52 protein-coding genes (2 of these 52 cut by a window edge) are annotated in these 57,671 nt (G+C 62.1%); 36 read left to right on the top strand and 16 right to left on the bottom strand.

Annotation, left to right across the window (positions count from 1 at the left end):
- Both ROS217_RS02415 and ROS217_RS02410 read left to right on the top strand, forming a co-directional pair.
- Positions 1–332, top strand: the final stretch of a protein-coding gene (locus ROS217_RS02415; RefSeq protein ID WP_009816059.1) for an aldehyde dehydrogenase family protein. 1,135 nt of this gene lie to the left of the window's left edge; 332 of the gene's 1,467 nt are visible here — the last part of the coding sequence; the start codon falls outside the window, past its left edge; the stop codon is at positions 330–332.
- A gap of 42 nt (positions 333–374) precedes the next feature.
- Positions 375–1,124 carry an SDR family oxidoreductase gene (locus tag ROS217_RS02410; protein WP_040650303.1) on the top strand — a complete coding sequence of 250 codons (750 nt, stop codon included), beginning with the start codon at positions 375–377 and terminating at the stop codon, positions 1,122–1,124.
- Positions 1,125–1,459: 335 nt separating this feature from the next.
- Here ROS217_RS02410 and ROS217_RS02405 read toward each other — a convergent pair whose 3' ends face one another.
- The 6 genes from ROS217_RS02405 to istA all read right to left on the bottom strand — a co-directional run bounded on the left by ROS217_RS02405 (position 1,460) and on the right by istA (position 7,809).
- The gene (locus ROS217_RS02405; RefSeq protein WP_009816057.1) at positions 1,460–2,965 is read right to left on the bottom strand and encodes a fumarate hydratase; all 1,506 of its coding nucleotides are present in this window, start codon (positions 2,963–2,965) and stop codon (positions 1,460–1,462) included.
- Positions 2,962–3,771, bottom strand: a complete 810-nt coding sequence (locus tag ROS217_RS02400; protein ID WP_009816056.1) for an HpcH/HpaI aldolase/citrate lyase family protein — start codon at positions 3,769–3,771, stop codon at positions 2,962–2,964. The genes ROS217_RS02405 and ROS217_RS02400 overlap by 4 nt, the downstream gene beginning before the upstream one ends.
- Before the next feature lie 36 nt (positions 3,772–3,807).
- Entirely contained in the window at positions 3,808–4,260 is a 453-nt protein-coding gene (locus tag ROS217_RS02395) for an acyl-CoA thioesterase (RefSeq protein ID WP_009816055.1), read from the bottom strand.
- Positions 4,261–4,438: 178 nt separating this feature from the next.
- Complete coding sequence (locus ROS217_RS02390) at positions 4,439–5,395, bottom strand: ABC transporter substrate-binding protein (protein ID WP_009816054.1); 957 nt, start codon at positions 5,393–5,395, stop codon at positions 4,439–4,441.
- A 103-nt stretch (positions 5,396–5,498) separates the two neighbouring features.
- Complete coding sequence (gene istB, locus ROS217_RS02385) at positions 5,499–6,290, bottom strand: IS21-like element helper ATPase IstB (RefSeq protein ID WP_009816053.1); 792 nt, start codon at positions 6,288–6,290, stop codon at positions 5,499–5,501.
- Positions 6,280–7,809: an IS21 family transposase gene (gene istA, locus ROS217_RS02380; RefSeq protein ID WP_050766362.1), complete on the bottom strand. Its 1,530-nt coding sequence runs from the start codon at positions 7,807–7,809 to the stop codon at positions 6,280–6,282. Before istA ends, istB begins: the two co-directional genes overlap by 11 nt.
- A gap of 800 nt (positions 7,810–8,609) precedes the next feature.
- Here istA and ROS217_RS02375 point away from each other — a divergent pair.
- The 14 genes from ROS217_RS02375 (at position 8,610) to ROS217_RS02310 (ending at position 21,483) form a co-directional block, all read left to right on the top strand.
- Entirely contained in the window at positions 8,610–8,870 is a 261-nt protein-coding gene (locus ROS217_RS02375) for an aldehyde dehydrogenase family protein (protein WP_254656365.1), read from the top strand.
- A gap of 1 nt (position 8,871) precedes the next feature.
- A complete protein-coding gene (locus ROS217_RS02370) occupies positions 8,872–9,918 on the top strand; it encodes a tartrate dehydrogenase (protein WP_009816050.1) in 1,047 nt (348 codons plus the stop codon).
- Between the two features lie 84 nt (positions 9,919–10,002).
- On the top strand, positions 10,003–10,773 hold the full coding sequence (locus tag ROS217_RS02365) for a TetR/AcrR family transcriptional regulator (protein ID WP_009816049.1): 771 nt from the start codon (positions 10,003–10,005) through the stop codon (positions 10,771–10,773).
- Between the two features lie 188 nt (positions 10,774–10,961).
- A complete protein-coding gene (locus ROS217_RS02360; RefSeq protein WP_009816048.1) occupies positions 10,962–11,831 on the top strand; it encodes an ABC transporter ATP-binding protein in 870 nt (289 codons plus the stop codon).
- A 27-nt stretch (positions 11,832–11,858) separates the two neighbouring features.
- Positions 11,859–12,632, top strand: a complete 774-nt coding sequence (locus ROS217_RS02355; protein WP_050766361.1) for an ABC transporter permease — start codon at positions 11,859–11,861, stop codon at positions 12,630–12,632.
- 41 nt (positions 12,633–12,673) lie between these two features.
- Positions 12,674–13,702 (top strand): ABC transporter substrate-binding protein, encoded by a 1,029-nt coding sequence (locus tag ROS217_RS02350; RefSeq protein ID WP_009816046.1) that lies wholly within the window; start codon positions 12,674–12,676, stop codon positions 13,700–13,702.
- Positions 13,703–13,764: 62 nt separating this feature from the next.
- Entirely contained in the window at positions 13,765–15,243 is a 1,479-nt protein-coding gene (locus ROS217_RS02345; RefSeq protein WP_009816045.1) for an amidohydrolase family protein, read from the top strand.
- Positions 15,244–15,250: 7 nt separating this feature from the next.
- Positions 15,251–15,676 carry a nuclear transport factor 2 family protein gene (locus ROS217_RS02340; protein WP_009816044.1) on the top strand — a complete coding sequence of 142 codons (426 nt, stop codon included), beginning with the start codon at positions 15,251–15,253 and terminating at the stop codon, positions 15,674–15,676.
- A gap of 2 nt (positions 15,677–15,678) precedes the next feature.
- Positions 15,679–16,563, top strand: coding sequence for a polysaccharide deacetylase family protein (locus ROS217_RS02335; RefSeq protein ID WP_009816043.1), 885 nt, complete (start codon positions 15,679–15,681; stop codon positions 16,561–16,563).
- A gap of 151 nt (positions 16,564–16,714) precedes the next feature.
- Positions 16,715–17,206: an Lrp/AsnC family transcriptional regulator gene (locus ROS217_RS02330; RefSeq protein WP_009816042.1), complete on the top strand. Its 492-nt coding sequence runs from the start codon at positions 16,715–16,717 to the stop codon at positions 17,204–17,206.
- A 161-nt stretch (positions 17,207–17,367) separates the two neighbouring features.
- Positions 17,368–18,510 (top strand): glycine cleavage T C-terminal barrel domain-containing protein, encoded by a 1,143-nt coding sequence (locus tag ROS217_RS02325; RefSeq protein ID WP_009816041.1) that lies wholly within the window; start codon positions 17,368–17,370, stop codon positions 18,508–18,510.
- Between the two features lie 27 nt (positions 18,511–18,537).
- Positions 18,538–18,987, top strand: a complete 450-nt coding sequence (locus tag ROS217_RS02320; RefSeq protein ID WP_009816040.1) for an OsmC family protein — start codon at positions 18,538–18,540, stop codon at positions 18,985–18,987.
- A gap of 21 nt (positions 18,988–19,008) precedes the next feature.
- The gene (locus ROS217_RS02315; protein WP_009816039.1) at positions 19,009–19,809 is read left to right on the top strand and encodes an enoyl-CoA hydratase; all 801 of its coding nucleotides are present in this window, start codon (positions 19,009–19,011) and stop codon (positions 19,807–19,809) included.
- Between the two features lie 3 nt (positions 19,810–19,812).
- A complete protein-coding gene (locus ROS217_RS02310; RefSeq protein WP_009816038.1) occupies positions 19,813–21,483 on the top strand; it encodes an acyl-CoA synthetase in 1,671 nt (556 codons plus the stop codon).
- Here the strand turns inward: ROS217_RS02310 and ROS217_RS02305 are convergent.
- Together ROS217_RS02305 and ROS217_RS02300 are read right to left on the bottom strand one after the other, a co-directional pair.
- On the bottom strand, positions 21,464–22,252 hold the full coding sequence (locus ROS217_RS02305; RefSeq protein ID WP_009816037.1) for a GntR family transcriptional regulator: 789 nt from the start codon (positions 22,250–22,252) through the stop codon (positions 21,464–21,466). The genes ROS217_RS02310 and ROS217_RS02305 overlap by 20 nt on opposite strands.
- Positions 22,245–23,369 (bottom strand): alpha-D-ribose 1-methylphosphonate 5-triphosphate diphosphatase, encoded by a 1,125-nt coding sequence (locus ROS217_RS02300; RefSeq protein WP_009816036.1) that lies wholly within the window; start codon positions 23,367–23,369, stop codon positions 22,245–22,247. Before ROS217_RS02300 ends, ROS217_RS02305 begins: the two co-directional genes overlap by 8 nt.
- 116 nt (positions 23,370–23,485) lie before the next feature.
- Here ROS217_RS02300 and ROS217_RS02295 point away from each other — a divergent pair, with 116 nt between their 5' ends.
- The 3 genes from ROS217_RS02295 (at position 23,486) to phnE (ending at position 26,003) form a co-directional block, all read left to right on the top strand.
- Complete coding sequence (locus ROS217_RS02295) at positions 23,486–24,343, top strand: PhnD/SsuA/transferrin family substrate-binding protein (protein ID WP_009816035.1); 858 nt, start codon at positions 23,486–23,488, stop codon at positions 24,341–24,343.
- A 63-nt stretch (positions 24,344–24,406) separates the two neighbouring features.
- Positions 24,407–25,210: a phosphonate ABC transporter ATP-binding protein gene (locus ROS217_RS02290; protein ID WP_009816034.1), complete on the top strand. Its 804-nt coding sequence runs from the start codon at positions 24,407–24,409 to the stop codon at positions 25,208–25,210.
- Positions 25,203–26,003: a phosphonate ABC transporter, permease protein PhnE gene (phnE, locus tag ROS217_RS02285; RefSeq protein WP_009816033.1), complete on the top strand. Its 801-nt coding sequence runs from the start codon at positions 25,203–25,205 to the stop codon at positions 26,001–26,003. The genes ROS217_RS02290 and phnE overlap by 8 nt, the downstream gene beginning before the upstream one ends.
- A gap of 30 nt (positions 26,004–26,033) precedes the next feature.
- Here the strand turns inward: phnE and ROS217_RS02280 are convergent, their stop codons facing one another.
- A complete protein-coding gene (locus tag ROS217_RS02280) occupies positions 26,034–28,061 on the bottom strand; it encodes an FkbM family methyltransferase (protein ID WP_009816032.1) in 2,028 nt (675 codons plus the stop codon).
- A 293-nt stretch (positions 28,062–28,354) separates the two neighbouring features.
- Between ROS217_RS02280 and ROS217_RS02275 the strand changes: the two genes are divergently transcribed.
- The 7 genes from ROS217_RS02275 to ROS217_RS02245 all read left to right on the top strand — a co-directional run bounded on the left by ROS217_RS02275 (position 28,355) and on the right by ROS217_RS02245 (position 35,596).
- Complete coding sequence (locus ROS217_RS02275) at positions 28,355–29,470, top strand: M24 family metallopeptidase (RefSeq protein ID WP_040650300.1); 1,116 nt, start codon at positions 28,355–28,357, stop codon at positions 29,468–29,470.
- A gap of 146 nt (positions 29,471–29,616) precedes the next feature.
- Complete coding sequence (locus ROS217_RS02270; RefSeq protein WP_009816030.1) at positions 29,617–30,240, top strand: helix-turn-helix domain-containing protein; 624 nt, start codon at positions 29,617–29,619, stop codon at positions 30,238–30,240.
- A gap of 126 nt (positions 30,241–30,366) precedes the next feature.
- Complete coding sequence (locus ROS217_RS02265; protein ID WP_009816029.1) at positions 30,367–31,911, top strand: ABC transporter substrate-binding protein; 1,545 nt, start codon at positions 30,367–30,369, stop codon at positions 31,909–31,911.
- 71 nt (positions 31,912–31,982) lie between these two features.
- The gene (locus ROS217_RS02260) at positions 31,983–32,990 is read left to right on the top strand and encodes an ABC transporter permease subunit (protein WP_009816028.1); all 1,008 of its coding nucleotides are present in this window, start codon (positions 31,983–31,985) and stop codon (positions 32,988–32,990) included.
- The gene (locus ROS217_RS02255; protein ID WP_009816027.1) at positions 32,987–33,904 is read left to right on the top strand and encodes an ABC transporter permease subunit; all 918 of its coding nucleotides are present in this window, start codon (positions 32,987–32,989) and stop codon (positions 33,902–33,904) included. The genes ROS217_RS02260 and ROS217_RS02255 overlap by 4 nt, the downstream gene beginning before the upstream one ends.
- A gap of 4 nt (positions 33,905–33,908) precedes the next feature.
- Entirely contained in the window at positions 33,909–34,748 is an 840-nt protein-coding gene (locus ROS217_RS02250) for an ABC transporter ATP-binding protein (RefSeq protein WP_009816026.1), read from the top strand.
- A complete protein-coding gene (locus ROS217_RS02245; protein ID WP_009816025.1) occupies positions 34,745–35,596 on the top strand; it encodes an ATP-binding cassette domain-containing protein in 852 nt (283 codons plus the stop codon). Before ROS217_RS02250 ends, ROS217_RS02245 begins: the two co-directional genes overlap by 4 nt.
- Positions 35,597–35,654: 58 nt before the next feature.
- Here the strand turns inward: ROS217_RS02245 and torT are convergent, their stop codons facing one another.
- Positions 35,655–36,710: a TMAO reductase system periplasmic protein TorT gene (gene torT / locus ROS217_RS02240; protein WP_040650298.1), complete on the bottom strand. Its 1,056-nt coding sequence runs from the start codon at positions 36,708–36,710 to the stop codon at positions 35,655–35,657.
- A gap of 83 nt (positions 36,711–36,793) precedes the next feature.
- On the opposite strand from torT, the gene ROS217_RS02235 reads away from it, so the two are divergent.
- Positions 36,794–39,721 (top strand): ATP-binding protein, encoded by a 2,928-nt coding sequence (locus ROS217_RS02235; RefSeq protein ID WP_009816023.1) that lies wholly within the window; start codon positions 36,794–36,796, stop codon positions 39,719–39,721.
- Here ROS217_RS02235 and ROS217_RS02230 read toward each other — a convergent pair.
- A complete protein-coding gene (locus ROS217_RS02230) occupies positions 39,694–40,395 on the bottom strand; it encodes a response regulator (protein ID WP_009816022.1) in 702 nt (233 codons plus the stop codon). The genes ROS217_RS02235 and ROS217_RS02230 overlap by 28 nt on opposite strands.
- A gap of 159 nt (positions 40,396–40,554) precedes the next feature.
- Here ROS217_RS02230 and ROS217_RS02225 point away from each other — a divergent pair, with 159 nt between their 5' ends.
- The 4 genes from ROS217_RS02225 (at position 40,555) to ROS217_RS02210 (ending at position 47,033) form a co-directional block, all read left to right on the top strand.
- Complete coding sequence (locus ROS217_RS02225) at positions 40,555–41,496, top strand: ABC transporter substrate-binding protein (RefSeq protein WP_040650297.1); 942 nt, start codon at positions 40,555–40,557, stop codon at positions 41,494–41,496.
- 74 nt (positions 41,497–41,570) lie between these two features.
- A complete protein-coding gene (locus ROS217_RS02220; protein ID WP_009816020.1) occupies positions 41,571–42,602 on the top strand; it encodes a quaternary amine ABC transporter ATP-binding protein in 1,032 nt (343 codons plus the stop codon).
- On the top strand, positions 42,599–44,554 hold the full coding sequence (locus ROS217_RS02215) for an ABC transporter permease (RefSeq protein ID WP_009816019.1): 1,956 nt from the start codon (positions 42,599–42,601) through the stop codon (positions 44,552–44,554). Before ROS217_RS02220 ends, ROS217_RS02215 begins: the two co-directional genes overlap by 4 nt.
- A gap of 187 nt (positions 44,555–44,741) precedes the next feature.
- The gene (locus ROS217_RS02210) at positions 44,742–47,033 is read left to right on the top strand and encodes an arginine/lysine/ornithine decarboxylase (RefSeq protein ID WP_009816018.1); all 2,292 of its coding nucleotides are present in this window, start codon (positions 44,742–44,744) and stop codon (positions 47,031–47,033) included.
- Between the two features lie 48 nt (positions 47,034–47,081).
- Here the strand turns inward: ROS217_RS02210 and ROS217_RS02205 are convergent, their stop codons facing one another.
- Together ROS217_RS02205 and ROS217_RS02200 are read right to left on the bottom strand one after the other, a co-directional pair.
- Positions 47,082–48,431 carry a glutamine synthetase family protein gene (locus ROS217_RS02205; protein WP_040650928.1) on the bottom strand — a complete coding sequence of 450 codons (1,350 nt, stop codon included), beginning with the start codon at positions 48,429–48,431 and terminating at the stop codon, positions 47,082–47,084.
- A gap of 149 nt (positions 48,432–48,580) precedes the next feature.
- Positions 48,581–48,898: a type II toxin-antitoxin system Phd/YefM family antitoxin gene (locus tag ROS217_RS02200; protein WP_009816016.1), complete on the bottom strand. Its 318-nt coding sequence runs from the start codon at positions 48,896–48,898 to the stop codon at positions 48,581–48,583.
- Between the two features lie 172 nt (positions 48,899–49,070).
- On the opposite strand from ROS217_RS02200, the gene murJ reads away from it, so the two are divergent.
- Positions 49,071–50,609 carry a murein biosynthesis integral membrane protein MurJ gene (gene murJ, locus ROS217_RS02195; protein ID WP_009816015.1) on the top strand — a complete coding sequence of 513 codons (1,539 nt, stop codon included), beginning with the start codon at positions 49,071–49,073 and terminating at the stop codon, positions 50,607–50,609.
- Between the two features lie 190 nt (positions 50,610–50,799).
- Here murJ and ROS217_RS02190 read toward each other — a convergent pair whose 3' ends face one another.
- Complete coding sequence (locus ROS217_RS02190) at positions 50,800–51,486, bottom strand: rhomboid family intramembrane serine protease (RefSeq protein ID WP_040650296.1); 687 nt, start codon at positions 51,484–51,486, stop codon at positions 50,800–50,802.
- 74 nt (positions 51,487–51,560) lie between these two features.
- On the opposite strand from ROS217_RS02190, the gene trpS reads away from it, so the two are divergent.
- Positions 51,561–52,589: a tryptophan--tRNA ligase gene (gene trpS / locus ROS217_RS02185; RefSeq protein WP_009816013.1), complete on the top strand. Its 1,029-nt coding sequence runs from the start codon at positions 51,561–51,563 to the stop codon at positions 52,587–52,589.
- 52 nt (positions 52,590–52,641) lie between these two features.
- On the opposite strand, the gene ROS217_RS02180 is transcribed toward trpS, so the two are convergent.
- On the bottom strand, positions 52,642–53,277 hold the full coding sequence (locus ROS217_RS02180; RefSeq protein WP_009816012.1) for a glutathione S-transferase family protein: 636 nt from the start codon (positions 53,275–53,277) through the stop codon (positions 52,642–52,644).
- 136 nt (positions 53,278–53,413) lie between these two features.
- Here ROS217_RS02180 and ROS217_RS02175 point away from each other — a divergent pair, with 136 nt between their 5' ends.
- The 3 genes from ROS217_RS02175 (at position 53,414) to ROS217_RS02165 (ending at position 57,322) form a co-directional block, all read left to right on the top strand.
- Entirely contained in the window at positions 53,414–53,896 is a 483-nt protein-coding gene (locus tag ROS217_RS02175) for an RNA pyrophosphohydrolase (RefSeq protein ID WP_009816011.1), read from the top strand.
- Positions 53,893–54,378 (top strand): hypothetical protein, encoded by a 486-nt coding sequence (locus ROS217_RS02170; protein WP_009816010.1) that lies wholly within the window; start codon positions 53,893–53,895, stop codon positions 54,376–54,378. The genes ROS217_RS02175 and ROS217_RS02170 overlap by 4 nt, the downstream gene beginning before the upstream one ends.
- Positions 54,379–54,451: 73 nt before the next feature.
- The gene (locus tag ROS217_RS02165; protein WP_009816009.1) at positions 54,452–57,322 is read left to right on the top strand and encodes an error-prone DNA polymerase; all 2,871 of its coding nucleotides are present in this window, start codon (positions 54,452–54,454) and stop codon (positions 57,320–57,322) included.
- 90 nt (positions 57,323–57,412) lie between these two features.
- Here ROS217_RS02165 and ROS217_RS02160 read toward each other — a convergent pair whose 3' ends face one another.
- Positions 57,413–57,671, bottom strand: partial view of a peroxiredoxin gene (locus ROS217_RS02160; RefSeq protein ID WP_009816008.1) — the 3' portion only. Its footprint extends 230 nt past the window's final position; the window shows 259 of its 489 coding nt (coding positions 231–489); its start codon lies off the right edge, out of view — the gene reads right to left on this strand; its stop codon occupies positions 57,413–57,415.

Below are 57,671 nucleotides of genomic sequence, written 5' to 3'. Positions count from 1 at the left end.
CCTGCGGTCCCAAGGCGCGGATTGCGCAAGAAGAGGTGTTTGGCCCCGTGCTCTGCATCATCCCGTTCGAGGATGAGGCCGACGCGATCTCGATTGCGAACAACACCGACTATGGGCTGGTCGCCTCGGTCTGGACCCGCGATGGCGGACGCCAGCAACGGGTGGCCAAGGCGATGCGCTGCGGTCAGGTTTTCATCAACGGCTACGGCGCGGGCGGCGGCGTTGAATTGCCCTTTGGTGGTATCCGCAAGTCCGGCCATGGCCGCGAAAAGGGCTTTGCCGCGCTGCTCGAGTTTTCGCATATCAAGACGATCATCAACAATCACGGCTAGGCCCTGCTGCGGGCGGCAACGACCAGACCAAAGGAACGCAAGATGAGACTGCAAGGAAAACGAACACTTGTGACCGGGGCCGCCTCCGGCTTTGGCAAGGGCATTGCCGAGACCTATATCCGCGAAGGTGCCAAGGTTGCCGTGGTCGATATGAACGAGGCTGGCGCGCGCGCCGTGGCCAAGGAACTGGGCGAGAATGCCATTGCCGTGACCTGCGATGTGTCCAAGGGCGATCAGGTTCAGGCGGCGGTTGACGCGACCGTCGCGGCCTTTGGTGGCCTCGACATCGTGGTTAACAATGCCGGTTGGACCAATGCCAACAGCCCGCTGATGGACACCGATGAGGCGACCTTTCGCAAGATCTACGATATCAACGTGTTGTCGATCTTTCATATGACCAAAACCTGCGTGCCGCTCTGGCGTGCCGCCGGGGGCGGGGTGATGATCAATGTCGGTTCAACTGCCGGGATCCGCCCGCGCCCCGGTCTGACATGGTATAACTCGTCCAAGGGTGCCGTTAACCTGATGACGCGCTCGCTGGCCGTGGAACTCGCCCCCGACAAGATCCGCGTCTGCTGCATCGCGCCAGTGATGGGCGCGACCGGTCTGCTGGAGCAGTTCATGGGCATGCCCGACACGCCCGAGAACCGCGCGCGCTTCATCTCCACGATCCCCATGGGCCGCCTCTCTGAAGCCCGCGACATCGCTAACGCAGCCCTCTACCTCGCCTCGGACGAGGCGGATTTCATAACTGGCGTCGTGCTTGAGGTTGACGGCGGGCGTACGATCTAAAGCGGTCTTCGGAAACAGGACGAAGACACGCGATTGGTCTATCGCTGCCCTTGGCCAAAGAACCCGTGCGCGGAATCAAGGCGCGGTACGCGCCGCCGCGCAGCGCCCGTCCGCCCCACCGGGCGGGCGCTTTTGCGACGTCACAACACACTGATAATGCGGATGTATTTGGCAAGCATAAAGTGACAGCCGACTGACGTGCAGCGCCCACCCGACAGACGGGCACCGCGCGGCTTACCGCACGGGACCAAGGTCCGCTTCAGGCCACCACCGGATGAATACACCGGCCCCAGTCCCTGCAAATCATGACAGACTGACGTGATCCGGCCCTCTTCTCATTTGGCCAGTTGCGGCACCCTCGCCCATTGCTTCGGCCCGCTGTTGTGAATCGAGGCCCCCTTGGTATCGACCGCCACAGTCACGGGCATGTCCTTGACCTCGATCTCGTAAATCGCCTCCATGCCAAGATCCTGATAGGCGACAGGCCGGGCACGCTTGATCGCCTTGGAGACCAGATAGGCCGCACCCCCGACAGCAATCAGATAGACCGCACCATGCTGGCGGATGACCTCGATGGCCGCAGGCCCGCGCTCGGCCTTGCCGATCATCACCTTGAGACCCGATGCTGCGAGCAGGGGACCCGTGAACTTGTCCATGCGGGTGGATGTTGTCGGGCCTGCCGGGCCGATCACCTCATCGCCAACGGCATCGACCGGGCCGACATAATAAATCGCGCGCCCCTTCAGATCGACGGGCAGCGGCTTGCCCTGATCCAGTTCCTCGAGCATCCGGCGATGGGCGGCGTCGCGCCCGGTATAGAGCCGACCAGACAAAAGCAGCGTATCGCCGGGGCTGAGCGAGGCCAGAACGCCATCGTCCAGCGCATCAAGATCAATCCGGCGCCCCGTGACGCCGCCCTCTTCCAGATCCGGCCAGAGTGACAGATCAGGTGGGGTAAACTCTGCCGCGCCGCTGCCATCCAGCGTGAAATGCACATGCCGGGTGGCGGCGCAATTGGGGATCAACGCCACCGGCAAGGACGCGGCATGGGTTGGAAAGCTGCGCAGCTTGACATCAAGCACGGTGATCAGACCGCCCAGCCCCTGCGCCCCGATGCCGAGCGCGTTGATCCGCTCATAGAGCTCCAGCCGCAGCGCCTCTTCGGCGGTTTGCGCGCCGCGCGCCTGTAGCTCGGTCATGTCGATGGGATCGTTCAGCGCCTGCTTGGCCATCGCCATCGCCTTGTCGACGCTGCCGCCCACACCCAGTCCGATCAGCCCGGGCGGGCACCATCCCGCCCCCAGTTTGGCAACCGTGTCCACCACCCAATCCGCCACCGAATCCGACGGGTTCAACACGGCGAATTTCGTCTTGTTCTCTGACCCGCCCCCCTTGGCCGAGACCGTGACAGACACTTTGTCACCCGCCACCAATTCGGTCTGGATCATCGCCGGGGTGTTGTCGCGCGTGTTGCGCCGCGCGCCCAGTGGGTCCGCGACAATCGAGGCGCGCAGCGGGTTGGCGGCAAAGGCATAGGCGCGTCGCGTCGCCTCGTCGATCATGTCCTGCGGCGCGTGGTGCCAGTCGATGGGGGCCTCAACGCCCACTTCGAGAATGACATTCACGCTGCCGGTGTCCTGACAGAGCGGTCGTTTGTCAAAGGCCGACATACGCGAATTGACCAGAATCTGCCGGATCGCATTGCGCGCGGATTGGCTTTCTTCCGTCTCATAGGCGCGGGCCATCGCGGTGACGAAATCCGGCGTATGGTAATATGAAATATATTGCAGCGCGTCCGCGACACTGTCGATCAGATCCGCCTCAGTGATTTTACCGCTCATGCCGCACCTCCCGCGCGCGCTAGGATCTGTTGCGCGCGTTTGACCACGGGCGCGTCGATCATCTGGCCATCCAGCTTGATGGCCGCTCCGGTTTCAGAGCATGCGGCCACAACACGTCGCGCCCAGTCCAATTCAGCCTCAGAAGGGGCAAACCCGCGCCGGGCCGGGGCAATCTGCGCGGGGTGAATGATCAGCTTGCCGCCAAACCCCATCTCGACGCTGTGCTGGCAATCGCTCAGGATTGCGGCCTCGTCATTGATGCCTTGGGTAACGCCGTCCCAAGGGGCCGGGCGATTGGCAAGGCGCGATGCCAGCACAAGCTCGGCGCGCGCGTGCAACAATGCCTCGCGGGTATGCGCGATCCCCAGATCAGCAGCATAATCAATCGAGCCAAAGGCAAGACGGGCACAGGCGCGCGCCACGCTCTCGGCGCGGCGCAACCCGAGGGCGGTTTCGATGAGGCCGATCACCGGCAGTCCCGTTTGCGCTGCGAGGACGGCGCAGGTCTCTGCGTCCTCCGCCTTGGGCAGGATCAGGCCATCAATCGCCAACCCGCCGAGAACCGCGACATCTTCGGCGTAAAACGCGCTGTCGGCGGCATTGAGGCGCACCAGCACCGGCACAGCGCCGGACCGACGCGCAGGAAGATCACGCAATGCCGCACGGGCGTTTGCCTTGTCCTCTTCGGCAACTGCATCTTCAAGGTCGAGCAGAATGGCATCCGCACCGGCGGCCTGCGCCTTGGCAAGGCGATCCAACCGGCTGGCGGGCAAAAAGAGGGGCAGGGCAATCTGACTGATGGGCATATCTGGTCCTGAAGCAATGAGAGAAATGGGAATGGCTCAGCCGTTAACGTCAGGCACCACCAAAGGGTCGAGCAGCACGCGCATGTTTTCGGGGATGGGCACTGGACGGCTCGTCTCGCGGTCGACATAGACATGCACAAAACGCCCCTGCGCCGCCGCAAGATCCGCCCCGGACCGAAAAATTGCCAACTCATAGGTGACGCTGCTTCTGCCGAGCCGCGCCACGCGTAATCCAACCTCAATGGCCTCGGGAAAGGCGATGGGGCTGAAGTAGTGGCATTCGCTGTGCGCAACCAATCCGGTCACCGTGCTGCGCCGGATGTCGAGCACGCCGCCCCGGATCAGGTATTCGTTCACCGCCGTGTCGAAGAATGAATAATAGGCCACGTTATTGACGTGCAAGTAAGCGTCATTGTCCATCCAGCGGGTGCTGATCGGGCAGAAATGCACATAGGCGACGCGGGGTTGTGGAACGGGGCGATTGCTCATGCTCGGGTCCGATTGTCTATACTCTCGCCGCTTTGGCTCGCGGACTCAGAGACAGACCACCATGGAACGCGCCCTCTGTCCAGTCGGGAACCTATCAGGTTTCACAATGACCGACCTCAACTGGCGCTCTGGCCTTCGGGCGCACCCCATCAGGAGAACGGGATGCGCCCGACCTTGATTACTGCAGCACCTCAGTCCAGATCTGCGATTGCAGATCGTTCACGTCCTGAGGGCAGGCTGGGCTGAACTTGCCCGCCGCCGCCAGTTCCGGCGCGACGACGATTTCCGGTGCTTCGCGCATCACGTCATCCATGAATTCCTCGGATCCGGTCACACCATTGGCGTAGCGCGCAAAGTTCGAGATCATCGCGGCATTTTCCGGCTCGAGAATGAAATTGATGAACTTCATCGCGTTTTCCGGGTTCTGGGCATCGGCCAGCACGGTCGCACTATCCATCCAGATCGGATAACCGGTTTTGGGATAGCCGTAGGCGAGATCAGCGTTTTGCAGCCGTGCCCGCATTGTCGCGCCGTTCCAGTAGATCCCGGCTGAGAAATCGCCGGCGACATGGGCATCGACCGTGCCGTAATCCAGCGCCTTCCAATGCGTCTTGGCCTCGACCAGAGTGTCACGCACCTTGCGCATCACCTCCATGTCAGTGGTGCAGGATTCTCCCCCGGCGTAGTAAATTGCAATGGCCATCACATCGGACATTTCGGGGATGACGTTGATCTTGCCCTTGAGCGCGTCCGGCGGGCTAAAGATCAGGCCTGCATCGTTGATGTCGCCATCATAGACGCTGGTATTCACGATCACGCCGGTCGTGCCCCATTGCCACGGAACCGAATATTCGCGACCGGGGTCGAAATCGACATCCACCCACTCGGGCGCGATATTGCCATGGTTGGTGACGACGGATTTGTCGAGCGGAACGATGAGGCCCTCTGAAATCCAAGTCTGCATGTAAGAGTTCGACGGCACGACAATGTCAAATCCATGGCCCCCCTGACGGATGCGGGCAAGGGCCGTGTCATTGCTGTCGTAGTCCGTCACATTGACCTTGATCCCGGTCTCTGCCTCGAACTTGGTCAGCAACTCGGGGTTGGTATAATTGCCCCAGTTATAGAGGTTCACTACACCTTCTGCGTTCGCGATGCCGGTGGTTGTTGATTGTCACTGAGAACTGACCCGGCATTTTCATCGAGATCTGACCCACCCAGTCGTTATGATCTGCTGATTATGATGGCGTCAATGCTGTTGCCTCCTTTCGCTTTTTCTTTGCCGTTTCGGAGCTGGCCTTGAAGCGGTAGCTGTCATTGCCGGTCTCGAGGATGTGGCAGCGATGAGTGAGACGATCGAGTAGCGCTGTGGTCATTTTGGCATCGCCAAAGACGCTGGCCCATTCACTGAAGCTCAGGTTGGTGGTGATGATGACGCTGGTGCGTTCATAGAGTTTGCTCAGAAGATGGAAGAGCAGCGCGCCACCAGAGGCGCTGAACGGCAGATATCCCAGCTCGTCCAGGATCACCAAGTCGGTCTTGACCAGCGCCTCGGCGATCTTCCCGGCCTTGCCGTGAGCCTTTTCCTGCTCCAGCGCGTTGACCAGTTCGACGGTTGAGAAGAAGCGCACGCGTTTACGATGATGCTCGATGGCCTGAATGCCGAGAGCCGTTGCAACGTGTGATTTCCCTGTCCCCGGACCTCCGATCAGCACCACATTCTCAGCCGCGTCCATAAACTCACAACGATGAAGTTGACGGACCAAGGCTTCACGGATCTCGCTGGCGGCAAAGTCGAAGCCAGAGAGGTCTTTATAGGCCGGAAAGCGCGCCGCCTTCATGTGATAGGCGATAGAGCGCACCTCGCGTTCGGCCATTTCCGCTTTGAGCAGTTGCGACAGGATCGGCATGGCGGCTTCAAATGCGGGCGATCCTTGCTCATGCAAATCCTGCACAGCCTGCGCCATGCCTGGCATCTTCAGGCTGCGCAACATGATGACGATGGCAGCACCTGCGGGATCATGACGCATCGCGCACTCCTTTCTGGGCGCGCAACCCATCATAGCGCGCGACGTTGGCCTCGGGCTCCTGGCTCAGCGACAAGGCGGCTGGAGGGTTCACGTCTGGCTGGTCAGTCAGCTTGCCATCCAGCAGCCTGTGGAGCAGATTCAGCACATGGGTTTTGGTCGGCACGCCGGCCTCTAACGCCAATTCCACTGCGCAGAGCACCGCCTGTTCATCGTGATGCAAGACCAGTGACAAGATATCGACCATCTCTCGATCTCCGCCGGGCTGTCGTAGCATCTTCGCCTGCAGCAAGCGGAAGGGTTCGGGCATTTCGACGAAGGGCGCGCCATTGCGCAGCGCCCCGGGTTTGCGCTGAACGACCGCCAGATAATGGCGCCAGTCATAGATGACGCGCCTTGGCTGACGATGGGATCGTTCAATGATCCGCTCATGCGTGCAGATCACATGCCCCTCGGCGACAACGACCAGACGTTCGGGGTAGATGCGCAGGCTCACCGGCCGGTTCGCAAAGCTGGCGGGCACGGAATAGCGGTTGCGATCGAAAGTGATCAGGCAGGTGGGCGATACGCGCTTTCTCTCTTCGACAAAGCCATCAAACATCGTGGGCAGGGGCATCAGGGCAGACTTCTCGACCCCCCAAACATCAGCAATGCTGCCAGGCAGTGCGCCATGTGCCGTCTCCGCCCACAGCAGCTTGCAACGGTCTTCCAGCCATTCATTCAGTGCAGCAAGGTCTGGGAAGACAGGAGCGACCTGCCAGAGGCGATGTCGGGCATCACGCACGCTCTTCTCAACCTGACCCTTCTCCCAACCAGCCGCCGGATTGCAGAACTCGGGATCGAAGACGTAGTGGCTGGTCATGACCAGGAACCGCGCATTCACATCGCGCTGTTTGCTGACGCCAACCCGGTCGACGGCTGTCTTCATGTTATCATAGATGCCGCGCCCAGGGACGCCTTCGAAGACGCGGAATGCATGCCAGTGGGCATCAAACAGCATCTCATGTGTTTGCAGCAGATAGGCCCGCACCAGAAACGCGCGGCTATGTGACAGCTTGATGTGGGCAACCTGCAGCTTGATGCGCTCACCGCCGATATAGGCCCAGTCCTCGCTCCAATCGAACTGGAAAGCCTCACCCGGCGCGAACACCAGTGGCACGAAAGTCCCGCGATCCGTCGTGTGATGCGCACGCTGCCGTTCACCCTTCCAGTCCCGCACGAAGGCCGCAACACGCTCGTAAGAACCGTCATATCCAAGCTTCACAAGATCGGCGTGCATCAGCTTCGCCGTTCGGCGTTCCTTGCGTGATTTGCGCTGATCAGTCGTCAGCCATGCTGTCAGATGCTTGGCAAAAGGGTCCAACTTGCTGGGGCGATCTGGCACCTGAAACGCAGGTTCAACAATCCCCTCCCGCAAATACTTCTTGATCGTGTTGCGAGACACGCCAGTCCGCCGCGCGATCTCGCGAATGGGCATCTTCTCTCGCAGCGCCCATCGCCGAATAACTTTCAAAAATCCCATGTCTATCACTCCATGCGCCCCCAGCTGATTCAAGCCGGGGCAAGGTTGCACATGGGTCAATTCTCAATGACAATTTCTGCTGTTGCCGGGTCAGTTCTCAGTGACAATCAACAGCCTGTGAATATCGGTTTTCTGACCGGCATTACCGCAAGCCGACCCTGATCCCGCCCCAAGCCTGTCGGCCACACCTTCGAAGACCTGAGGCTAGCTCTTTTGGTGTACATGCGGAAAGTGTGAGACGTGCTCGCTCAAACAAGTCGCACCTGTATCCAATCATCAGAATCGCCGAACACCCGACAGAACGCGCCAGAAGGCGATTTTGAGTTGTGCACATAATGCACAAGACGCCCATTAACTCGTTGAATTTACATACGAACCAGTCCAATCCATTACGGGGCAAGCTCAAAACCCTCTTTAAACGGCGGCTAATGTTGGCATTGCAGACATCAGTGCAGGGTGCAGCATTCGGTAGTTTGGGCTCAAACCGGGCCTTCGCTGTGCGATCCACGAAGGTCTGCTTCGGTCTCGACGGAAAGATCCGGTGTCATACCTGAAAGACCGATCTGTCATTTTTCATCCGAGACGCAACCTTCTGCCTCTGTTTGGCTGTTGCGCAGTGCATTCTGTCGCAAGGCATGGGCTTTCGGCAGCTTTGTGCGCGCACCCCGGTCGATAGTTCTGCCAGACCATGCAAGACCAGACCTTGCAAGAGAGGTGTCGCATGTCCTTTGCTTTTGACCACGAGGGCAGTTTCTATCAGCCGAGGCTGATTGCGGGGGCGCGCGCGTGGCAATCCGGCTGTGACCGAGAAAATCTTTGGTCCGGTTGCCACGTTCGAGAGTTTTGCGAGCGAAGAAGAGGCGATGGACCTTGCCCGTCACCCGACTTACGGTCTCTGTGCGGGGGTGTTCACGCGGGATTTGTCGCGGGCCATGCGGGTGACGCCGCGGCTGGAGGCCGGGACCGTCTGGATCAACCGCTATGGCCGTTCGCGCGGCCTATCTTGCCAATCGCCGAGTGAAATCGGTTCTGATCGACCTGTGACCTGCCAAGGAGGCTGACATGACGACCTATAATCTTGCCCTGATCCCCGGTGACGGCATCGGCGTTGACGTGACCGAGGCCGCGATGCGGGTCATGGTGGCGGCGGGTGCGCGCTTTGGCTTTGACCTCAAGACCGAAACCTTGCCGTGGTGCTGTGCCCATTACCACGAGACCGGGGCGATGATGCCCGAGAATGGCATTGCCTATCTGCGCGGCTTTGATGCGATCTATCTGGGGGCGGTTGGCTGGCCGCAGAGCGTGCCCGATGCAGTGTCGTTGCATGGTCTGTTGCTGCCCATCCGCAAGGCGTTCAACCAATATGCCAATATCCGACCGCACCGCCTTTTGGCGGGGGTCGAGGGGCCGTTGCGCACGGACGGCTTTGATATCCTGTGTATCCGCGAGAACACCGAAGGCGAATATGCCGGGGCCGGGGGCCGGGTGCATCACGGGATGCAGAATGAGGTGGCGGTCGAAACCTCGGTCTTTACCCGTGCCGGGGTGGAGCGCATCCTGCGGTTCGGATTCGAGCAGGCGCAGGCGCGGCGCAAGCACCTGACATCGGTCACGAAATCCAATGCGCAGAAATATTCGATGGTGTTCTGGGATGAGGTGACGCGCGAACTGGCCGCTGATTATCCTGATGTGACGGTCAGCCATATGCATATTGACGCAATGGCGGCCAAGATGGTGATGGCGCCGCAGGATCTGGATGTGGTCGTCGCCTCGAACCTCTTTGGCGATATTCTGACCGATCTGGGGGCGGCGATTCAGGGCGGGCTTGGTTTTGCGGCCTCGGCCAATATCAACCCGGACCGCAGCGCGCCTTCGATGTTCGAGCCGGTGCATGGATCAGCCCCGGACATTGCGGGCAAGAACATCGCCAATCCGATTGCCGCGATCTGGTCCGGGGTGATGATGCTGGAGCATCTGGGCGAGACGGCGGCGGCAGAGGCTGTTCTGACGGCTGTCGAGGCGGTCACGGGGCAGGGAATCGGCACGCGTCCCGGCAAGAACACGACGGAGGAGATCACGACAGCGGTGATGGCCGCATTGGAGGTCTGAGATCGGCGCGGCCCTGACAGAAAAATCAAAGAAGGGCTTGCACTCTGATGGCGCTGGGCGCGATTTAAGGGAATGTTTACCTAAATGCAGGGCCAGCACGCCGAATGGGTGATGGAACTGTGGCGGGATCCGCCTCTGTCGGTGATGGGCAGGTTCCGCTGCCCCCTGTGTGAAGCCAGCGAAGAAGGGCAGATGACGAGTCCTGCGTCCAAAAAACAGCCGCGAAGCCGCGACCCCGAGCGCACCAAGGCGCAACTGACCGAGTCGGCGATGCGTGAGTTTGCCGATCATGGGTTTCACGGCGCACGGGTGGACCGGATCACCCGGTCGGTGGGATGCAACCCCCGGCTGCTGTATCACTACTTTGGCAGCAAGGAAAAACTCTATGTCTCGGTGATCGAGTATATCTTTGAGGATATCCGGGCGCAGGAGCGGGAATTGGAGCTGTCGCGGCTGGAGCCCTTGGCCGCGATGCGCCGTTTGGTCGAATTTACCTATGATTTCTTCGACAGCAATCCCCTCTTCGTCAAGGTTCTCCGCAATGAGAACCTGTTGGAGGGGCGCTTCATCGTCGAGACCGAGGTGGTGCGGATCAGCTCTCAGCCGCTGATTGACGCGATCAGCCGGATCATCGCGCGGGGGCTGGCGCAGGGCGTGTTCCGGCATGGCTATGACGCGCTTCAGATCTATATCACCATTGTCGCGCTCAGCGCGCATCACCTCAACAACGGCCATACGTTGACCGCGATTTTCGGTGTTGACCTGCTCAGCCCCGAATGGCGTTCGAAGCGACGGGCGCATGCGGTGTCGCTTGTGCTCAACGCGCTGACGGGTGGCGAATCGCAGCAGGGCTGATGCGGCGATTTTGCCCCGAACCGGCCCGAGGCATTCGCCGAGCCAGCAGAGCACGCGCGTCCAGATTGCGCTATTTTTACCTGCGAGCGCCTTTGGGAGTGCTGAAAATTTAGGCGCTGCACGGCTAATTCATAAAATACTTACTTAACCATCTTCTCAGATGTCACCGCGAGCGATTTCGTGGGGCCATGAATATGACCTCAGACATATCCGCCCAGGCGATGCCCCTTTCCACGACGCCTCCGGCGTCGACAAGCGGTCCCGTCCATGCGCGCCCCGCCCTCGAGTTGCAGGACGCCTCTGTGGTGTTTGGCAGTGGGCCGCAGGCCGTGACGGCGCTGTCGCCCACGACCTTGCGGATGGACCGGGGCGATTTTCTGGCGCTCGTCGGTCCGTCGGGCTGTGGCAAATCCACGATTCTGCGGCTCGCGAGCAGCCTCATCCAGCCGTCTTCTGGCAATATCCTGTTGGGCGGACGCGAGGCGGCGGCCAAGGAATTGCGCATCGGCATGGCGTTCCAGAACCCGACCATGCTGCCGTGGTTGACCATCGAAAAGAACGTGATGTTGCCGCTCAAGATCGTTGAGCCGTTCAAGCGCAGTTTTCAGCGGGATCGCAAGGGGGCCTATCGCGACCGGGTTCATGCGCTCTTGGCGCAGGTGGGGCTCAAGGATTTTGCTGGGCATTTCCCATGGCAGTTGTCGGGCGGCATGTTGCAACGCGCGAACCTGTGTCGTGCGCTGATCCATGACCCTGATCTGCTCTTGCTGGACGAGCCGTTTGGCGCGCTGGACCAGTTCACGCGCGAAGAATTGTGGCAGATCCTTCAGGATCTCTATCTGGATCGCAAACCAACCGTGTTGCTGGTGACGCATGATCTGCGCGAGGCCGGGTTTCTGGCCCGCCGCATCTGCGTGATGAGTGCGCGGCCCGGGCGGGTCATCTCGGACAAGCCGGTGACCCTGCCACAGCCGCGCGACATCGGTGTGATCTACAGCCCCGAATTCGTCGAGATGACCCAAGGTCTGCGGGCGTTGATCGCCCAGATCCGCAAATGAACCCGCGCGTGGAAATGAGGTCATGCCATGACTGAAGCGACCAGAATACGGATGATGTCCCTGAGCCTGATCGTGGGGTTTTTCCTGATGTGGGAGGGGCTCTGCATCCTCCTGAATGTCTCGGACCTGATCCTGCCTCGACCCTCTGAAATCCTCGTGACCTTGTGGACCCGGTTTCCGGTGCTTTGGCCGCATATCCTTCAGACGCTTTATTCGACCCTGACCGGGTTCACACTGGGGGTGATCATCGGGGTCTCCATCGGGGTGATGATTGGCACCTCTCGCGTCGCTTACGGGGTTGCCTACCCGCTTTTGGTCGGGTTTTCCTCCATCCCCAAGGTCGCGGTGGTGCCGATCTTCGTGCTGTGGTTCGGGTCAGGCACGACCCCTGCCATTCTGACGGCAATGGTGATCTGCGTCTTTCCCATCGTGGTCAATATATCGACCGGCCTCGCCACGACCGAGCCGGATCTGGAAGACGTGCTCAAGACGCTGGGGGCCTCCAAGAGAGAAATCCTGTGGAATGTCGGATTGCCCCGCACGATGCCCTATTTCTTTGCCTCGCTGAAGGTCGCGATCACCCTGTCCTTTGTGGGCGCGGTGTTGTCCGAGACCGTTGCGTCGAACCGGGGCATCGGCAACGTGATGATGACCGCCTCCTCGAATTTTCAGGTGTCGCTTGTGTTTGCCGGGCTGATCGTTCTCGCCCTGATGGGGGTCGCTCTCTATGCGTTCTTCTCTTTTCTCGAAAGCCGGGTCACCGGCTGGGCCACACGCGGCACTGACATTGCCGTCACCTGAAAAACGCCTGTCATACACCCTGCGAAAGAAGGAACAAACCAATGAAGATTGCCGTCTTTTCTGCTGCACTCGCGCTCTTGACCGGGCTGTCCCCGGCATGGGCCGAGACCACTGATATCCGCTTTACCCTAGGCTGGAAAACCCAAGGTTCGGATGCGCCCTTTTTGCTGGCCCTGAGCAAAGGGTATTTCGCCGAGGAGGGTCTGACTGTGACGATTGATCAGGGCGAAGGCTCTGCCGCCACCGTGACCCGGATCATGGGCGGTGCCTATGATGCCGGGTTTGGCGACATCAACGCGATCATCCAGAACGCGGCGCAACGCCCCGGTGAGGCGCCTGTGATGGTCTATCAACTCTGGAACCGCCCGCCCTTTGCCATCGTGACCCCCAAGACATCCGGGATCGAGACACCCGCCGATTTCGTCGGGCGCAAGCTGGGAGGGGCACAAGGCACGCCGACGACCCGGCTATTTCCGGTCTTTGCAGAGCTGAACGGCATTGATCTGGCCAGCGTCGCTCAGGAAAACATGGCCCCAAACCTGCAGGAACCGATGTTGATCCGGGGCGATATCGACGGGGCGTTTGTGTTCACGATCACAAGCTGGTTCAACCTGATTGCCAACCGTCAGGACCCGGCCAACGATTACAACTGGTTCAAGTTCGAGGATTACGGCATGGATCTCTATTCCAACGGGCTCATGGTCTCTCGCGCGTTGCTTGCGGATAATCCTGAGGCGGTTGCGGGGCTTGTGCGCGCCGTCAACCGCGCCACGCTCGAGATTGCCAAGGATCAGGATGCGGCGATGGAGGCGGTGATGGCCTTTGACAACCTCGTCGATCAGGACAACGAGCGCGCGCGGCTGAATTTTGCCCTGACCAATCTGATGAACGCCCCTGAAACCGACAGTATCGGCATGGGGGATCTGGTGGACGAACGCCTGACCCGCTCGATCGAGATCGTGGCCAAGGGCTATGGGCTCGAGCGCCTGCCGGAAGCCTCCGAGATCTTTGACCGCTCGTTCCTGCCGCCGGTGGGCGAGCGCGCCTTTGCTGTCGAGATCATGAACTGATCGTCCCGCGCGCCGGGTGGGTATCCCCGCCCTGGCGCGCATTCGCCTGCCCGGATTGATCCATGCACGCCACTCAGACGCTGATCCGCGGCGGCCTTGTTCTGGTCGAGAACGCGCAGTTCGCCCCGGTCTCGCTGGTGATCGAGGAGGGGCGCATTGTTTCGGTTATCGACGGCGATGGTCCCGACGATCTGCCCATCCTTGACGCCACCGGGCGTCTCGTCATTCCCGGTCTGGTCAATGGTCACACCCATTCCCACGGGGCGCTGGGCCGGGGCGGCGTGCCAGAAGACGCCACGCTTGAGACCTTTCTCGCGGGGGGGGCCGCGCTCAACGGCAACCGCCACAGCGACGATCTGCGCCTCAGCGCAGAGCTGTCGGCGGTCGAGATGATCCGCAAGGGCTGCACCGCCTGTTTCGACCTCAGCGTGGAATTGCCCGGTCCTTCTGTTGCCGGCATCCATGCCGTGGCCGAGGCCTATCATACCGCAGGTTTGCGGGCCGTGGTGGCCCCGATGATCTCGGACCGTACGATCTATCAGGCGTTGCCCGGACTTCTGGACGCCTTTGCGCCATCGCAACGCGCCGCCTTGGCCGCCATCAGCCTGCCACCGTGGCAAGAGACCCTCGCGATTTGCACAGAGGCCTTTGCCCGCTGGCCGGTCCCGCGCGACCGCGTCAAACCGGGACTTGGCCCCGCCATCCCGCTGCATTGCTCAGATGCGTTCCTGACGGCCTGTGCCGCCACGGCGCAGGCCGCTGATCTCTGCCTCCAGACCCATCTGGCCGAAACGCAGATGCAGCAGGTCGCGGCCCATCAGCGCTATGGCACCAGCCTGACCGCGCATCTGGACAGGCTGGGCCTGATTTCACCGCGGTTCAGCGGGGCGCATGGCGTCTGGCTCGATCCCCATGAGGCCGCGCTTCTGGCCTCGCATGGGGCTGGGATCGTGCACAATCCGCTGAGCAACCTGCGGCTTGGCTCGGGCATCGCCCCGCTGCATGCGCTGAGGTCTGCGGGCGTCACGCTGGGCGTGGGCACCGATGCCGCCAACACCTCGGATGCGCAAAACATGTTCGAGGCGCTGCGTCTGGCCACAACCCTCAGCCGGACCTCGTCGGCCCCACCCGAGCATTGGATCGGTCCAACGGAGGCGTTCCGCATGGCCACCGAAGGCAGCGCGCGCATTCTGGGTCTTGACCGCGTGGGACGTATCGCCCCCGGTTGGGCCGCCGACCTGCTGTTTCTCGACCGGAGCTATTGCCATTACGTGCCGCTGCGTGATCCCCTGTCACAGATCGTCTTTGCCGAAACCGGGGCTGCCCTGCGCGAAGTGATGATTGCGGGCGCTCTGGTCTTTGCTGACAACCGCGTGTTGACCCTTGACGAAGCGAGTCTTGCCGAGCGCGCCGGTCGCGCGGCGACCCGGCTTGACGCCGCCAATCACGACGCAAGACAAATGGCAGAGGCCGCCGCCCTGATCGTGCGCAGTTTCTGCCGCAGCGCCTGCGCTCGACACCCCCATTCCCATCCCCTGTGAGGACCGCATGACCCAAATTCCTGACCCTCTGACCGCCGCCAAGGCCCTCGTCGAATCCTACCTTGACCTGTCGATGATCCCCGATCCTGTCGCCGCCTCTGCCTATCTCAGCGAGGGGTTCGAGCTGGTGTTTACCGGCGGGCGCAGGTTTTCCGGCCCGGCCCAGAGTGCGGCCTTCAATGCCAAACGCTACGCTTGGGTCAAGAAACGCTTTTTGCGCACCGACGCGGCCCTCGACCCGGACACCGGCGATGTGCATGTCTACAACACCGGCTATCTCTACGGTGAATGGCACGACGGAACCGCGTTTGAAACCAACCGCTATATGGACAAATTCATCGTGCGCGATGGCAAGCTGATCCGCACCGATGTCTGGAATGACAGCGCCGAGATGCTTTTGGCCAAGGCTGGGCTGGCCGAGGCGGAGCTGTGACCATGACAGCGCATCACAACCGCTACGACTATGTGCCGATCACGGAGCGCGCCGCGTATACATGGCCGGGCGGCGCACGCCTTGCGGTCTACATCGGACTCAACCTCGAACATTTTGCGTTTGGTGAGGGGCTGGGTGCCGAACTTGCGCCCGGCGGCCCACAGCCCGACGTGCTCAATTACGCATGGCGCGATTATGGCAACCGGGTTGGTGCGTGGCGGATGCGCGATCTGTTTGAGGCGCTCGATATGCCCGTCAGCCTGCTCGCCAACAGCGCCATGTATGCCTATGCCCCTGACCTGATGGCCGCCTTTCGCGCGCGGGGCGACGAGGTGCTTGGTCATGGCCGCACCAATTCCGAACGTCAGAGCGTCATGGACCCCACCGCAGAGGCGGCCTTGATCGCCGAGGCCACCGCCGCCATCACGCAGGCCGAAGGCAAAGCGCCCCAAGGCTGGCTGTCTCCGTGGATCGCCGAGAGCCTCGTCACCCCCGACCTGCTGCAAGAGGCGGGCTATGGCTACACTCTTAATTGGTGCATGGACGATCAACCGATCTGGATGCGGACCCGCGCCGGCCGTCTTCTCTCGATCCCCTATCCGCAAGAGGTCAACGACATCCCGTCGATCGTCGCGCGCAAGGATGGCGCGGCGGCGTTCGCGGATATGATCATCGACAATTTCGACGAGATGCTGGAGCAATCCCGCGCCCAGCCCCTTGTCATGGGCGTGGCCCTGCATCCCTACCTTGTCGGTCAGCCCTATCGCCTGCGACACCTGCGGCGCGCCCTGCGCCATATCACCACCCATCGGGACCAGATCTGGCTCACTCAGGCTGGTGCAATCCACAGCTATTGCCGGGATGAGATCCCCGACCTGATTGCCTGAAACTGCCGACCGTCCCCGATCTGCCGACGCGGGTGTTGTAAAAGGGGTCGCAAAAGAGATCACGCCAACAGGGGGGCGGCATTAGATTGAGGGCGGGGCAGGTCCGGGCCTGCCCGCTGTCGTGGCGAGAGGCAATGAAAGTTTCGGACGGATGAAGAGGCTCGGTCTTGATGCGACGGATATTCGCATTCTCACGGCGATTCAGATGCATGGGCAACTGAGCAAGAACAGACTGGCCGAGATTGCCAATATCTCGCCCACGCCCTGCTGGGCGCGTTTGGACCGGCTCAAGGCTGCCGGGTTCGTCCGCGGCTATCACGCCGATCTCGTTCTGGATAAAATCTGTGACTTTACCGAAGTGGTGGTCACGGCCTCTTTGACCCATCATCGCAAATCGGATTTCGACCGGTTCGAGAGCTTTGTCAGGGGGCAGGACGAGATCACCGAATGTATCGCCACAGGCGGTGGCATGGACTATGTGATGCGCGTTATCTGCGCCAATCTCACGGCGTTCCAGACCTTGATGGAGGCCATGCTGGCGGCTGAGTTGGGGATTGACCGCTATATGACCTATATCGCCACGCGCCGGGTCAAATCCAGCCAACCCAACCTCTCGCATCTGACCGCCAGAACCGGCAAATGACGCTCTGCGCCTGAGCAGTCTGTTTGAGGCCCGCAAAATAGTCTGATCGGTCTGAGTCTCGCATGTTTTCAGACCGCAAACGCCCCAAGTTCGCCCCTAGAAGGGCGTCAGGATTAGACAGTCCAAAGCCGGGTGGCCGAGGGCAAACAAGGGCGCAAACCATGACACACGCAGACGACTTCGGCTTCGGCACTCAGATCCGCAAATCCCCCTATTTCGACGCCACCGTGCGCTGGGGGGCCAAGGGATTTTCGGTTTACAATCATATGTATATCCCACGTGATTTTGGGGATGCGGAACAGAATTTCTGGACCCTCGTGAATGAGGCCATTCTCTGCGACGTGGCGGTCGAGCGTCAGGTCGAGATCACCGGCCCCGATGCCGCACGCTTTGTCCAGATGCTGACCCCGCGCGATCTGTCCAAGATGGCGGTAGGCCAGTGCAAATACATCCTGATCACCAATGCAGAGGGTGGCATCCTGAACGATCCGATCCTGCTACGTCTGGCCGAAAACCATTTCTGGATTTCGCTGGCTGACAGCGACATCCTGCTCTGGGCGCAGGGCGTGGCGGTGCATTCCGGGTTGGACGTCACCATCGGCGAACCAGATGTGTCGCCGCTGCAATTGCAGGGGCCGAAATCGGGCCTGATCATGCAAGAGCTCTTTGGCGAGAGCATCATGGATCTGAAATACTACTGGCTGCGCGAGCTTGAGCTTGACGGCATTCCGCTCCTTGTGTCGCGCACCGGTTGGTCGAGCGAATTGGGCTATGAGATCTATCTGCGGGACAGCGCCCATGGCGATGCGCTCTGGGAGCGGATCATGGCGGCGGGGATGCCGTTTGGTCTCAAGCCCGGTCACACCTCCTCCATCCGCCGGATCGAGGGCGGGATGTTGTCCTATCATGCCGATGCGGACATCAACACCAACCCCTATGAGCTGGGTTTGGACCGGCTGGTCAATCTCGACATCGAGGCCGAATTCATCGGCAAGGCCGCGCTGCGCGGCCTTCGTGACGCGGGACCGCGCCGCAAGCAGATCGGGTTGATCATCGACAGCGCACCGCTCAAGGAGCCGAACACCACCTTTTGGGCGATCAATGTTGCGGGCACGCCCGTGGGCAAGGTCACGTCAGCCGTCTATTCGCCACGTCTGGAGCGGAATATCGCCCTGGCCATGGTGGCCGCAGAGCATGCCAATGTCGGTGCCGAGGTCGAGGTCGTGACCGGTCAGGGGCCAGTGCGCGCCGTGATGGTGGAGCGTCCCTTCTACGATCCCAACAAGAAAATCGCCGCCGCCTGAGCGTTGGCCCGAACCGAGACTTGATCCATGTCCGACCTTTCAATCGAGCTGCATTGGCAGCGCGCCGAACCTGTGCTGCACACCGGCAAATATTCCAATGCCCATACCGTGCAGTTCAACAACCGCCATGATGTCCAAGTGGACGCCGCCCCGGATTGGGGCGGTGATCCGGCCCACACCAACCCCGAACAGGCGCTCGCCTCGGCGCTGTCGAGTTGCCACATGATGACCTTTCTGGCGCTCGCGGCCAAGGCGGGGTGGCCGGTTGCGAGCTATCACGACTATGCCGTGGCCCATTTGGGCAAGAACGCCAAGGGGCAGATGTCAGTGACGCGCATTGATCTGCATCCGGTGGTGCGGTTCGACACCGGTTTTGCGATGGAGGATGCGAAGCTGGCAGAGATGCAGGACCGGGCGCATCGTTATTGCTTTATCGCCAACACGCTCGCCGAGAGCGTGGAAATCAACATTCTCTGACGACCAGAAGGGATCTGATCCGTGCAAACAAGCGATATCCTGCTGCGTGATCTGGATTCTGATGGCATCCTGCGCCTGACGCTGAATGATGTCGGGCGGCGCAATGCGCTGTCCGAAGCGATGCTGGCAGAGCTGGGCGCGGCCCTGACCGAAGCGGGGAACGATCCTGCGGTCCGGGTGGTGGTTCTGGCTGCCAATGGCCCGGCGTTTTGCGCGGGTCACGATCTCAAGGAAATGACCGCCGGGCGGGCGGATGCGGACCGGGGCCGGGTCTATTTCACATCGGTCATGGCGCTCTGTTCCGGGGTCATGCAATCCATCGTGACTTGTCCGAAACCCGTCATCGCCGAGGTCACGGGCATTGCAACCGCTGCGGGCTGTCAGCTTGTGGCGAGTTGCGATCTGGCGATTGCGGCGGATACGGCGCGCTTCAGCACGCCGGGGGTGCATATCGGGTTGTTCTGCTCAACCCCGATGGTGGCGCTGTCGCGCAATGTGGCGGGCAAGCATGCGATGGAGATGTTGTTGACCGGCGACATGACAGCCGCCGCGCGCGCGGCGGAAATCGGGCTGGTCAACCATGTGGTTGCGCCCGAAGACTTGCAGGCCGCCACCATGGCCATGGCCCGTAAGGTCGCGTCGAAATCGAGCATGACGCTCGCCACCGGCAAGCGCGCCTTTTACGCACAGCGCGAGATGAGCCTGCCGGATGCCTATGCCTATGCCTCTGCCGTGATGGTGGACAACATGCTCGCTCGGGATGCCGAAGAGGGCATTGCTGCCTTTATCGAAAAACGAAGCCCCCAGTGGCAGGATGCCTGACCCATGACACCGAACCCCTATAACACCGGCCTTGACCGCACCCCCGCGAATTACCAGCCGCTGTCGCCGCTCAGTTTTCTGGAGCGTGCCGCCAGTGTGTTTCCCGATCACACGGCAATTGTGCACGGCGCGCTGCGGCGCAATTACGCCGATTTTTACGCGCGCTCGCGGCAATTGGCCTCGGCGCTGAGCGCAAGGGGATTGGGGCGCGGCGATACCGTGTCGGTGATGCTGGCCAACACGCCCGCGATGCTGGAATGCCACTACGGCGTGCCGATGTGTGGCGCGGTGCTGCATTCGATCAACACGCGGCTCGACGCGGCCATCATCGCCTTTCAACTGGATCATGCCCTGTCACGGGTGGTGATCGTGGACCGCGAATTCATGCCGCTGATGCAAGACGCGCTGTCGCTGGCGAAAGTCACCCCGCTCCTGATCCAATATGACGACCCGGAGTTCAGCGGTCCGGAATTCGCGACCGACGCCGAGGACTACGAGATCGTCCTGTCAGCAGGTGATCCGGCGTTCGACTGGCTGATGCCAGAGGATGAATGGGACGCGATTTCGATCAACTACACCTCTGGAACGACGGGTGACCCCAAGGGCGTGGTGTCGCACCACCGGGGGGCCTATCTCTTGGCGCAGGGCAATGCGCTGACCACCTCGATGGCCAAACATGCGGTCTATCTCTGGACACTGCCGATGTTCCACTGCAACGGCTGGTGTTTCCCCTGGACGCTCTCGGCGATCATCGGCACGCATGTCTGTCTGCGCCAAGTGCGCGCGGACCCGATCTGGGAGGCGCTGGCGCAAGAGCGGGTGACACATCTCTGCGGTGCGCCGATTGTCATGTCGCTGATGATCTCGGCCCCCGAGACTGTGAAGCACCCCCTGGATCAGAGGGTGCAGTTTTTCACCGCCGCCGCCCCGCCGCCCGAAAAGCTGCTCGCGGAGATGAAAGACGCGGGCTTTGACGTGACCCATCTCTACGGGCTGACCGAGACCTATGGCCCGGCGGTCGTCAACGACTGGCATGACGCGTGGTCGGCTCTGCCCGCCGCGCAGCAAGCCAAGCTCAAGGCGCGCCAGGGCGTGCGCTATCTGGCGCTTGAGGGGCTGGATGTGATGGACCCCGAGAGCATGACCCCGGTGCCGTGCGACGGGCAGACCATGGGCGAGGTCATGTTTCGCGGCAATGTCGTGATGAAGGGCTATTTCCGCAATCCGCAGGCCACGCAAGACGCCTTTGCTGGCGGCTGGTTCCACTCGGGCGATCTGGGTGTGCGACATCCCGATGGCTATATCCAGCTCAAGGACCGCTCCAAGGATGTGATCATCTCGGGCGGCGAGAACATATCGTCCATCGAGGTGGAAGAGGCGCTCTATCGTTATCCGGCAGTGGCCGTGACGGCCGTGGTCGCCATGCCGCATGAGAAATGGGGCGAGACCCCGTGCGCCTTTGTCGAACTGACCGAGGGGCAGGTGGCGGATGCCGAAACCCTGCGGGCATGGTGCCGCGACCATCTGGCCCCCTACAAGGTTCCCGGCCACTTTGTCTTTCTACCCATCCCGCGCACGTCGACCGGCAAGATCCAGAAATTCCTGTTGCGGGCGCAGGCCGAAGATTTGGCGCTGAGCCGCATCCCGGACCGGGCTAGCTCGGTGGTGATTTGAACACGAATTCGACGCTGGTCATCGGCCAGCAGCCCCGGTTGAACTCGATCGCCGTGCCCTCCGGATCGCGGTTGATGGCTGTGACATATTGCACCGGGGTATTGTCGTTGAGGCAGAGGATTTCCGCCTCATCAGGCCGCGCAAAGCCGCCACTCACGCGGGTTTCGGCGCGGCGAAACCACGGAATTCCCGCTGCCTTGTAAACCGCGCTGACCGATTGACCGATCGTGTAGATCCGCTCGAATTCGGGAAAGCGGTGGGCGGGCAGTTCCTTGCGCGTGAAATAGATCGGCGCACCGTCCAAGAGACGCATCCGGTGCAGCACGATCACCTGATCCCCCGGCCTCAGATCAAAGAGGCGCGCCGCCTCGGGGCTGGGTGCGGCCCGCTCAAGTCTCAGGGTGCGTGATGTCACCTGCGCCTCGCACCCGATAAGCGAGTCGGCAAAGCGCATGTCGTTGCGGATCACAAAGGCACGCGGCACGGGGCGCACGAAAATGCCCACGCCCTTGCGCGCCTGCAATTTGCCTTCGCTCTGCAAGAGGGCGAGCGCGCGGCGCATCGTCAGGCGGTTGACCCGGAACATCTCGGCCAATTGCACCTCGCCGGGCAGGCGGCTGCCGGGGGTCACGATGGCCCCGTCGATTGCCCGTGCCAAGCGGTCATAGATCTGCAACCAGATCGGGCGCTCGGAGCGGGCGTCATAGGCCAGCCCCCCCAGCCGGGCGAGATCTGTCTCCGCCTGCGCTAGCGCTGTCAGGTCAGCCACGGGTCAGGACTTTTCTGCCTTGGACAAACACCGCCTCGATCTTGCGGGTTTGCGGGTTCACAACAAGAACATCCGCCCGCTTGCCGGGCCCGAGCGTGCCCCGGTCATCCAGTCCTGCCGCCGCCGCCGGATTGGCCGAAACGAGCGCCCAAGCCTGTGACAGCGGCAGGATGCCAGCCTCGTGCAGCCGCCACACCGCATGAAACGGCGCCGGATAGTAATAATCCGACGCAAGCACGGTGCAGAGCCCCGCCCGGATCGCCGCCGTTGCGCAGAGCGCGCCATTGTGGCTCTCGCCGCGCAGGGCATTGGGTCCGCCAAGGATCACGGGCTCGCCCGCCGCCCGCGCCTCGGCGGCCGCCTCTTCGGACATTGGAAACTCGGCCACGGTCACACCGCGCGCGCGCCCTGCGCGCCGGTCCTCGACAGTCATGTCGTCATGGGACAGAACAGGGTGGCCAAGTGCGATGGCCCCCGCGCAAATCCGGTCCATCGCCGCCGGCACTTCATCTTGTCGCGCCAGCATTGCCGTAATCGCCGCCTTGGCATCGGCGGGCGCAAGGCCCATCCGCACCGCCATCCGCTTGAGCTTGGCGCTGTCTTCGCCCAGTTTGTGATTGGCGCTGGTGTGATCGTTGAGCGACAGGATATCGCCCGGTCGCCGCGCCAGCCAGCCCAGCACCTCATCGACATGGTCGATGGCATAGGTCTCCCAGCGGATGTTCAACCGCGTGTCGCAGGCCAGCATCGGCGCCACCCGTTCCAGCGCCGCAAGCAGCGCGCGCGTGATGGCAATGTCACGCAGACCCGGCTCCCACGAGACCGTCAATCCGTGATAGGCGGTCGTGATCCCGTTGGAGATGAGTTGCGCATCCGCCTCGCGATAGGCCAGATCATAGGGGAAATGCACCCCCGGGCGCGGTTGCACCAACGCCTCGAACCCGTCGCCATGCAGGTCAATGATCCCGGGCAGGATCAGACGCCCGCTGGCGTCATACGTCTCGGCCCGCTCGGCGGCCTTTGCCGTGATCCATCCGTCGGCCACATGCAGCGGTTCCGCCTCAAAGCGGTCGCCCAAGAGGATCTGACCGCCGGTGAGTGTCCAGTTTGTTGTCATGTCGTTGCGAGTCCTCGTGTCACGAAAGTGTCAACCGAATCCCATATGCCTCGGTTGTGTGACGTTCCTGTGTACACAACAACCTTAATTCAGCCCCGAACATCCTGGAGACCCCCATGATCCGTTCCCTGCTCGCCGCCACTGCGGTATCCCTCGCCAGCGCCCTGCCTGCCGTGGCAGAACCGCTGAAGTTTGCCGTCACCGACATCGAAGGGCTCGAAACCCTGCAACAGGAATTCGGCGCCTTCGAGCAGAAACTCGAAGAGTTGACCGGCCAAGAGATCGAGCTTTTCGCTGTCAGTTCCCGCACTGCCGCCGTTGAGGCGCTCAATCAGGATCAGGTCGATCTGGTTCTGACTGGTCCTGCGGAATATGTCGTGATCAAGGAATTGACCGACGCCCGGATCGTGACCGCCTGGCAGCGCCCCAATTACTACGCCCAGATTGTCACCCTGTCCGACGGGCCGATCAAATCGGTGCAGGATCTCAAGGGCAAGGTCGTGACCTTTGGCTCTGTCGGCTCGACGTCGCAGCATCTTGGACCGGCACAGGTGCTGGCCGATTTCGGTCTGGCCTATAACGCGGACTACCAGCCGCAGATCATCTCGCGCAACACCGCAATCGAGGCGCTCATTCGCGGCGATGTTGCCGCCGTTGGCATGAACGAGAGCCACCTTGGCCGCATTCGCGAAGCCTTTCCCGAGGTGTCCTTTACCGTCGTCGCCCGTGGCCGCGATCTGCCCAATGACATCCTCGTGGCGCGCTCTGATGCGGATGCCGATGCGGTGGCCGCGGTCAAATCCGCCTTTGTCGATCACGCACCGGAACTTATGGCGGCGATCCTGACCGGAGAGGACAACCAGAAATTCAAGGGCGGTTTCTTTCTGACCGAGGTCGAGGACAGCGATTACGACTATGTCCGCTCGATGTATGCGACCATCGGCGTGGATACCAAATCCTTCGTCGGAAACTGAACGGGGGCATCCCCATCCGGCCGGGGGCAGCGCCCCCGGTCATTTGCAACCCGGAGATTGGCCATGCTTGACCTTGAGGGTGATACCCGGTGCGACGCGCAGCAGGCCGAGGCCGATGCTGCGCCGTTGATCGTGGCGCGCGGGTTGAGCAAGGGCTATGGCCGGGGCGGCATCGTGCTCGACGGTATTGATCTGGATATTCGCCGGGGCGAGCGTGTGGCCCTGATCGGGGCCAACGGCTCTGGCAAATCCACCCTTCTCAAGAGCCTGATTGGCCTGCACCCAATCTCCGGCGGCACGCTCACCTGCTTTGGCCATCCGGTCGGCCCAGAGTCGGGCCGCGCGCACCGTCTGCGCATGCGGCGTCAGACCGGCTTTGTCTTTCAGAAACATTGCCTTGTGCGTCGGCGGTCGGTTCTCTCCAATGTCATTCACGGCCTGTTCGGCGAGCCCGGAAGTTGGCGCGCCTTTTCGCATAGCCTGGCCCCCCTTGAGTGGCGCGACCGCGCGATGCAGGCGCTCGGTGATGTCGATCTCGCGCACAAGGCCCTGCACCGCGCCGATGCGCTCTCGGGCGGGCAGCAGCAACGCGTCGCCATTGCCCGCGCGCTTGTGCGGCGTCCGCGTCTGCTCATCGCCGATGAACCGGCCGCGAGCCTTGATCCGGTTTCGGGGGTTAATGTCATGGAACTCTTCACCAAACTGTGCCGGACCCAGGGCATCACGTTGCTCTACACGTCGCATGACATGGCGCATGCGATGGACTACGCCGACCGGATTGTCGCGCTCAAGGGGGGGCGGGTGTTCTTTGACCGCCCCGTGACCAAGGTCACGCCAGCCGATCTCAGGGACACGTTCGATGGTTGATCAGCGCCTTCAGGCACCGGACAGGTTCCGGCGGTTTTCAGCGGTGAATTTCGTCCTGTTGGTCGCTCTCGGGGCCATCATCCTTGTCTCCATGGGTCAGGTCGCCCCCTCTCCACAACAATTGGCCCAAGGATTGCCGGGCATGGCGAACCTGATTGGTCGGATGTTGCCACCCAATCTGGAGCCGGATTTTCTGGCCCGCGTCGCGCTGCGCATGATCGAGACCTTTCAAATCGCTCTCGTGGGCGCGGTCCTTGGCATTGTCGTCAGCCTGCCCATCGCCTGGTGCGCCGCGCGGGGAGTGTCGCCGCTCGGACGGGGCAATATTCTGGTCAAGGCCTTCATTTCCTTTCTGCGCACCGTGCCGGATCTGGTCTGGGCGCTGCTCTTTGTGGCCTCGATCGGGCTTGGGGCAGTGGCGGGCACGATGACCATCATGGTCGATACCATCGGCTTTTGCGGGCGCTTCTTTGCCGAGGCGATGGAGGACGCGGAAAAGGAACCGCAAGAGGCGCTGGCCGCCATTGGGGCCAATCGCCCTTCGATCCTCATCGGGGCGATACTGCCCGATATCCTGCCCTCGCTGATCAATTCCTCGCTCTTCGCGCTGGAAAAGGCGGTGCGGTCTTCGGTCGTTCTGGGATTGGTCGGCGCGGGCGGGATCGGTCAGGAACTCAAGGTCGCCTTTGACCTCTTTCAGTACCGCAACGCCTCGATGATTATTCTGGCGATCTTTGCGATTGTTCTGCTGATGGAAATTTGCACCGACAAACTGCGCGCCCGCCTGACGTGAGCATCCGCCGCGACGGGCAGACGGGCACCGTTAAACCCTGTCGATGAACCGTTCCGCCACCTTGGTCTTGATCTCGCCGCGCTGCACCAGAATTTCGAGACAGCGCAGGGTGATGTCGGAAAACCCATAGCAGGTGTCACACAAGAGCGCGATCTTGCGCAGATCCCCGCTGGCAATCGCATCGGGTTGTGACAGGTCGCGCAGATAGAGAATATCGCCATCCAGCATCTGCTGTGGCGTTGCCCCCTCGATCTGCCCCAACCACTTGGACCGCACCAATCGCTTTTCGATATGCAGGAACGAATGCGGCACCAGCCCGTGATGTTGCAAGATGCGGTCGATCTCGCCAAAGGAAGGCTGGTTGTCATAGAGCGGAAAGAAATTCACCTCGCTCTGGACCGCGAGCGTCTGGGACAGCGCCGTCTTGGCATGGCCAAAGATCATCGCCTCGGCCCCCTGCACGTCGATCTTGAGGAAATCGACTCGGCCAATGCCCTCGATCTCATCGAGCTTGCGGCTGGGCAGGTCAATATGTCCGGTGGGTCGCGCGGCACGGCGCAGGCCCAGCAGGTGATCCAGAGTCGCCTGTCGGATTTCAAGCAACGAGGCCAGTCCCGACCCCCGATAGAGGTTGAGCCGATGGGTCTCGCCATCGCCCACCACATCGGGAAAATAGGTCTCATTCGCGGATTTCTGCGCGTTGAGCGCGGTGAGAGCCTCTGGTTGCGGCTCGAACCCGGTCACATGCGCGTGGCCTGCGGCCAGCAGCTCTTTGTAGGGCGCATCATGGTTCATCGGGTTGGCCCCGATGTCGAGAATACGCAGGGGCTCGGTCAGCCCCAAGGTCTTGACCAGATCCGCCAGCCGCGTCTTGGCGCGCTCTGCGGGGGGGGCATCAGTGCGTGCGGGCGCGGCAAGGGGCGTCGCCTGTACCGCGTGCAGGCTTGACCCCGATCCGTCGTGCAGGTCTTGCAGAACCATCATCATCTGTGCGGAGATGATCGCGGGCGCGCGCCGTTGCGCAAAATCAAACGCCGCCAGACGCCGCACGCGCAGCTCTTGATCCGGCATTTCGACCAGGCGCGTCATCATCCGCAACAGGCCGCGCGGTGCCTGCGGATCGTAGAGCAGATCGTGATTGTCGGGGGCGACATGGTCGCGCAGCGCATCGGTTGCCGGGCCGATCACCGGCAGGCCAAACCCCTGTGCCAGCATCACCGACCCCGATGTGAACAGGGTGTTGAACGGCGCAACAAAAACCTGCGCCCGCGCAAATATGCCGGCGACGGCCTCATCGGGGACCGACTCATCCGTGATCTTGATAGCGTCCAGCCCCTGAAAATCGCGAAACAATTTCTGGTGACTGCGCGCCGACCGGCCACAGAGATGCAGGTGAAACGGAACCTCGCGCCGCAGCAGAACCTTGGCGGTATCGACCAGCGTATCAAGCCCCTTGTTGGCCCGGAACGCGCCAAAGAACAAAAACGACCGCGCGGCGCAGTTGGGCAGATCGCGCGTCAGGCTGGTCTCTTCCGCCTCGTAATGACCAAGGTAACTCGGGTGTGGAATGATCCGCAGGCGCGCCGCCTCGACGCCCCAGTCGCGCTGCATATGCAGGGCCGCATCGGGGGTATGCACATGCACCAGATCGGCCAGCGCCACAACGCGGGCGCGCGCGGCGCAAAAGGTCGCGGGGTCCACGTCCCGGTGCGGGCTGCGATTGTGAACCGTCCACAGAATACGCCCGCCACCGGCCTTGAACGCCTCGAGCGCCGCCAGATCACGCTCGGCGTCATTGGCATTGGCCGCACTGTCGCGGGACCGGCCAAAAATCAGATCATCCCAATGCAGATGCAGCAGCCGTTGCCCCTCTGCCAGCACTTTGGGCAGATCGACAATCTCGGTCTTGTTGAACGGTTCGGCGCAAAACGCGGCGTCTTCGGCGGAATAGAGCAACCGTTGATAGGGATTGCCGCGGGACATCGGCAGGTTGAGAACCGGCATGGGGGCCGCAGCCACTTGTGGTTTTGCGGTCTTGATCGTTGCGCTTTTCGCCATGTCTCGCCCTTTTTCCCCATACCACCAATTACGATTGATCCGGCGCTTGCAACAGAAATCTACCCGTTCGCCCTGTCAGACAAGGCCCTATCACACAGCCCGGCCATGTTCCTGCCGGAACCGGATCAAAAACCGTGGCTGATCTGATCCGGCAGCCTGAGCACGCGGCGCGGTCCGCGACGCTCAGAAGGGCCGTGTGACGCCCCGGATTGTCTTCTATTGTCGCGGCATCCGGGTTGATTCGCTGCGCTGCGCGTCGCACCCGCCCAAGATCCAATCCGGCAGGAGCCGCAATGACCCGCTTTCCGCTCGCCCAATCCCGCCTCTCTGCCCTACGCACCCGTATGGAAGCCACCGGCACCGATCTGGTGGCGCTTGGGCCGTCGAGCCATATGGCATGGCTCTCGGGCGTGCATCCGCATGGCGATGAGCGGCCCGTGATGCTCTTGGTCAGCCGCGCGTATGCCGGGTTTCTCATGCCCTCGCTCAATGCCGCCTCGGCGCGGCAATCGACCGATCTGCCGTTTCATTTGTGGCGCGATGACGAAGGCCCGCTGGCGGCGCTGCACGATGTTTTGCGCGCCTGTGACGCTGCGCGCCCCGGCCTGTCGGTGGTGTTGGATGAAACCATGCGCACGGATTTCTCGCTTTTGCTGCTTGACCATCTCGACACGCCTACCCGCCGGTTCACCGACGATACGGTCGGCGCGCTGCGTGCCTGCAAGGACGCCGCCGAGTTCGACGCGATCAAGGCCGCGCATCGCCTCAATGACCAAGCCGTGCAGGCCGCGTTCGAGGCGCTCCGCGTGGGCATGACCGAGCGCGATCTGGTGCAGGTCATTCAGGATTTCTATGGCGCGCAGGGCGCGACGCTGGAATTCTGTTCGGTCTGCTTTGGCCCGTCGGGGGCCTTTCCGCACCATACGCCCGGCATGACGCGGCTGGAGCGCGACATGCCCGTGTTGCTCGATACCGGCTGCCGCCTGAACGGCTACCCCTCCGACATGACGCGCTGCGGCTATTTCGGCACGCCCGACGCCACCTATACAGAGGTTTTCACCGTGGTCGATCAGGCCGTTCGTGCCGCGATTGCTGCGGCGCGCCCCGGCGCGTTGGCGCGCGATGTCGACAAGGCGGCGCGCGATGTGATCACCGCCGCAGGCTATGGCGACCGCTTCTTGCACCGCACCGGCCACGGCCTTGGCATCGACATCCACGAGCCGCCCTATATCACCGCCACCGCAGATACCCCGCTGGCAGAGGGCAATGTGTTCTCCATCGAACCGGGCATCTATCTTGAGGGGCGCTTTGGTCTCCGGCTCGAGGAAATCGTGATTCTGCGGTCCGAGGGCGCCGAGGTATTCTCGGACATGCCCCGCGATCTGCTGGTGCGCCCGGTGCTTGACTGATCCGATTGGCGTCAACCCAAGGCTGTATTGCGTCATAGGTCCGATTCGGTGGCAAAAAATTTTCCAGAGGCAAAAATTTTTGTTGCAATGGCTTTGCATTTCGTCTGAGGTATGGCCAAGAAACGCCTTCTGACCCAAGGACGCCGATGACCTATTCACCTGCCGGTGCGCCACTCGCCTTGGGCCGCCGCATACGAAAACGCAGGCAGCGCATGTCGATGACCTTGCAGGATCTCAGCAACGGATGTGGAGTGTCGGTGAGCTATCTCAGCCAGATCGAACGCGACAATGCCGTGCCCACCCTGGGCACGCTGGCCGAAATCGCGGCGGCGCTGGATGTCAGCATCGACCATTTCATCGCTACCCCGCGACAGGCGGATAGCGTCACCCGCGCCGAGACACGGCCGCAGTTTTCAATTTCCGGCACCTCCATCATCTATGAACAGATCGGGGCCGAGTTTCCGGGTCATGAGCTGACCTCCTTCGTCCTCAATGTGCCGCCCGCCTATCAGTCCGAAACCGTGCAGCATTCCGGCGAAGAGCTGATCTTTGTGCTCGACGGCGAGATCCTTCAAGTGGTCAATGGTCAGCAATTCCTGCTGCGCGCCGGGGACAGCATGCATTATCTGGGCCAGCATCCGCATTCCTGGTCCAACGTCAGCGCGCATTGGGCGCGTCTGCTCTGGACCGGCAAGATGCTGCATGGCGCAACCCCCTCGTCCTATGTGCCGCGCACTGTCGCGGAGACTTCAAAATCCGACATTCCCTGAGCGACAACACAACATGTCGCTCTGGCACCAGCCGGGCAAACCGGCGCAATCTTACCAAATCCAACAAGGAGAACACGCGTGAAACACCTATTGCTCTGCGCTTCGGCTCTGGCGCTGACCGCCACGATGTCCGAGGCCAAGACCTTTGTCTATTGCTCCGAAGCCTCGCCCGAGGGCTTTGATCCCGCGCCCTTTACCGCTGGCGGCACTTTCGATGCCTCGGCGCATCCGATCTACAACCGCCTGACAGAGTTCAAGAAAGGCACGACCGAGGTCGAGCCGGGCCTTGCGGAAAGCTGGGACGTGTCCGAGGACGGCACCGAATACACCTTTCATCTGCGCGAGGGGGTCAAATGGCACTCCAACGAGACCTTCACGCCGACCCGTGACTTTAACGCCGATGACGTGATCTTTTCCTACGAGCGTCAGGGGGCGGCCGATCATCCGTGGCACCAATATATCGCCGGTGTGACCTATGAATATTACACCTCGATGGCGATGCCCGAGCTGATCAAATCCATCGAGAAAATCGACGACTACACCGTCAAATTCACCTTGAACCAGCCCGAGGCACCGTTCCTTGCGAATATCGCGATGCCTTTTGCCTCGATCGTGTCCAAGGAATATGCCGATACGCTTGACGCCGCAGGCACCAAGGAAGACCTCAACAACCTGCCCATCGGCACCGGCCCGTTCAAGTTCGTCGCCTATCAAAAGGACGCCGTTGTCCGCTACACCAAGAACGCCGACTATTGGGGCGAGGGCGCGATCATTGATGATCTGGTCTTTGCCATCACGCCCGACGCGGCCGTGCGCCTGCAAAAGCTCAAGGCTGGCGAATGCCACCTGATGCCCTATCCGGCCCCGGCTGACATCGAGACGATCAAGGCAGACCCCAACCTCAAACTGGACGAACAGGCCGGTCTGAATGTGGGCTATCTGGCCTATAACACCACCGTTGCGCCGTTTGACAACGCCCGCGTCCGCAAGGCGCTGAACATGGCGATCAACAAGGACGCCATCGTTGACGCGGTGTTCCAAGGGGCGGCTGCCCCCGCCAAGAACCCGATTCCGCCAACCATGTGGTCCTATAACGATGCGATCGAGGATGACCCCTACGATCCCGAAGCCTCCAAGAAGATGCTGGAGGAAGAGGGCGTGACCGACCTCTCGATGAAAATCTGGGCGATGCCGGTGCAGCGCCCCTATATGCCCAACGCGCGTCGCTCGGCGGAGCTGATGCAGGAAGATCTCTCCAAGGTTGGCGTCACGGTCGAGATCGTGTCTTATGAATGGGGCGAGTATCTGCAAAAGTCGATGGAAGCAGGCCGTGACGGTGCGGTGATGCTGGGCTGGACCGGGGACAATGGCGATCCCGACAACTTCCTGTCGGTGCTCTTGTCCTGCGATTCCGCTGGTGAAGGCGGGGCCAACCGCGCCTTCTGGTGCAACGAGGAGTTCTCCAAGCTGCTCAAGGATGCCAAAATCACCGCCGACCCCGCAGAGCGGACCGCGCTCTACGAACAGGCGCAGGTGATTTTCAAGGATCAGGCCCCGTGGTTCACCATCGCACACTCGACCCAATATGTGCCGATGTCGACCAAGGTCTCCGGCTTTAAAATGAGCCCCTTGGGTGATTTCACCTTCGAGACCGTTGACCTTGCCGAATAACCGGATCGTCTTGATCTGAAACCGAACGCGCGGGGGCTTGGCCCTCGCGCGTTTTCAAAGGAAAGCGGCGCATGATCCGATTCATCCTGTCCAAACTCCTCTACCTGATCCCGACGTTTCTCGGGATCACCATCATCGCCTTCAGCTTCGTGCGCATCCTGCCCGGTGATCCGGTGCTGCTGATGGCGGGTGAGCGTGGCGTGACGCCCGAACGGCATGCCGAACTGAGCGCACAATTGGGCTATGATCAGCCCATCGTGATGCAGTATTTCGAGTTCCTCGGACGGCTCTTGCAGGGCGACATGGGCAATTCGCTCGTGACCAAGAAGCCGGTGCTGGAGGAATTCCTGACCCTCTTTCCCGCGACCGTCGAACTTGGCCTCTGCGCCATTCTCATCGCCACGGTGATCGGCGTTACCGTCGGCGTGCTTGCCGCCATCCGACGCGGAAGCTGGTTTGACCAGATTTCCATGACCCTCGCCCTCGTCGGGTTTTCCATGCCGATTTTCTGGTGGGGGCTTCTGCTCATCATCTTTTTCTCGGGCATTCTGGGCTGGACGCCGGTGTCGGGGCGCATAAGCCTCTTGTATTACTTCCCCGATGCAACCGGGTTCATGCTGATCGACAGCCTGCTATCGGGGCAAAAGGGGGCGTTCACCTCGGCGCTGAGTCACCTCATCCTGCCGTCGCTGGTGCTGGCCACCATCCCGCTTGCGGTCATCGCCCGCCAGACCCGGTCTGCCATGCTCGAAGTGATGGGCGAGGATTACGTCCGCACCGCCCGCGCCAAGGGCATGCCGCAATACCGCGTGATCGGCATCCATGCCCTGCGCAATGCGATGGTGCCGGTGGTCACCACCATTGGCCTGCAAATCGGGGTGCTGATGGCGGGGGCGATCCTGACCGAAACCATCTTTTCATGGCCCGGCATCGGCAAATGGATGATCGATTCCATCTCGCGCCGGGATTATCCGGTGGTGCAATCCGGCCTCTTGCTCATCGCGGCGCTCGTGATGATCGTCAACCTGCTGGTCGATCTGACCTATGGCCTCATCAACCCGAGGATTCGTGTGAAATGAGCGATACATCCAACCTTGCCGCCCCGGTGAAACTGTCCGACGCGGCAATCCGCCGTCGCATGCTGGCTGAATTCTGGTTCTACTTCAGCCAGAACCGCGGCGCGGTCATCGGTCTGGCGGTCTTTATCTGCTTGGTGCTGACGGCCGTCTTTGCCGCTGCTCTGGCCCCGCATGACCCCACCACGCAATACCGCGAGGCGCTGCTCGTGCCGCCCGTCTGGGCCGAAGGTGGCAGCACGCAGTTCCTGCTTGGCTCCGATGCGGTCGGGCGCGACATGCTCTCGCGCCTGATCTTTGGCGCGCAATATTCGCTCTTCATCGGTATCGTGGTGGTCTCCATCGCTCTCTTTGGTGGCGTCATCATCGGCCTTTTGGCCGGGTTCTTTGGCGGCTGGATCGACAGCGTCATCATGCGGATGATGGATGTGATCCTGGCCTTCCCATCGCTCCTTCTGGCGCTCGTACTGGTGGCGGTGCTGGGGCCGGGGCTGACCAATGCGATGATCGCCATCGCGATTGTCTATCAGCCGCATTTCGCCCGCCTGACCCGCGCTGCTGTCATGTCCGAGATGAAGCGCGAATATGTCAGTGCCGCGCGCGTGGCGGGCGCGGGCAATCTGCGCCTGATGTTCAAGACCATCCTGCCCAATTGCCTTGGACCGCTGATTGTGCAGGCAACACTGTCCTTTTCCTCGGCGGTGCTCGATTCCGCCGCCCTGGGCTTTCTCGGCATGGGCGCACAGCCGCCCTCGCCGGAATGGGGCACCATGCTGGCCGAGGCGCGCGAATTCATCCTGCGCGCGTGGTGGGTTGTCACATTCCCCGGCCTCGCCATCCTGATTTCGGTGCTGGCGATCAACCTTATGGGCGACGGGCTGCGTGATGCGCTCGACCCCAAGCTGAAGCGGAGTTGACGGTATGGCGCTTTTGAACATCAAGAACCTGACCGTCAAATTCGCCACCGCCACCGGCAGCTTTACCGCCGTGGACGGGATCGACGTGCATGTCGACCGCGGCGAGGTGCTGGCCATTGTCGGCGAAAGCGGCTCGGGCAAATCGGTCTCGATGCTCGCGGTCATGGGGCTCTTGCCCGATACCGCCAGCATCACCGCCGATGAAATGACCTATGACGGGCGCGACATCTCGAACCTCTCCGCCTCAGAGCGGCGGACCCTCATTGGCCGCGAGATCACCATGATCTTTCAGGAACCTGTCGCCTCGCTCAACCCGTCCTTCACCGTGGGATTTCAGATCGAAGAGGTGCTGCGCCTCAACCTTGGTCTCTCGCGGCGCGATGCCCAAAGCCGCGCGCTCGACCTCTTTCGCGCCGTGGGCATCCCCGAGCCGGAGGCCAAGATCAAAGCCTATCCGCATCAGATGTCCGGCGGGCAATGCCAGCGGGTGATGATCGCCATCGCCATCGCCTCGAACCCGCGCCTTCTGATCGCGGATGAGCCGACAACGGCCCTCGACGTGACCATCCAGAAACAGATCCTCGATCTCTTGATGAAACTGCAAGAGGATTACGGCATGGCGCTGATCCTGATCACCCATGACATGGGCGTCGTGGCCGAAACCGCCGACCGGGTGGTGGTGCAATATCAGGGGAAAAAGATGGAAGAGGCGGATGTGCTCTCGCTCTTTGAAAACCCTCAGAGCCCCTATACCCGCGCCCTGCTCTCGGCGCTGCCGGAACATGCGACCGGCGACCGCCTGCCCACGGTCTCTGATTTCTTTGCGCAGGAGACCGCCCGATGACCGCCGCAGCCATCCCCCCCGTTGTCGAAGGTCGCGGCATCGTGCAGGATTATGCCGTGCCCGGCAGCCTCTTTTCCCGCGCCGGCTCTGTGCGCGCCCTCAACGGCATCGACTTCAAGGTCGACAAGGGCAAGACCCTCGCGATTGTCGGCGAAAGCGGCTCTGGCAAATCGACCCTCGCGCGGATCATTGCCCTGATCGACGCTGCGTCGGGCGGTGAGTTGCGGATTGACGACCACCCGGTCGATATTGCCCGCAAACGCCCCGGTCCCGTCCTGCGCTCCAAGGTGCAGATGGTGTTCCAGAACCCCTATGGCAGCCTCAATCCCCGCCAGAAAATCGGCAATGTGCTGATGGAACCCTTGGTGATCAACACCGATATGCCAAGCTCCGAACGCCGCGACCGCGCCGAGGCGATGATCAAGAAGGTCGGCTTGCAGCCCGAGCATTTCAACCGCTACCCGCATATGTTCTCGGGCGGTCAGCGGCAGCGCATCGCGATTGCCCGCGCGCTCATGCTCAACCCCTCGCTTCTGGTGCTGGATGAGCCGGTCTCGGCGCTCGATCTCTCGGTGCAGGCGCAGGTGCTCAACCTCCTGGCCGATTTGCAGGACGAGTTCGAGCTGACCTATGTCTTTGTCAGCCATGACCTATCTGTCGTGCGCTACATTGCCGATGAGGTGATGGTGATCTCCAAGGGCGAGGCGGTCGAGCAGGGCAGCCGCGAGGCGCTCTTTGCCGACCCGCAACACCCCTACACCCGCGCCCTCTTTGCCGCCACACCCGTCACCGATGTCGCAGCCATCCGCGCCCGCGTCGAGCGCCGCAAGGCCGCGAGAAGCGCTTAGGGACACGGGTTGATTTGAGAGTGTAAGCTGAGCCTTACCTGAACTTGGCGTCGCACCCTCACTCCATTTCGAACACCGGAATGAAGCTGGCCGGGGCGAGAGTCTCGGCCAGATCGGTGTTGTCCACCATGTCAGAGGTCACCAACTGGATCTTTGGCCCCGCGTGGCGCTGCTCCAACCTGCCCTCAATCGCCCGTACCGCCATTTCAATGGCCAGTTTGCCCTGCATGATCGGGAAATCCGTGGGCGCCGCCAGAATCCGCCCCCGCCGGATGCCGCGAAACACCGCATGGCTCATGTAATCCGACACGATGCTGATCCGGTCCTGCAAGCCGCGCGCGCGCAGGATTGACACCGCCACCTCGGCGGTGGGGGCGCTGCCCACCAGATAGTCGATCTCAATCCCGCTATCGAGCGTTTCCTCAATGAGCGTCACCTGAATCTCGCGCCCGGTGTCGCCATATTTGGTGAGCGCGATGCTGGCCGAACTCTCTGCGATGGCCTCGCGGAATCCGGCCTCGACAAAGCCGACCCAGCCCGCCCCCTCCGGCCCCGGAAACCACGCCAGCCGCACCGGCGCGCTGCCCTTGGGATGCCGCGCGGCGATAAAGCGGCCGGCCGTTGCCCCCATCTCGTACCACGACACCGCCGCCTTGGCCGCAATCCCCGGATCGGCAATGTCATTGACGGCGGCGATCACCGGCACTTTTTCCGACAGCGCCTGCACCGTCGGCGTCAACCCGTCAAACGACACGGTGCCCACAATCAGCGCATCGGCCCCCTGCGCCACACATTCCGTGATCTGCTCGATCTGCCGCGCGAGATTGGGATAGCCGCCCGCCTCGACCAGACGAAAGCCGACCCCCAGACGCTCGGCCTCTTGCACCATGCCGTAATTCACCGACAACCAATAGGCGTCCTTGAGATGCGGATAGGACACGCAGATCGTCCAGGGCGAGGCCGCCCTGTGCAGGGGCCGATAGGTCAAGGGCTGTGCGGGACTCTCATAATCGAATGGCACCACATGGGTTTGCAGCGGCCAAACCTCTTCTGCACTCTCGGCCCAGAGCGGCAGCGGCAAGAGCATCAGCACACAGGCTATTATTCTTTGCATGAAAATATCACTCCTCCGCAGAAAATTACTATAATCTGTCCGGACAGGACTGCAAGAAAGCTGGCGGATCAGGGACGGACCGGATGAGAACCAGAACCGGATTGGGCGCGCGACTGCTCGCGGCGTTTCTCGTGATCGCCGGGCTGCCGGCGCTTGCGGGGTTTTTCGGCTGGTTTGAACTGCGCGATGTCACCCGCGCGCAACAACAGCTCTATGAAAACTCGATCCCGGTCCTGTCGGACATGCGCCGCTTTACCGAAGAAAGCTCGGCCATCATCACCGTCGCCCCGGAACTGGCTGCGGTGGATGACGAGGCCGCACGCCGCGACCGCGCCGCCTATCTCAGCGCGCGGGTGGCGGCGCTTTCGGATCACCTCACCCGGTTTCAATCCGAACATGGTGGCACCGGCGGCGATATGACCCGCGCCGTCGCCGCCATGAAGGACGGTATCGCCGAACTTGACCGCTTGGTGAAACAGCGCCTCTCGCTGGTGCAGGCGCGGGAGGAGGGTCTGAACCGCGCCCTCGGCGCGACCTCCGCGCTCTTGAACATGGCCGACACGCTGGTCGCCAATGCCGAAATGGGCACCGCGGCGGTGATTTCGAACCTCTATGAATACGACAGCGGCGCGCCCGGCACCTCCTCGCGCCTTGCCACGCTGGACAAGCTGATCGAGGTTGATCTCTTCCAACTCGGTCTGATGTTCGAATTGCGCTCGCGCACTGCCGAAATCGGGCTTCTCTTCAACCGCATCGCCACCTTGACCGAACCGACCGATCTCGCCTCGATCAGCGCCAATCTGCGGGAACGCACTGAAATCGTCGCACGCCGCGTGGCGGCGATCCGTGATCCGGGCCGTGCCGCGCAGGCGCAGACGCTGCTGGCCACCATCCTGCCACTCAGTGATCCCGCAGGCGGGCAGGGGCTGCTGGGGCTGACCGATGGCATCCTGCAATTGGAACGCCAGATCGACAGCGAACAGGCGGCGCTCCGGGTCTCGGCCACACGGTTGCATGGCGCGGTGACGGATCTTGCCACGCGCGTGCAGGCGGATGCGCTCTTTGCCGGGACCACGTCGATGGAGGTGATCCGCGCCACCCGGTTGCGCAGCGCCGGCGCTGCGGCTCTCGCGCTCTTGCTGTCGCTGGGCGTGCTGTGGTTCTACGTGCGCGGCAATATCTCGCGGCGTCTCGACAATCTCTCGGACATGATGACCCGACTGGCCGCCGGTCAGCTGGATATGCGTGTGGCCCCGCGTGGCAGCGACGAGATCGCCGGCATGGAACGCGCGGTCGAGGTGTTTCGCCGTCAGGCCATCGCCAACCGCAATCTCGAAGAGGCCCGCCGCCGCAACGAAGAAGAACTCAACCGCCACCGCACCGCCCTGCAAGAGTTGGTGGCCGAGAAAACCGAACAACTGCGCGGCGAGGTCGAGGCGCATGCGGTGGCCCGCCAAAAGGCCGAGGCCGCGGACCGCGCCAAATCCGAATTCCTCGCGATGATGAGCCATGAAATCCGCACGCCGATGAATGGGGTTCTGGGGATGCTGCGCAATCTTTCGGCAGATGGTCTTTCTGAGGCGCAACTCGAGCAGCTGCGCGCCGCCCGTGCCTCGGGCGAGAGCCTGCTGACCATCCTCAACGACATCCTCAACTATTCCAAAACCGAACTCAGCGGCGCCCATGAGGAACGCGCGGTTTTTTCCATCACCGAGGTGATGCATCTGATCGTGACCCTGCTCGACCCCGGCGCGCGGGAGAAGGGCATCGTGCTCTGGCTCGATCTGCCCGAGGATGCCCCCGCCGCAGTGCTGGGCGATATGGCCAAGCTGCGCCAGATTCTGTTCAATCTCGTCTCGAACGCGGTCAAGTTCACCGAAGAGGGCGAGGTGGTGCTGCGGCTGCGCGTGCGGCCCGCCGGGGCCGGGCGTGTCACCCTGATCCTTGAGGTCAGCGACACCGGCAAGGGCATTTCGGCACAGGCGCGCCAGCGCATCTTCGAGGCGTTCGAGCAAGAGGACGGGCTGACCGCACGGCGCTATGGTGGCACCGGGCTTGGCCTCGCGATCTGCCGCAAATTCGCCGAGGTGATGGGGGGTGCGCTCCGTGTCGAGAGCACGCCGAACGTCGGCTCGGTCTTTACCTTCATGGCCGATTTCGACCTGGCCGATGCCGCCGGACTAACCGAAACTCCGCCGGATTGGACCCCGGTGCGCGGTGACCGCAGCCTGCATGCGCTCATCGTCGAGGATCACGAGGTCAACCAGATGGTCGCGCGCAGCTATCTCGAACGGATGGGTCACACAGCGGTCTGCGTCGACAGCGCCGAGGCGGCGCTCGCGCTGCTCACTGCCGAGCGCTTTGATCTGGTGCTGATGGATGTCAACCTGCCGGGTCTTTCGGGCACAGAGGCGACGCGCCGCATCCGCGCCATGCCCGTCGGGCGCAGCCTGCCGATCATCGGCATCTCCGCCCATGTTCAGGACGACGAGGTCGAGGAACAGCTCGATGCCGGGATGGATTGCTTTGTGGCCAAGCCGGTTTCGCCCGAACGCCTGGTTGCGGCGCTGGAACAGGTCACAGGCGGACAGCGGCGCGGCGTGTTCCTCTCGCCCCGGTCGCTCTCCTGGCTGGCGAGCGGGCCGCGTGATGTTCTGGGCAGCATGGTTGCTGATCTCGGTCGGGAGCAGACCGTCGAGGCAATTCACCTCTATCTAGACGGCCTCACCTCGGATGCGACCGCCCTGCAAGAGGCCGTGGACAACCGCGACACCGCCCGCGCCGCCAAGGTCGCACACCGGATGAAGGGGGCGGCAGGCAATTTCAGCCTGCCCGGTCTCTCTGCCTGTTTGAAACAGATCGAAGCCGCCGCCCGGTCGGGCGATCTGACCCCCGTGGCGACGGCGCTCGCCGCTTTTCCCGAGGAAATCGCACAGGCGCGCCGCACAGTCATACAGGCGCTTGATGACCTGACAGCCGCCCCTCAGTCCAAAGTGGCGGTGAACACATAACCCTCGCCATGCGCGGTGGTGATGAACCGTGGCGCGCTGGCGTCTTCTTCCAGTTTTGTGCGCAGGCGGCGGATGATGACATCGACGGTGCGCGTGTCGGGATGCTGCTGGCGATGGGTGATCACCGTCATCAGCCGCTCGCGGCCCAGAACTTCGCCGGGATGGCGCAGCAACTCCGCCAGCACCTCGAATTCGGCCCGCGTGATCCGGATTGGCTCGCCATCCGGTGCGATCAACTGGCGGGTGGCAAAGGCAAAGGCATAGCCGTGAAACCGCACGTTCTGACGTGAAAAGCGGCGCTGCGCCTCGGTGCGCCGCAACAGGTTCTTGATCCGGGCCAACAATTCACGGCGATTGAACGGCTTGCAGACGTAATCATCCGCCCCCAGTTCCAGCCCGACAATCCGATCCACGTCATCGCTGAGGCTGGTGGTCAGGATGATGCCGATATCCGAGCGCGCGCGTTGCTCACGGGTGATCTGTAACCCGTCCTTGCCATCCAGTGTGATATCCACCAGCAAAAGGTCGGCGCGGTCGCTGGCCAGCATCGGATCGGCCTTCTCGGCACTGTCAAAGGCGGTGACCGTATAGCCATGCGATCTGAGATACTCCGCCAGCGTCGTGCGGGTGACGGGTTCATCCTCGATGATCACGATATGGGCCGCTCTTGCCACCTGTGAGCCCTCTGTGCAGTTTCCTCCTGTTAATATTTTTTCACAATTAAGTCCAGTTCGTTCATGCCCTTGGTCTGACGTGTTCATATCCCATCCGTACACTTCTCTCACCAAAGCCCGAGAAACGGGCGGGACACCTCAACACAGGGAGTTTTCAGAATGAGAGTACGTTTGCGAATGGCCGGCGGGGTCGCAGCGCTCGCGATGGCCGCAACGGGTGCCTTGGCGGATTCCGAAGATCCGATCGTCATCCCCATCCACAACTGGTCCAGCCAGATCGTGATGAGCCATGTGGTCGGCCAGATCTTTGAATCGATGGGCAACAGTGTCGAATATGTCTCGACCGACAGCCAGTCGGTTTACGAATCCGTCCGTCTGGGCGATGTCGCCCTCGAAATGGAAGTCTGGGAAGGCGCGTTTGGCGCCTCCTTCCGCGCCGCGCTGGAAAAGGGCGGCTTGCACGATGCGGGCGATCACGATGCCGTCACCCGCGAGGATTGGTGGTATCCGATGTGGACCAAAGACGCCTGTCCCGGCCTGCCCGATTGGGAGGCGCTGAACGCCTGTGCCGCCGCCTTTGCCACACCGGAAACCGGCGAGTCCGGGCGCTTCCTTGGCGGTCCGGTGGACTGGCTCAAGCATGATCAGGAACGTGTCGACGGGCTTGGCATGAACTTCAAGGTCGTCAACGCAGGCTCTGCCGCAGCACTCTGGGCTGAACTGGGCTCTGCCGAAAAGACCAAGACGCCGATCGTCCTCTTCAACTGGACACCCAATTTCGCCGAAGCCGTCTGGCCTGGCGAATTCGTCGAGTTTCCGGAATGGGTCGAAGGCTGCGACAAAGATCCTGCCGTCGGTCCCAACCCGGACAAGACCTATGATTGCGGCAATCCCGCCAATGGCTATCTGAAAAAGGCCGCTTGGGATGGGATGAAGGACAAATGGCCGGATGCCTACACAATGCTGACCAAGATCAGCTTTACCAACCCGCAAATCGCGGAAATGGCCAAGCTGGTAGACATCGACGAGATGGAGCCAGAAGAGGCCGCAGCGCATTGGCTGGAAGATAACGGCGACGTCTGGAAGGTCTGGATCAACTGATCCCGCCCTGAATCCCACCTCACCCGTGATCTGCCACGGGTGAGGTTTTGCCATTTATAACAAGGGGGTGTCGCGTGCCGGTGTCTGAACCCGTGATCTCATGCCGCAATGTCTGGAAATTGTTCGGCCCGTCGCCCGAGTCCTATCTCAAGGGCCTCAGGACCGATCCCGGCTTTGATGCCATTCGTCAGGCGGGCTATATCTCGGCGGTGCGTGATGTCTCGCTCGATATCGCGCGCGGCGAGATGCTGGTGATCATGGGCCTGTCCGGCTCCGGCAAATCCACCCTTGTGCGCTGCCTCTCGCGCCTGATCGAGATCACCGGCGGTACTGTGTCGGTCGAGGGGCAGGACATCGGCGCGCTCTCTGAGAAACAGCTGATCGACCTGCGGCGCAACAAGATGGGCATGGTGTTCCAGAGCTTCGGCCTTTTGCCGCATCGCACCGTGTTGGAAAATGTGGCCTTTCCGCTGGAAATGCGCGGGCAGGACCGCGCCACCCGCCGCAAACGCGCGCTGGAGGTGATCGAATTGGTGGGGCTCGGCGGGCGCGAGGATTACTTTCCGCGCGAATTGTCCGGTGGCCAGCAACAGCGCGTCGGCATCGCCCGCTCTCTCGCCATCGAGCCGGATATCTGGTTTCTGGACGAGCCGTTTTCGGCGCTCGATCCGCTCATTCGCCGCGAGATGCAGGACGAATTCCTGCGCCTGCAAGAGTTGCTGGGCAAGACCATCGTCTTTATCACCCATGATTTCGACGAGGCGCTCCGCTTGGCCGACCGCATCGCCATCATGAAGGACGGCGCGGTCGAGCAATGCGACACCCCGGATCAGATCGTCCTGAACCCGGCGACCGATTATGTCCGCAAATTCACCGAAGAGATCGAAAAGGCGCGCGTCGTGCATGCCTCTGGCCTTGCCCGCCCGATCAATGGCACCCGGCCCGAGGGGCTGCCCGTCGCCGGAAAATCCACGATCCGTGCCCTTGCGCGCCTCCTGATCAACGATCCGCGTGAAATCCTGCCCGTCGCCGATGACACAGGCCGCATTACCGGCACCCTCAACCGACAAGAGGCGCTCGACATCCTGCTCGGGGGCCACACATGAGCGAGAGCGCGCTTCCCCTTCCGTCGCCCGCCAAACCGCGGCTCAACCCCGCTTGGGCAATTCTGGCCGTCGCGGTCTGTCTTGTCCTTGCCCGTCCGATCCTCCCCGACGCGCTCATGCGTCCCGCCGAAATCCTGATCCTGCCGCTGGCGGATTGGATCAATGCGTTTTTCACATGGCTGCGCGATGATCTGGGGCTGATCCATGTCACCCGCGCCTTTGCCGATGGCATTGAATGGCTGCTCGATGTCACCGCCAATATCCTCTACGGCAAGAACCGCTGGCCGCGCCTTGGCCCGCTGCCGTGGTCGGTCGTGGCCCTCACCGCCGCCTGTCTTGGCTATTGGCTGGGCGGCCGGCGTCTGGCGCTGCTGGCGGGGGGCACCTTCGTCTGGATCGCCCTCATGGGGCAATGGACCTGGGCCATGGAAACCCTGTCGGTCATCGTCGTGGCCGCCCCGTTTTCGGTGCTGATGGGCCTCTTGATGGGGATCGCCGCATGGCGGTGGCACAGGGTCGAGGCGGTGATGAACCCGATCCTCAACATCGCGCAATCATTGCCGCATTTCGCCTATATGATTCCCGTGGTGGTGTTCATCGGCGTCGGACCCAAGGCGGGGGCAATCGTCACCATCATCTTTTCAGTGCCTCCGATGATCCGCATGACCCTGTTGGGTCTGCGCAAGGTGCCGCCCGAGGTGATCGAGAGCGGCAAGATGTGCGGCAGCACCGGCTGGCAATTGATGACGCGCGTGCGCATCCCGACCGCCCGCACCGAAATTCTGGTGGGCGTCAATCAGGTCATCATGCAATGTCTGGCGATGGTCGTTCTGGCCAGCTTTATCGGCATGCCGGGGCTGGGTCAGAAACTCCTGCAACTGTTGCAGGCGCTCAAGATTGGGCGCTCCATCGAAATCGGCATCACCATCGTCTTGCTCGCGGTGACCCTCGACCGCTGTTCCAAGGCTTGGGCCGAACGTCAGCCCACCCACCACGAACCGGGGATCGGCTGGGGGACGCGACACCGCGTGCTGACAACCTGGGCCGGGCTGATGGTCGCGGGCTTTGCCCTCTCCGCACTGGTGCCCTTCTTTGCAGAGGTCGGGCGCGGGCAATCGCTCTCGGTGGCGGACCCGCTCGATGCAATGATGACTTGGGTGATCGTGACGGTTGATCCCGTCACCCAATGGCTGCGCTGGTTCCTGATCACCTGGGTTCTCATCCCGGTGCGCGACGCGCTCTTGTGGTTGCCCTACACGGCGGTTCTGGCGCTGCTCGCCGCGGCCGGCTTTGCCGTGGGCGGCTGGCGCTCGGCGCTGATCTGTCTCGGGTTCTTCGGCTATATCGCCCTCACCGGCTGGTGGGATCGTGCCATGATCACGGTCTACACCGTGCTTGTGGCCGTTGCGGTCGCGACCAGCTTTGGCTTTCCGCTTGGTATCTGGGCCGCACGCTATGAGACGCGGGCCAAACGCGTGCTTCTTCTCTGCGACAGTCTTCAGACCTTTCCCAGCTTTATCTACCTCATTCCGGTGATCATGCTCTTTGGCGTCAATGACGTGGCGGTGGTGGGGGCGGTGGTGCTCTTTGCTGCCGTGCCGCTGATCCGCTACACCATCGAGGGGTTGCGCGGCGTGCCCGAGGCGATGATCGAGGCGGCGGATATGTCGGGGGCCACCCGCGCCCAATGCCTGCGCCACGTCCGCCTGCCGCTGGCCTTTCCCACCATCATGGTCGGGGTCAATCAATCGCTGATGTTCTCGCTCTTCATGGTGATCATCGCGGCCTTTATCGGCACGCAGGATCTCGGGCAGGAAATGCAACGCGCCCTCAGTTCCACCGATGTGGGCAAGGGGCTTGTTCTGGGCTTTGCCGTGGCCTTCATCGGGCTGATGGCCGATCACCTGCTCAATCGCATGGCCGACAGCCGCCGCCGCGCCTTGGGGCTCTGACCCCAAGGCCCGCCGCCCAACGGTGCCACATCGGCGCAAAGCGGCCGCGCCGCTTGGTCACAGGGCTTGACCTCACCCCACGCAACAGAAAGAAACACGCAAGAGTCGGAAACCTCCGGGCACCCGGGGGGTTTCCCGCTCTGCTTGGCGCGCCTGTCCACCCGCTGTCTCCCGAAAGGAGAAGTCTATGAAATTCCACTTTCCCATCGTGATCATCGACGAGGATTTCAGGTCCGAGAACTCATCGGGTCTTGGTATCCGCGCCATGGCCAAGGCCATAGAAGACGAGGGATTCGAGGTTTTGGGTGTCACAAGCTATGGGGATCTCTCGCAATTCGCCCAGCAACAATCGCGCGCCAGCGCCTTTGTCCTGTCGATCGACGATGAGGAATTCAGCCCCGGCCCCGACATCGACCCGGTTGTCACCAATCTGCGCAATTTCGTTCAAGAAGTCCGGCGCAAGAATTCCGACGTGCCGATCTATGTCTATGGCGAGACCAAGACCAGCCGCCACCTGCCCAACGATGTCCTGCGCGAGTTGCACGGCTTTATCCACATGTTCGAAGACACGCCGGAATTCGTCGCCCGCCACATCATCCGAGAGGCCAAGATCTATCTCGAAGGCATCCAGCCGCCGTTCTTCAAGGCGCTGCTCGACTATGCCGAAGACGGCTCTTACTCGTGGCACTGCCCCGGCCATTCCGGCGGCGTCGCCTTTCTCAAAAGCCCGATCGGCCAGATGTATCACCAGTTCTACGGCGAAAACATGCTGCGCGCCGATGTCTGCAATTCGGTCGAAGAGTTGGGTCAACTGCTCGACCATGACGGCGCCATCGGCGCATCCGAGCGCAACGCCGCCCGCATATTCAACGCCGATCACTGCTTTTTCGTGACCAACGGCACCAGCACCTCCAACAAGATGGTCTGGCATCACACCGTCGCCCCCGGCGATGTAGTCGTGGTTGACCGCAACTGCCACAAGTCGATCCTGCACAGTATCATCATGACCGGCGCAATCCCGGTCTTTTTGCGCCCCACCCGCAACCATTTCGGCATCATCGGCCCGATCCCGCGCGGCGAATTCGAGATCGACTCGATCAAGGCCAAGATCCGCGCCAACCCGCTTTTGGCCGGGGTTGATCCCGACACCGTGCAGCCGCGTATCCTCACCCTCACGCAATCCACCTATGACGGCGTTCTCTACAACACCGAAACCATCAAGGATCTGCTCGACGGCTATGTGGAGAACTTCCACTTTGACGAGGCATGGCTGCCCCACGCCAGCTTTCATCCGTTCTACAGCAATTTCCACGCCATGGGCCGCAACCGCGCCCGCCCCGAACATTCCGTGACCTATGTCACCCAATCCATCCACAAACTCTTGGCCGGGATCAGTCAGGCCAGCCATATTCTCGTACAGGACAGCCAGAAAACCAAACTGGATCGCCACCTCTTCAACGAGGCCTATCTCATGCACATCAGCACCAGCCCGCAATACAGCATCATCGCAAGCTGCGATGTTGCCGCCGCGATGATGGAGCCGCCCGCCGGCACCGCGCTGGTCGAGGAGAGCATCGCCGAGGCGCTCGATTTCCGCCGCGCTATGCAAAAGGTCGATGCCGAATTTGGCGAGGACGATTGGTGGTTTCAGGTCTGGGGGCCGGATGTGCTCGGGGACGAGGGCATCGGCGACGCTGACGATTGGGTGCTGGAACGGACCGACGCCGATGGCGTGCAACCCTCCGATGGCGAGGATTCATGGCATGATTTCGGCGAAATGGCCCCCGGCTTCAACATGCTCGATCCGATCAAGGCCACGATCATCACGCCGGGCCTCAACCTCGACGGTCGCTTCGAAACGACCGGGATTCCCGCATCCATCGTCACCAAATATCTGGCAGAGCATGGCGTCGTGGTCGAAAAAACCGGCCTCTACAGTTTCTTCATCATGTTCACCATCGGCATCACCAAGGGGCGCTGGAATACCCTGTTGACCGCACTGCAACAGTTCAAGGATGACTACGCCAAGAACCAGCCGATGTGGCGCGCCATGCCCGAGTTTTGCACCAAACAGCCCCGCTATGAGAGCATGGGGTTGCAGGATCTCTGCCAGCATGTGCATGCGCTCTACGCCAAATACGATGTGGCGATCCTCTCGACCGACATGTATCTGAGCGACCTCACCCCCGCCATGACGCCCAGCGATGCCTTCGCCCATATCGCGCGCCGCACCACCGAACGTGTCGCCATAGACGATCTTGAGGGGCGCATCACCACCAGCCTCGTCACGCCATATCCGCCGGGCATCCCCCTGCTGATCCCCGGCGAGGTCTTCAACAAGACCATCGTGCAATACCTCAGGTTCAACCGCGCCTTTGCCAAGGAATGTCCGGGCTTTGAAACCGATATTCATGGGCTGGTGCATGAGGTCGATGAGGACGGCGTGATGTGCTATTTCGCCGATTGCGTCGCGCTCTGAGGGCACATTGCGTTTGCCGGTCGCCGTGACCGGCAAACGCCCGCTGCGCTACACGCTCTCGAGATAGGAATCATACTCGAAATCGGTCACATAGCGCGTGAACCGCTTGAGTTCCTGCATCTTGCACTCGACCAGCATGGTCTGAAGCCGTCTGGAAAACACATCCTGCACATGTTTGCCCCGGCGAAACGCCTGAATCGCGGTCGCCCAATCCAGCGGCAGGTGATCGAGCTTTTGGCTATAGGCATCGCCCTCGATCGGCGCACAGGGTTCCATCTTCTGTTCGATCCCGATCAGCGCACCGCCCAGAATACTGCTCAGCACCAGATAGGGGTTGGCGTCGGCGCCTGCGACGCGATGCTCGATCCGCCGCGCCTTGGGGCTGCCGCCCGGAATACGAATGGCCGCCGTGCGGTTCTCATAGCCCCAGGCCACGCCCGTCGGCGCATGCGCCCCCGGCAAGAGCCGCCGGTAAGAGTTCTGATGCGGCGCAAAGGTCAGCGTATTCTCCTGCATCGTCTCCAGCAGGCCCGCCACGGCATTCAGCATCAAGGGCGTGCCCTCTTCGCCGCCATTGTCAAACAGGTTGACCCCGTTCTCATCCACCAGACTGAAATGCACATGAAATCCGCTGCCTGATCTGTCGCCATAGGGCTTGGCCATGAAGGTGGCCGCCATGCCATGCTTGCGCGCGATGCCACGCACCAGCCGCTTGAACAGCACCGCATCATCGGCGGCCTGCAACGGGTCCGCGACATGCACCATGTTGATTTCAAACTGCCCCGCGCCGTTCTCGGAAATCGCGGCGTCGGCGGGAATGCCCTGCTCGTGGCAGGCATCGTAGACATCATTCAGAAATTCATCGAAATGCTGCAATTCGTCCAGTGACAGCGCCCCGTCGGAATCAAGCCGCTTGCCCGTCACCGGCGAACAGGGCGGACGCGGCTGCGCCTCGCGCGGGTCACAGAGGTAGAATTCCAACTCGGTTGCCACCACCGGCGTCAGCCCCAGTGCCTTGTAGCGTTGCACGATATTGGACAGGGCATGGCGCGGATCGCCCGGAAACGGCCCGCCATCCTCGGTGCTCATCCAGAACATCACCAGCGCCGAGGGGCGGCTGGTCCAGTTCACCATGACAATGGGGCGCCCGGTGTAATCGCAAATGCCATCGGAATCGCCGGTCTCGAACACCAGTTCGTTATTCTCGATATCCTCGCCCCAGATATCCACACTCAGCACCGACAGCGGCAGGCGCAGCCCGTCATCCATGATCGCCTTGGCCTTCTCGATGGGCAGGCGCTTGCCCCGCATCGCGCCATTGAGGTCACAGACACAGGCAAACACAGATTCGATTTCCGGCCGCTCCTGAAGCCACTCTCGGATGTTGTTCGTCGTCATTTCGGCTTTATCCTCTTGCATGGACCGGCATTGGCCGCTGTCCACACGCTCTACCTTGGTCGCAACTGGCCGACCTTGGTAGAGAAATATCCGCAGGCGTTCGGAAATGATACCGATTTCACCGCTCGCCGCCCTTGGGGAATGCCGCGCTACCGCCGCTGCCGCAGGCTTTGCTCATAGGCGCGCCTGTCTTCTGCCTCTCGCTCTCGTCGCAGCGCCATCCGCAAATCCCGGTCCTTGTCCATCCGCCGCATCGCCTGCCATTCAACATAGGCTTCGCCCTGCTGCGCCACCGCCCAGATCGCCCGCGCCTCCGTGACCCCGACCAGCCCGGCCACCGGATATCCCATGCGGGTGATCAGAACCGGCTTGCCCCTGCGCCCCACCTCCTGCAGATACTCTGCAAGATGATCGCGCAGCGCCGTCACGGGAAGCATCGGTATCAGGCTGAGGTCGGTCTTTGACATGCGTCTCTCGCATCCTTGGCTCACTGGACCGACCCTGACAGGCAGGTCTTGCCAACCTATTAATGCCCGGCGCGCCTCTAGGCTCAGACCGCACGCCCCTCGGGCGCAGACCCTTCCCCCCGGCCCGCCGATGGTCTAACTCTCGGCGTCAAGCACAGGCAAAAGGCCCCACATGAAACCGATCCGCCTCCTCTCCGGAATCCTCACCGTCGGTGGCTGGACCTTGCTCAGTCGCCTCCTCGGCTTTGTGCGTGACGTGCTGATCGCCAGCTACATCGGCCCCGGCGTGGTCATGGATGCCTTTGTCGCGGCCTTCCGCCTGCCCAATATGTTTCGCCGCTTCTTTGCCGAGGGCGCGTTCAATGCCGCCTTCGTCCCGATGTTCGCCAAGCGTTTGGAAGCAAATGACAACCCCTTGGGATTCGCGGCGCTTGCCTGTTCCGGTCTCAGCCTTATCCTATTGGCCCTGACCGGCCTTTGCATGATCTTCATGCCCGCTCTGGTCTATGCCACGGCCGAGGGTTTTGTTGGTGATGAACGCTTTGACATCACAGTGGAATTTGGCCGCATCGTCTTTCCCTACATCTTCTTTATCTCGCTCGCGGCGCTGTTTTCCGGCATGCTCAATGCAGCCGGTCACTTTGCGGCCGCCGCTGCGGCGCCATTGATTTTGAACGTATTTTTGGTGTCTGCCATGACATTTGCCGCGATGACCGGCGGCCCAGTCGCTCAGGCTCTGGTCTGGACCATCCCCATCGCCGGCCTCGCGCAACTCGCTCTCGTCTGGCACGCCTCCCGCCGGGCCGGAATGCACCTGCCGCTGGTGCGCCCCCGCTGGACACCCGAAATGGCACAACTGGTGCGCATTGCTGTGCCCGCGGCACTGGCGGGCGGGGTGGTGCAGATCAACCTTGTGGTCGGACAACTCGTTGCTTCTAATACAGAAAAGGCCGTAAGCTGGCTCTATTCCGCGGATCGTCTCTACCAATTGCCGCTCGGGGTCGTGGGCATTGCCGTGGGCATTGTGCTGCTCCCGGACCTCTCCCGCCGGCTCAAGGCACAGGATGACACCGGCGCACGCATCGCCCTGTCGCGGGCTGGCGAAATCGCTTTGGCCCTCACCATCCCCTGCGCCGTTGCCCTCACAGTCATCCCGATTCAACTGGTCTCCGTGCTCTTTGAACGCGGTGCATTCGGGGCCGACGACAGCGCCGCCACCGCCCTTGCCGTGGCCATCTATGGCCTCGGCCTCCCAGCCTTTGTTCTGCAAAAGATCCTGCAACCGATTTTCTTTGCCCGCGAAGACACCCGCAGCCCATTTCGCTACGCTCTGATGGCGATGCTGGTGAATGCGGTGCTGGCAATCGGCTTGGCCTATCTCATTGGCTGGATCGCTGCCGCCATCGCCACCTCTGTTGCCGCTTGGGTCATGGTTGCGCAACTCTCTGGCGGCGCAAGAAAATTTGGTGACGTGGCGCGGTTTGACGCACAGTTTCACCGCCGCTTCTGGCGGATTTGTCTGGCCTCTGCCCTGATGGGCGCTGTCCTCTGGGGGGCAGGGGCGCTGATGGGGCCGCTCTTTGCAATCGGGGGATGGCGGTGGCTGGCACTTCTTGGTTTGATCGCCATCGGCACCGTGGCCTACGGTCTCTTTGGTCAGATGCTGGGCGCATTCCGCATGCAGGAAATCCGCAGCCGCCTGCGCCGCTAGGGGATAGTCTTTTCTGCGCGGGATCAAGGTGCCGCAGGCACCGCCGCGCGGCGCCCGACCGCCCCCCGGGCGGGCGCCTTTGCAACGGCTCATCTCATTGAAAACGCGGAAGACTTGGCTGGCATAAACTGCCCATCATTTCTGTTGGAGCGCCCTCCCGCGGTCGGGCACCGCGCGCGGGCCCGTCCCCTCAGTCGTGCCTCAGCTTGGCGCGCACACGTGACCACCCGCCGGGACTGAGCACAAATGACGCCAGAAACCCGGTGGCAAAGCCACTCACATCCGCGACCCATGTGGCGCTGCCGCCAAACAGCAGGCCGAATACCAGTTGCAGGCCCATGAGCACGCCAATCAGTGTAAAGGCCCGTGCCTGATTGGTGCCCATCTGCCCGAGGCGCAGCCACATGATATAGGTGAATCCGCCAATGAGGCCGTAGACCCCCGGAAAGGCCCCGATGAGCCAAGGCGAGTCCCGCACGACCAGTCCGTAAACGAGCGCACCCGCGACCGTGCTGACCAAAAACAGCACCAGAACGGCCCAATGGCGGAACACGTCCGAGACGAATTTGCCCATAGCCAAGAGCAGCACCCCGGCAAACAGCGCATGGGTGAAACTGCCATGCACAAAGGCATAGGTCACGAACCGGCGCAGATGCTCCATCGGCCATGTCCGGTTTTCCAGCATCCAGGCCATGATTTCACCGTTAAAGCCGTAATCCTGAATGGCGGCAGAGCGCCATCCGACGGCATCCGGACCACCGATCAGCCCGCGCGCCCCTAGCGTGAATGCCGCTTCGACGCCGACAATCACCAGAAAAAGGGCGATCACAAACGGGGGCAGGGGGTTCACGGGGGCAGGGGGTCTCTGGTCAGACATGGCACCTCTCCTTGACGGGGCTACGGCGCATGGGTAAGCGAGGCGGGCAGAGAAATCCACCACGGAGTTGCGCCATGACCGAGGCGGCCTTTACCCCCCGCGTGTTTTCGGGAATTCAGCCCTCGGGCAACCTGCATCTGGGCAATTACCTAGGTGCACTGAAACGCTTTGCCGAGGCGCAGAACAAGGGCATCCAGACGCTCTATTGCATGGTCGACCTACATGCCGTCACGGTCTGGCAAGAGCCTGCCGATCTCGCCCGTGCAACGCGCGAACTGGCGGCGGGATTCATCGCCTCTGGCCTCGATCCGGCCAAGTCCATTCTCTTCAACCAATCTCAGGTGGCGGAACACAGCCAAATGGCATGGGTGTTCAACTGCGTGGCGCGCATGGGCTGGATGCAGCGGATGACGCAGTTCAAGGATAAGGCGGGCAAGAATGCCCAGAATGCCTCGTTGGGCCTCTTCGCCTATCCGGCGCTGATGGCGGCCGATATCCTGACCTATCACGCCACCCATGTGCCCGTGGGCGAGGATCAAAAGCAACATCTGGAGTTGACGCGCGACATCGCGATGAAATTCAACCATGATTACGGCGTGGATTTTTTTCCGATCCCCGAGCCGGTGATCGAAGGAAGCGGGACGCGGGTGATGTCCCTGCGCGACGGGTCGAACAAGATGTCGAAATCCGATCCCTCGGACATGTCCCGCATCAACCTGACCGACGATGCCGACGCCATCGCCAAAAAGATCCGCAAGGCCAAGACCGACCCCGAGCCGCTGCCCTCAGAGGCGGCGGGGTTGGAGGGGCGGCCAGAGGCGCGCAATCTGGTGAATATCTATGCGGCGCTGGCCGATATGACGGTCGATCAGGTGATGGCAGAAGCCGGAGGCAAGCCGTTTTCCGAGTTCAAGCCGATGCTGGCCGATCTGGCCGTTGACAGGATCGCGCCGATTTCGACGGAAATGGCGCGGCTGATGCAGGATCTCTCCGAGATTGACCGGATTCTGGCGGATGGTGCGGCCCGCGCCCGCGCCATGGCCGCGCCGATCCTTCGCCAGACCTATGAGATCATGGGCATGGTCGGCGCGCGCGAGGTGTGAGGGGGCTAGGTGCCCGCAATCACCACACCCCCGCGCGCCCTACTCGTGCCTCCTACCCCAGATCCGGCTCGGTCTTGGCAAAGGTGTCATGCGCCTTCATCGCCGCCCACCAGTCGGCTACGCCGGGCACTGACAGCACCGTATCGGCATCTGGGGTGAGCGAGACGTAGAACAGGATCGGCCCAAGGAAGTAATCCGCCAGCGTGGGGCTGTCCCCTGCCAGCCATGTGGGGCCGCTGCGGTTCTCCATCAACAGCGTCAGCAGCTTGTCCGACGCCTCAAGTGCGGCCTTGCGCGCGTCTTCATTCTGCCCGCCGATGAAGTCGGGGAAGAGGTGATAGCCCGCAACCCCGACAAGCGCGCCATAGCCATAGCTGTCGATCAGGCCAATCGCCTCGTTCATCCGGGCGCGGTCCTTGGGGTCGGCGGGCGTCAAGGCGGGCTCCGGCGCGATGTCTTCGAGATAGCGGCAGATGGCATCGGTCTCGCGGATGCGCAGCCCGTCGATATCCAGCACCGGCACCTTGCCGAAGGGGTGGCGCGCCAGATGCTCGGGCTGGCGTGGCTCGCCTGCCAGCACATTGACCGGCACTTGGTCATAGGCGATGCCCTTGTCAGCCAGCACCATGCGCACGGTGCGCACATAGGTCGAGCCGTCAAAGCCATATAAAATGGGCTTCTGAGTCATTTTCTGTCCTTCATCCTGTCGAATCCGTAGGCTCACTCTGTAACGATTGCTGGAAAAGTCAAACGGCGCGTTGACGTCTTGACGCCCTCGCCACAGCACCCCACTGTGTCCGCGACCTATTGAAAGAGATCCGACCATGACACCCGAGGACATTGCCAAGCTCCCCTATCGTCGCTGCGTCGGCGTGATGCTGGTCGATCCAGCGGGCCATGTTTTTGTCGGCCAACGGATCGACAATGAGACGCCCGCCTGGCAGATGCCGCAGGGCGGCATTGATCCGGGCGAAACCCCGCAAGACGCAGCCTTGCGCGAGCTGTGGGAGGAAACCGGCGTAACCTCTGACAAGGTGCGGATCGAGGCGGAAACGCCGGGATGGCTGACCTATGATTTGCCGCATGACATCGTGCCGCGCATCTGGAAGGGGCGTTACCGGGGGCAAGAGCAGAAATGGGTCTTGATGCGGTTTCTGGGCCACGACGCGGATGTGAACATCGCCACTGATCACCCGGAGTTTTCGGAATGGCGCTGGTTGCCGCCCAGCGATCTTGAGGCCAATATCGTGCCCTTCAAGCGGGCGGTCTATTCCCGCGTGCTGGACGAATTCGGAGCCTTGCTATGATCCGGGCGCTGCTTTTTGTCCTTGGCGTGACCATCTGTGCGCCCGCATTCGCGTTGAGTTGCCTGCCGCCGGATGTGGCTCAGAGTTACATCCGCGCGGCTGAGGCGACTGAACCCTATATCGTAGTGCGCGGTCAGCTCAGCTTTGATCCGGCGCGCCTGCCCAGCACCGACATGCTGCCGCAGAGAAAGCCGGCGCACACCCTGATCCCCGCACGCCTGACCGGGCAGGCGCTGACCCGCAGCGGGTTCGATCAGGCGTTTGACCGCGCTATCACGCTGGATGTGCAATGCTTTGGGCCGTGGTGCGCCTCGGCGGTGCCGGGCATCGAGTATCTTGGTTTTCTTGAGCGGCGCGATGGGGGCTATGTGCTGGCGGTTGATCCCTGCGGCGGCATGGCCCATCCAGAGCCGACACCCGCGATGCTGGACCAGGTGCTGACCTGCCTGCAAGGCGGCCCCTGCGCGCCCAAACGCCCCTGAGCACTGTCTCAGGAGGGGTGGAAAAAGGAACAAAACTGGAACATACTGGCCGGACCTGGGAATCAGTGCCGCCATGCCCTTTGCCGAGCTTTCTGCCACGTCGAATTTCACCTTTCTCACCGGGGCGTCGCATCCCGAAGAATATATCCGGCGCGCCGCCACGCTTGGGCTTTCTGGGGTGGCGATTGCCGATGTGAATTCGGTGGCGGGGATCGTGCGTGCCCATGCGGCGGCCCGCGAGATCACGCGCGAGGTGGCCGAACGTCAGGCGCTCGAGGCGCGGCAGGGGCCAATCGGGCCGCCTGCACCCCGGCCTGCACCACCTGACTGGGCCAATTGTCCGCGCCTCATCCCCGCCGCCCGGCTGGTGCTGCGCGAGGGGATCGAGATCACGGCCCTGCCCGAGAATCGCGTCGGCTGGGCCAGCCTCTGCCGCCTGATCAGCCTGGGACGACAGTGCGCGCCCAAGGGCGCGTGTGATCTGGGCCTTGCGGATGTGCTGGCAGGGGCAGAGGGGCTGCATCTTTTGCTGCATCCGGACCCGGCGCGCGCGTGGGTGTCACAGGTGCGCCCTCTGGTGGCAAGGTTTGCGGATCGCCTGCATCTCGTGCTCAGCCCACACTATGACGGGCGTGATCCGGCGCGGTTTGACCGGCTGACAGAGCTGGCGGCGCGGTTGGGTCTGCCGACCATCGCCGCTGCTGCCCCGCTCATGCATCGCGGCCACCGCCGCCGTCTGGCTGATGTGCTGAGCGCGATCCGCCTTGGGGTGACGGTTGATGCCCTTGGTCGCCATGCTCTGTGCAACGCCGAGCAGCGCCTGCGCTCGGAGGCCGAAATGCGTCACCTCTACCGGGGGCACGAGGCGGCGGTGGAGCGCGCCTCCGACCTCGCCGCGCGGCTCGGCTTTTCGCTGGATGCGTTGCGCTATGACTATCCGAGCGAGGCGACCAATGGCGAAACCCCCAGCCAAAGGCTGCGCCGTCTTGCCCTTGAGGGTCTCGATTGGCGCTATCCGGACGGTGCCTCTGACCGGGTGCGCGGGATGCTCGAGCATGAGCTGACCCTCATCGCCAAACTGCGCTACGAGCCCTATTTTCTGACGGTGAATGATGTGGTGGCCTTTGCCCGGTCGCGCGGCATTCTGTGTCAGGGGCGCGGGTCGGCGGCCAATTCGGTGGTCTGCTATTGCCTTGGCGTGACCTCTGTCAGCCCCGAAATCGGCACGATGGTGTTCGAGCGGTTTGTCTCCGAGGCGCGCGACGAGCCGCCCGATATCGACGTGGATTTCGAGCATGAGCGCCGCGAGGAGGTGATCCAGTGGATCTATGAGCGCTACGGGCGGCACCGCGCCGGACTCTGCGCCACGGTGATCCATTACCGGACCAAGCGCGCGATCCGCGAGGTGGGCCGCGCCATGGGTCTGACAGAGGATATTCTGGCCGCGATGGCCTCGCAGATCTGGGGGCATGGCGGCGAGGGGGCCTTGGACCCTCTGCGCCTGCGCGAAATCGGTCTTGATCCGCGCAATCGCCGCCTTGCAATGACCTTGGGGTTGATCCGCGAGATCATCGGCTTTCCCCGGCATCTGAGCCAGCATGTCGGGGGCTTCGTCATCACCGAGGGGCGGCTGGATGAATTGGTGCCCATCGAGAATGCCAGCATGGCGGAGCGCACGGTCATCTGCTGGGACAAGGACGATATCGACACGCTGGGCATTCTCAAGGTCGATGTGCTGGCGCTTGGTATGCTCACCTGTATCCGCAAGGCCTTTGACCTCTTGGTTCAGTATCGTGGCACCCGCTATTCGCTGGCCACCCTGCCGCCCGAAGATGCTCAGGTCTACGAGATGTTGAGCCGCGCCGACAGTCTCGGCGTCTTTCAGGTCGAGAGTCGGGCGCAGATGAATTTCCTGCCACGCATGCGCCCGCGCACCTTTTACGATCTGGTGATTCAGGTGGCGATCATTCGCCCCGGTCCCATTCAGGGCGACATGGTTCACCCGTTCATTCGCCGCCGGAATGGCGAAGAGGCGGTCAGCTTTCCCTCCGACGATCTGGGCCGGGTGCTGGGCAAGACGCTGGGCGTGCCGCTGTTTCAGGAACAGGCGATGCAGATCGCCATCATCGGCGCGGGGTTCACCCCCGAAGAGGCGGACCGCCTGCGCCGGTCGCTCGCCACCTTCAAGAAACACGGCAATGTCAGCGAGTTTCGCAATCGGTTTTTGTGCGGCATGCGGGCCAATGGCTATGATGCGGAGTTTGCCGAGCGCTGCTTTTCCCAGATCGAGGGGTTCGGAAGCTATGGCTTTCCCGAGAGCCACGCCGCCAGTTTCGCGCATCTGGTCTATGCGAGCGCATGGATCAAATGCCATCACCCGGCGATTTTCGCCTGCGCGCTGCTGAATTCGCAGCCGATGGGCTTTTATGCCCCCGCCCAGATCGTGCGGGATGCGCGCGACCATGGCGTCACCGTGCGCCCCGTCTGCATCAATGCCTCTTACTGGGACAATACAATAGAGCCGGACCGTCAGGGTCGCTTGGCCTTGCGTCTCGGATTTCGACAGATCAAGGGCATCGCGCAGGACGAGGCCGATTGGATCGCTGCGGCGCGTGGCAACGGCTATACCGGCCCAGACGAGGTCTGGCGCCGCGCGGGCGTGCCCTCTGCGGCGCTGACCCGGCTGGCAGAGGCGGATGCCTTTGCCGCACTTGGCCTCTCCCGCCGCGATGCGCTCTGGCAGGCGCGGGCCATTCAGGCCGACACCCCGCTACCGCTCTTTGCACAGGATATGGACGGTGAGGTGATCGCTGAGCCTGCGGCGCATTTGCCCCGCATGAGCCTCGGTGAGGAGGTGGTCGAGGATTACATCGCACTGCGGCTTAGCCTGCGCAGTCATCCATTGGCGCTCTTGCGGCACATCCTGACGCCGCAAAGCACCTGATCCGATGCCGGTGGGCCGTGTCGGGGTCGACCTGGCCCCAATTTAACGCGGAACGCGAGGGGGTTTGCCCCTCGCATCCGGTATCACGTCTTAGATCGCCGCGAGCAGGGATTCGCCGGCTGTGATCTCGCAGGTGCCGGGGCTTGCCTCGGCATGCAACACTGTGACAGTGCCATCCTCGACAACCATCGCATACCGCTTGGACCGCCCCAGAAGGCCAGCGGGGGGCGCGTCAAACTCCATGCCGATGGACTTGGTAAAGGCGCTTTCCGGGTCGGCCAGCATGGTCAGACCCGCCTCGGTCGCTCCTGTCGCCTCGCCCCAGGCCTTCATCACAAAGGGGTCATTC

It is taken from the genome of Roseovarius sp. 217 (genome assembly GCF_000152845.1).
Taxonomy (GTDB): Bacteria; Pseudomonadota; Alphaproteobacteria; order Rhodobacterales; family Rhodobacteraceae; genus Roseovarius.
This window is presented reverse-complemented; position numbering and strand designations above follow the sequence as displayed.

Bases quoted from the DNA above. Each gene is read 5' to 3' on its own strand.
- ROS217_RS02345 (WP_009816045.1), top strand. From the start codon at position 13,765: ATGCACGCCACTCAGACGCTGATCCGCGGCGGCCTTGTTCTGGTCGAG.
- ROS217_RS02295 (WP_009816035.1), top strand. From the start codon at position 23,486: ATGATCCGTTCCCTGCTCGCCGCCACTGCGGTATCCCTCGCCAGCGCC.
- ROS217_RS02225 (WP_040650297.1), top strand. From the start codon at position 40,555: ATGAGAGTACGTTTGCGAATGGCCGGCGGGGTCGCAGCGCTCGCGATG.
- ROS217_RS02310 (WP_009816038.1), top strand. From the start codon at position 19,813: ATGACACCGAACCCCTATAACACCGGCCTTGACCGCACCCCCGCGAAT.
- ROS217_RS02280 (WP_009816032.1), bottom strand. From the start codon at position 28,061: ATGGCGAAAAGCGCAACGATCAAGACCGCAAAACCACAAGTGGCTGCG.
- ROS217_RS02265 (WP_009816029.1), top strand. From the start codon at position 30,367: ATGTCCGAGGCCAAGACCTTTGTCTATTGCTCCGAAGCCTCGCCCGAG.
- murJ (WP_009816015.1), top strand. From the start codon at position 49,071: ATGAAACCGATCCGCCTCCTCTCCGGAATCCTCACCGTCGGTGGCTGG.
- istA (WP_050766362.1), bottom strand. From the start codon at position 7,809: ATGGGATTTTTGAAAGTTATTCGGCGATGGGCGCTGCGAGAGAAGATG.
- ROS217_RS02325 (WP_009816041.1), top strand. From the start codon at position 17,368: ATGACACACGCAGACGACTTCGGCTTCGGCACTCAGATCCGCAAATCC.
- ROS217_RS02290 (WP_009816034.1), top strand. From the start codon at position 24,407: ATGCTTGACCTTGAGGGTGATACCCGGTGCGACGCGCAGCAGGCCGAG.
- ROS217_RS02300 (WP_009816036.1), bottom strand. From the start codon at position 23,369: ATGACAACAAACTGGACACTCACCGGCGGTCAGATCCTCTTGGGCGAC.
- ROS217_RS02365 (WP_009816049.1), top strand. From the start codon at position 10,003: ATGCAGGGCCAGCACGCCGAATGGGTGATGGAACTGTGGCGGGATCCG.
- ROS217_RS02275 (WP_040650300.1), top strand. From the start codon at position 28,355: ATGACCCGCTTTCCGCTCGCCCAATCCCGCCTCTCTGCCCTACGCACC.
- ROS217_RS02200 (WP_009816016.1), bottom strand. From the start codon at position 48,898: ATGTCAAAGACCGACCTCAGCCTGATACCGATGCTTCCCGTGACGGCG.
- ROS217_RS02320 (WP_009816040.1), top strand. From the start codon at position 18,538: ATGTCCGACCTTTCAATCGAGCTGCATTGGCAGCGCGCCGAACCTGTG.
- ROS217_RS02395 (WP_009816055.1), bottom strand. From the start codon at position 4,260: ATGAGCAATCGCCCCGTTCCACAACCCCGCGTCGCCTATGTGCATTTC.
- ROS217_RS02210 (WP_009816018.1), top strand. From the start codon at position 44,742: ATGAAATTCCACTTTCCCATCGTGATCATCGACGAGGATTTCAGGTCC.
- ROS217_RS02215 (WP_009816019.1), top strand. From the start codon at position 42,599: ATGAGCGAGAGCGCGCTTCCCCTTCCGTCGCCCGCCAAACCGCGGCTC.
- ROS217_RS02170 (WP_009816010.1), top strand. From the start codon at position 53,893: ATGATCCGGGCGCTGCTTTTTGTCCTTGGCGTGACCATCTGTGCGCCC.
- ROS217_RS02235 (WP_009816023.1), top strand. From the start codon at position 36,794: ATGAGAACCAGAACCGGATTGGGCGCGCGACTGCTCGCGGCGTTTCTC.
- ROS217_RS02370 (WP_009816050.1), top strand. From the start codon at position 8,872: ATGACGACCTATAATCTTGCCCTGATCCCCGGTGACGGCATCGGCGTT.
- trpS (WP_009816013.1), top strand. From the start codon at position 51,561: ATGACCGAGGCGGCCTTTACCCCCCGCGTGTTTTCGGGAATTCAGCCC.
- ROS217_RS02330 (WP_009816042.1), top strand. From the start codon at position 16,715: ATGAAGAGGCTCGGTCTTGATGCGACGGATATTCGCATTCTCACGGCG.
- ROS217_RS02340 (WP_009816044.1), top strand. From the start codon at position 15,251: ATGACCCAAATTCCTGACCCTCTGACCGCCGCCAAGGCCCTCGTCGAA.
- ROS217_RS02400 (WP_009816056.1), bottom strand. From the start codon at position 3,771: ATGCCCATCAGTCAGATTGCCCTGCCCCTCTTTTTGCCCGCCAGCCGG.
- torT (WP_040650298.1), bottom strand. From the start codon at position 36,710: ATGCAAAGAATAATAGCCTGTGTGCTGATGCTCTTGCCGCTGCCGCTC.
- ROS217_RS02260 (WP_009816028.1), top strand. From the start codon at position 31,983: ATGATCCGATTCATCCTGTCCAAACTCCTCTACCTGATCCCGACGTTT.
- ROS217_RS02355 (WP_050766361.1), top strand. From the start codon at position 11,859: ATGACTGAAGCGACCAGAATACGGATGATGTCCCTGAGCCTGATCGTG.
- ROS217_RS02180 (WP_009816012.1), bottom strand. From the start codon at position 53,277: ATGACTCAGAAGCCCATTTTATATGGCTTTGACGGCTCGACCTATGTG.
- ROS217_RS02255 (WP_009816027.1), top strand. From the start codon at position 32,987: ATGAGCGATACATCCAACCTTGCCGCCCCGGTGAAACTGTCCGACGCG.
- ROS217_RS02165 (WP_009816009.1), top strand. From the start codon at position 54,452: ATGCCCTTTGCCGAGCTTTCTGCCACGTCGAATTTCACCTTTCTCACC.
- ROS217_RS02175 (WP_009816011.1), top strand. From the start codon at position 53,414: ATGACACCCGAGGACATTGCCAAGCTCCCCTATCGTCGCTGCGTCGGC.
- ROS217_RS02350 (WP_009816046.1), top strand. From the start codon at position 12,674: ATGAAGATTGCCGTCTTTTCTGCTGCACTCGCGCTCTTGACCGGGCTG.
- istB (WP_009816053.1), bottom strand. From the start codon at position 6,290: ATGCGTCATGATCCCGCAGGTGCTGCCATCGTCATCATGTTGCGCAGC.
- ROS217_RS02270 (WP_009816030.1), top strand. From the start codon at position 29,617: ATGACCTATTCACCTGCCGGTGCGCCACTCGCCTTGGGCCGCCGCATA.
- ROS217_RS02250 (WP_009816026.1), top strand. From the start codon at position 33,909: ATGGCGCTTTTGAACATCAAGAACCTGACCGTCAAATTCGCCACCGCC.
- ROS217_RS02245 (WP_009816025.1), top strand. From the start codon at position 34,745: ATGACCGCCGCAGCCATCCCCCCCGTTGTCGAAGGTCGCGGCATCGTG.
- ROS217_RS02190 (WP_040650296.1), bottom strand. From the start codon at position 51,486: ATGTCTGACCAGAGACCCCCTGCCCCCGTGAACCCCCTGCCCCCGTTT.
- phnE (WP_009816033.1), top strand. From the start codon at position 25,203: ATGGTTGATCAGCGCCTTCAGGCACCGGACAGGTTCCGGCGGTTTTCA.
- ROS217_RS02410 (WP_040650303.1), top strand. From the start codon at position 375: ATGAGACTGCAAGGAAAACGAACACTTGTGACCGGGGCCGCCTCCGGC.
- ROS217_RS02205 (WP_040650928.1), bottom strand. From the start codon at position 48,431: ATGACGACGAACAACATCCGAGAGTGGCTTCAGGAGCGGCCGGAAATC.
- ROS217_RS02335 (WP_009816043.1), top strand. From the start codon at position 15,679: ATGACAGCGCATCACAACCGCTACGACTATGTGCCGATCACGGAGCGC.
- ROS217_RS02405 (WP_009816057.1), bottom strand. From the start codon at position 2,965: ATGAGCGGTAAAATCACTGAGGCGGATCTGATCGACAGTGTCGCGGAC.
- ROS217_RS02360 (WP_009816048.1), top strand. From the start codon at position 10,962: ATGAATATGACCTCAGACATATCCGCCCAGGCGATGCCCCTTTCCACG.